37 protein-coding genes are annotated in these 42363 nt (G+C 57.4%); 24 read left to right on the forward strand and 13 right to left on the reverse strand.

Features of this window, described 5'->3' with window-relative positions; translation table 11 throughout:
• On the reverse strand, window positions 1-2498 hold a 2498-nt coding region (locus DTF_RS22270), incomplete at its 3' end, for a diguanylate cyclase domain-containing protein (RefSeq protein WP_193352688.1).
• Between the two features lie 230 nt (window positions 2499-2728).
• Window positions 2729-4471 (reverse strand): ATP-binding protein, encoded by a 1743-nt coding sequence (locus DTF_RS25285; RefSeq protein ID WP_162148601.1) that lies wholly within the window; start codon window positions 4469-4471, stop codon window positions 2729-2731.
• On the opposite strand from DTF_RS25285, the gene DTF_RS27110 reads away from it, so the two are divergent.
• The gene (locus DTF_RS27110) at window positions 4470-4679 is read left to right on the forward strand and encodes a hypothetical protein (RefSeq protein WP_162148602.1); all 210 of its coding nucleotides are present in this window, start codon (window positions 4470-4472) and stop codon (window positions 4677-4679) included. The two genes, DTF_RS25285 and DTF_RS27110, sit on opposite strands and share 2 nt — an antisense overlap.
• Here DTF_RS27110 and hemG read toward each other — a convergent pair.
• The 6 genes from hemG to DTF_RS0106615 form a co-directional block, all read right to left on the reverse strand.
• The gene (gene hemG / locus DTF_RS0106590) at window positions 4663-6072 is read right to left on the reverse strand and encodes a protoporphyrinogen oxidase (protein WP_027714681.1); all 1410 of its coding nucleotides are present in this window, start codon (window positions 6070-6072) and stop codon (window positions 4663-4665) included. The two genes, DTF_RS27110 and hemG, sit on opposite strands and share 17 nt — an antisense overlap.
• Window positions 6073-6231: 159 nt before the next feature.
• Entirely contained in the window at window positions 6232-6660 is a 429-nt protein-coding gene (locus DTF_RS0106595; RefSeq protein ID WP_027714682.1) for a MarR family winged helix-turn-helix transcriptional regulator, read from the reverse strand.
• A 143-nt stretch (window positions 6661-6803) separates the two neighbouring features.
• The gene (locus DTF_RS22285; RefSeq protein WP_051361029.1) at window positions 6804-7352 is read right to left on the reverse strand and encodes a tetratricopeptide repeat protein; all 549 of its coding nucleotides are present in this window, start codon (window positions 7350-7352) and stop codon (window positions 6804-6806) included.
• Between the two features lie 3 nt (window positions 7353-7355).
• Entirely contained in the window at window positions 7356-7889 is a 534-nt protein-coding gene (locus DTF_RS26010; protein WP_081702833.1) for a cysteine peptidase family C39 domain-containing protein, read from the reverse strand.
• A complete protein-coding gene (locus DTF_RS22295; RefSeq protein ID WP_051361035.1) occupies window positions 7886-8290 on the reverse strand; it encodes a PA2779 family protein in 405 nt (134 codons plus the stop codon). Before DTF_RS22295 ends, DTF_RS26010 begins: the two co-directional genes overlap by 4 nt.
• Window positions 8291-8316: 26 nt before the next feature.
• Window positions 8317-8721: a PA2779 family protein gene (locus tag DTF_RS0106615; protein WP_051361037.1), complete on the reverse strand. Its 405-nt coding sequence runs from the start codon at window positions 8719-8721 to the stop codon at window positions 8317-8319.
• A gap of 176 nt (window positions 8722-8897) precedes the next feature.
• On the opposite strand from DTF_RS0106615, the gene DTF_RS0106620 reads away from it, so the two are divergent.
• On the forward strand, window positions 8898-9794 hold the full coding sequence (locus DTF_RS0106620) for a DnaJ C-terminal domain-containing protein (protein WP_027714684.1): 897 nt from the start codon (window positions 8898-8900) through the stop codon (window positions 9792-9794).
• Window positions 9795-9981: 187 nt separating this feature from the next.
• Complete coding sequence (locus tag DTF_RS25295; RefSeq protein WP_155890735.1) at window positions 9982-12804, forward strand: diguanylate cyclase domain-containing protein; 2823 nt, start codon at window positions 9982-9984, stop codon at window positions 12802-12804.
• Here DTF_RS25295 and DTF_RS0106630 read toward each other — a convergent pair.
• From DTF_RS0106630 to DTF_RS0106645, 4 genes are all read right to left on the reverse strand, one after another.
• On the reverse strand, window positions 12795-12980 hold the full coding sequence (locus tag DTF_RS0106630; protein WP_027714686.1) for a hypothetical protein: 186 nt from the start codon (window positions 12978-12980) through the stop codon (window positions 12795-12797). The two genes, DTF_RS25295 and DTF_RS0106630, sit on opposite strands and share 10 nt — an antisense overlap.
• A 24-nt stretch (window positions 12981-13004) precedes the next feature.
• Window positions 13005-13982, reverse strand: coding sequence for a ferrochelatase (gene hemH, locus DTF_RS0106635; RefSeq protein ID WP_027714687.1), 978 nt, complete (start codon window positions 13980-13982; stop codon window positions 13005-13007).
• An 89-nt stretch (window positions 13983-14071) separates the two neighbouring features.
• Window positions 14072-15100, reverse strand: a complete 1029-nt coding sequence (gene hemE, locus DTF_RS0106640) for a uroporphyrinogen decarboxylase (protein ID WP_027714688.1) — start codon at window positions 15098-15100, stop codon at window positions 14072-14074.
• Between the two features lie 92 nt (window positions 15101-15192).
• Complete coding sequence (locus DTF_RS0106645; RefSeq protein WP_027714689.1) at window positions 15193-16302, reverse strand: radical SAM protein; 1110 nt, start codon at window positions 16300-16302, stop codon at window positions 15193-15195.
• A gap of 201 nt (window positions 16303-16503) precedes the next feature.
• On the opposite strand from DTF_RS0106645, the gene DTF_RS0106650 reads away from it, so the two are divergent.
• Complete coding sequence (locus tag DTF_RS0106650) at window positions 16504-17859, forward strand: DUF2254 domain-containing protein (protein WP_027714690.1); 1356 nt, start codon at window positions 16504-16506, stop codon at window positions 17857-17859.
• A gap of 95 nt (window positions 17860-17954) precedes the next feature.
• Here DTF_RS0106650 and DTF_RS0106655 read toward each other — a convergent pair whose 3' ends face one another.
• Window positions 17955-19052 carry a nitronate monooxygenase family protein gene (locus DTF_RS0106655; protein WP_155890736.1) on the reverse strand — a complete coding sequence of 366 codons (1098 nt, stop codon included), beginning with the start codon at window positions 19050-19052 and terminating at the stop codon, window positions 17955-17957.
• 135 nt (window positions 19053-19187) lie between these two features.
• Between DTF_RS0106655 and DTF_RS0106660 the strand changes: the two genes are divergently transcribed.
• The 20 genes from DTF_RS0106660 to DTF_RS0106755 all read left to right on the forward strand — a co-directional run bounded on the left by DTF_RS0106660 (window position 19188) and on the right by DTF_RS0106755 (window position 42341).
• Window positions 19188-20150, forward strand: a complete 963-nt coding sequence (locus DTF_RS0106660) for a sensor histidine kinase KdpD (RefSeq protein WP_051361039.1) — start codon at window positions 19188-19190, stop codon at window positions 20148-20150.
• Window positions 20147-20854, forward strand: a complete 708-nt coding sequence (locus tag DTF_RS0106665) for a response regulator transcription factor (RefSeq protein ID WP_027714693.1) — start codon at window positions 20147-20149, stop codon at window positions 20852-20854. The genes DTF_RS0106660 and DTF_RS0106665 overlap by 4 nt, the downstream gene beginning before the upstream one ends.
• A gap of 187 nt (window positions 20855-21041) precedes the next feature.
• Window positions 21042-22778 carry a bifunctional diguanylate cyclase/phosphodiesterase gene (locus DTF_RS22305; RefSeq protein ID WP_051361041.1) on the forward strand — a complete coding sequence of 579 codons (1737 nt, stop codon included), beginning with the start codon at window positions 21042-21044 and terminating at the stop codon, window positions 22776-22778.
• 113 nt (window positions 22779-22891) lie between these two features.
• Entirely contained in the window at window positions 22892-23359 is a 468-nt protein-coding gene (locus tag DTF_RS0106675) for a hemerythrin domain-containing protein (protein ID WP_027714694.1), read from the forward strand.
• Between the two features lie 297 nt (window positions 23360-23656).
• A complete protein-coding gene (locus tag DTF_RS25300) occupies window positions 23657-25465 on the forward strand; it encodes a diguanylate cyclase (RefSeq protein ID WP_051361042.1) in 1809 nt (602 codons plus the stop codon).
• Window positions 25466-25781: 316 nt separating this feature from the next.
• Window positions 25782-26735, forward strand: a complete 954-nt coding sequence (gene glpX / locus DTF_RS0106685) for a class II fructose-bisphosphatase (RefSeq protein WP_027714695.1) — start codon at window positions 25782-25784, stop codon at window positions 26733-26735.
• A 138-nt stretch (window positions 26736-26873) separates the two neighbouring features.
• Window positions 26874-27701 (forward strand): cytidylate kinase family protein, encoded by an 828-nt coding sequence (locus DTF_RS0106690; RefSeq protein ID WP_027714696.1) that lies wholly within the window; start codon window positions 26874-26876, stop codon window positions 27699-27701.
• A gap of 160 nt (window positions 27702-27861) precedes the next feature.
• The gene (locus DTF_RS0106695) at window positions 27862-28608 is read left to right on the forward strand and encodes a YebC/PmpR family DNA-binding transcriptional regulator (RefSeq protein WP_027714697.1); all 747 of its coding nucleotides are present in this window, start codon (window positions 27862-27864) and stop codon (window positions 28606-28608) included.
• Between the two features lie 93 nt (window positions 28609-28701).
• Window positions 28702-29202 (forward strand): crossover junction endodeoxyribonuclease RuvC, encoded by a 501-nt coding sequence (gene ruvC / locus DTF_RS0106700; RefSeq protein WP_027714698.1) that lies wholly within the window; start codon window positions 28702-28704, stop codon window positions 29200-29202.
• Between the two features lie 44 nt (window positions 29203-29246).
• Window positions 29247-29843 carry a Holliday junction branch migration protein RuvA gene (gene ruvA / locus DTF_RS0106705; protein WP_027714699.1) on the forward strand — a complete coding sequence of 199 codons (597 nt, stop codon included), beginning with the start codon at window positions 29247-29249 and terminating at the stop codon, window positions 29841-29843.
• Window positions 29844-29881: 38 nt separating this feature from the next.
• Window positions 29882-30919 carry a Holliday junction branch migration DNA helicase RuvB gene (gene ruvB / locus DTF_RS0106710; RefSeq protein WP_027714700.1) on the forward strand — a complete coding sequence of 346 codons (1038 nt, stop codon included), beginning with the start codon at window positions 29882-29884 and terminating at the stop codon, window positions 30917-30919.
• A gap of 209 nt (window positions 30920-31128) precedes the next feature.
• Window positions 31129-33474, forward strand: a complete 2346-nt coding sequence (locus DTF_RS0106715; protein WP_027714701.1) for a hypothetical protein — start codon at window positions 31129-31131, stop codon at window positions 33472-33474.
• Between the two features lie 86 nt (window positions 33475-33560).
• A complete protein-coding gene (locus tag DTF_RS0106720) occupies window positions 33561-34100 on the forward strand; it encodes an epoxyqueuosine reductase QueH (RefSeq protein WP_027714702.1) in 540 nt (179 codons plus the stop codon).
• A gap of 6 nt (window positions 34101-34106) precedes the next feature.
• Complete coding sequence (locus DTF_RS0106725) at window positions 34107-34316, forward strand: DUF2905 domain-containing protein (protein WP_027714703.1); 210 nt, start codon at window positions 34107-34109, stop codon at window positions 34314-34316.
• Between the two features lie 33 nt (window positions 34317-34349).
• Window positions 34350-35399: a patatin-like phospholipase family protein gene (locus tag DTF_RS22315; protein ID WP_051361045.1), complete on the forward strand. Its 1050-nt coding sequence runs from the start codon at window positions 34350-34352 to the stop codon at window positions 35397-35399.
• Between the two features lie 35 nt (window positions 35400-35434).
• Window positions 35435-35740 carry a phasin family protein gene (locus tag DTF_RS0106735; protein WP_027714704.1) on the forward strand — a complete coding sequence of 102 codons (306 nt, stop codon included), beginning with the start codon at window positions 35435-35437 and terminating at the stop codon, window positions 35738-35740.
• 21 nt (window positions 35741-35761) lie between these two features.
• Window positions 35762-37453 (forward strand): 2-polyprenylphenol 6-hydroxylase, encoded by a 1692-nt coding sequence (gene ubiB, locus DTF_RS0106740; protein ID WP_027714705.1) that lies wholly within the window; start codon window positions 35762-35764, stop codon window positions 37451-37453.
• Window positions 37454-37636: 183 nt separating this feature from the next.
• Window positions 37637-38566 carry a UDP-3-O-acyl-N-acetylglucosamine deacetylase gene (gene lpxC / locus DTF_RS0106745; RefSeq protein ID WP_027714706.1) on the forward strand — a complete coding sequence of 310 codons (930 nt, stop codon included), beginning with the start codon at window positions 37637-37639 and terminating at the stop codon, window positions 38564-38566.
• Between the two features lie 133 nt (window positions 38567-38699).
• Window positions 38700-40949, forward strand: a complete 2250-nt coding sequence (locus tag DTF_RS0106750; protein WP_027714707.1) for an ATP-binding protein — start codon at window positions 38700-38702, stop codon at window positions 40947-40949.
• Between the two features lie 24 nt (window positions 40950-40973).
• A complete protein-coding gene (locus DTF_RS0106755) occupies window positions 40974-42341 on the forward strand; it encodes a sigma-54 dependent transcriptional regulator (RefSeq protein ID WP_027714708.1) in 1368 nt (455 codons plus the stop codon).
• Window positions 42342-42363 lie beyond the last annotated feature (22 nt).

A 42363-nucleotide genomic window follows, 5' to 3' on the forward strand; every position in this document is an offset into this window, starting at 1 on the left:
TCCGCGGCTCCCGCGGGGTCGTGCATGATCATGCTTTCGGTCAGTTCCAGGATCAGTTTCTGAGGATCCATGCCGGCATCCTCGATGGTTTGCTGAACCTTCTCGACCAGATCGTCCTGCCTGAATTGACGGGCGGAAAGATTCACCGAGATAGTGATCACTGGAACCCCGGCCTTGCGCCACTCACGGAATTGCCGGCACGTCTCCCGCAGCACCCAGTCTCCCAGGGGAACAATCAGCCCCGTTTCCTCAGCCAGTGGGATAAAAGCGCCCGGAGGCACGAGCCCCTTCTCCGGATGGCGCCAGCGGAGCAGGGCTTCACAGCCGCTGATCCGGCCGCTGGCCAGATCGACCATCGGTTGGTAATACAGGAGAAACTCATCCCTCTCCAGGGCTCGGCGCAGATCGGCCTCCATCTCCAGTGTTTCCATCACCCGCAGGTTCATTTCCGGAGCGAAGAAGCGGAACTGGTTTCCTCCTTCCGTCTTTGCCCGGTACATGGCGACATCGGCGTTGCGGATCAGGGTCTCGCCATCCCCGCCATCCCGGGGATAGAAGCTAATGCCGATGCTGGCGGTGACGAAGAGCTCTCGCCCGGAAAGATGAAAGGGGCGGATCAAGGCCTCCTGGATTTTTCTGCCCATCATCCCCACATCATCCACTTCGGCCACCTCGGCCAGGGCGATGACGAATTCGTCGCCGCCCAGGCGTGCCACCGTATCGCCGGGACGCACGCATCCGGTCAGTCGCTTGGCCACAATCCGCAGCAGTTCGTCTCCCTGACCGTGACCCAGACTTTCATTGATCACCTTGAACCGGTCGAGATCGAGAAGCAGAACCGCCAGCAGGCGATGGGAGCGCCTCGCGTAGACGATGCTCTGTTCCAGCCGGTCGATCAGCAGGTTGCGGTTCAACAGGTCGGTCAGAGGATCGTGGCCGGCATGGTGCTCGAGCTGCTCCTCATAGCGCTTGCGTTCGGTGATGTCATTGAAGACGCTCACGTAATGGCTCACACCACCATCCGCATCACGCACCGGGGCCACCGAGAGCTCGTTCCAGAAAAGGGAACCGTCCTTGCGGTAGTTTCGCACTACCGCCTCCGTTTCCACGCCACGATGAATGGACTCACGGATATCGATAACCCCTTTCTGGTCCGTATCCTCGCCGGACAGCAAACGGGGATTGCGGCCGACCACCTCTTCGGCGCCGAAACCGGTGATGCGTTCGAAAGCAGGGTTGACGTACAGAATCGGCATTTCCGGGTCCTTGGCGTCGCAGATCATAATGCCGTTGCTGCTCGCTTCGATGGCCCGGTTGCGCAATTTCAGCGACTCTTCCGCTTCTTTTCGGGCCACGGCGGTGCGCAGGGAAACGATGCCGTAGGCGAGATCCTCCGCCAGCTCGGAGAGGAGCTTCACCTCTTCCTGATCAAAAGCCTCAACATCCGTGCTGTAGAGAGTCAGAGCGCCGACGATTTCCTCTCCGGAGCGCAGCGGCAGGGAAATGGCGGCGGAAATCCCCAAGTCTCCGATCACCGTCCGCATGTGGGAGAAGCGGCGGTCAGTCTGCATGTCCCGGCTCACCACCGTGGTGCCCTCCCGGATCGCCCTGGCTGTGGGCCCCTGCCCCTGATCGTTGTCCTGCCAGCTCAACTTCAGGCTTCGCAAATGCCCGCCGTCTTCTCCGGCGAAGGCGGACATTTCGATCGTTCGGTCTACATCCGGGCCTGGAAAGCCGACCCAGGCGAACAGATACCCGCCCAGGGTAACGAGGTTGTCGCAGACCCCATGCAGAAGCTCCTTTTCTTCCGTGGCCCGCACAAGCGTTTCATTGCACCGGGACAGGACTCGAAGAGTCCGGTTGAGCCGCCGCAGCCCCTCTTCCGCCTTGACTGTTTCCGTCACGTCGTGGGCCAGAACCAGCTTCGCCGGACGCCCTTCGAACTCCAGAACATGCGTGGTGATTTCCACGGAGATCAGGGTGCCGTCCTTCTTCCGATGGCGCCACACCCCCGAGCGGCCCAAGCCATCGGTTGACTCCGTCGTTCTTTTCAGCAATGCCGGGATATCATCGGCGGGACGGATATCCTTGATGGTCAGAGAGAGAAACTCGTCACGGTCATATCCGTAATGCGCCACGGCGGCACCGTTGACCGCCAGTATAGAGAGGGTCTCGAGGTCGTAGATCCACATGGGGTGGGGATTTTTATCGAAGAGATACCGATATCGCTCCGCGCTCTCCAGGGCGTCCTGCTCGAAAATTCGCATCCGGGTCAGGGTGCGGCGGACCAGAAGGTGCAGCAGAGCCGCCGTGAAGAGAACGAAAAGCCATCCCTTGAGGGTCTGAAATCGAGCCAGCTGGGTGGGATCCAGGGAAAGGGCGAGCAGCAGCCGATCGGAAAAAAAGATCCACAATGCCGATATCGACAGATAGATTCCGGCAATCGAGCGGGATGCCCGATCGATCTTGACAGGTTTAACCGGTCGGCTGTTTTTCATCAAAATCCCTCAGCACGCCGCATTCGAGATGCTTTGAACTTTATCATCAACATTGTCAAGCTTAACATTTATTCATTACATCCCAAGAGGATTCGCGGGGCGAAGGATTCAACTCTGCGCTGATCCGGCATTCGGATTCGAGCCGGAGGCCTTTTAGCTTCCAAATCTTAACCGTTATAGTTTTCTTTTACAATGAAGTTGGGGGAATAATACTCTGCGGCAGATATTTTTCAGGGGAGTGAAAAAAAGAAGGTGGTTCCTTTTCCCTTTTCTCCTTTTACCCACAGCGTCCCTCCGTGGCGATGGACGATGCGCTGAACGGTCGCAAGGCCGATCCCCGTGCCTGGAAATTCATTTGAATCATGAAGTCGCTGAAAAGGCTGGAAAAGTCGGTCGGCATCCTTCATGTCGAACCCGACCCCGTTGTCACGGACAAAAATCGCCTTTCTTTCCTGCTGATCAATCATCCCGATTTCGATTTTCGGGTGTTGAACCGGACCGGTGAACTTCCAGGCGTTCTCCAGAAGATTTCTGAGCGCCACTTTCAGAAGGTGACCATCGCCCCTGACCGCAAAACCCGAGGGGATGACCCACTCGACTCTTCGCTCCGGTTGAATCAACTGCACCTCGTCTGCAACTTCGCGGGCCAGAAGACTTATATCCACCTTCTCCCTCTGCATCTCGCTCCTGCCGATGCGCGAGAGCATCAGCAGATCTTCGATCAACTCCTCCATTCCAGCGCTTGCCCTGCAGATTTCCTGTACAAGAAAGTCCCCTGTCGAATCGAGGTTTTCGGAATACCCGTCCTGCAACAGCTGGGCAGCGGTATAAATCCGTGTGAGCGGCCGCCTCAGATCGTGGGAAACAGAGGAACTGAAAGCCTCAAGTTCCCGGTTGGCCGCCGCAAGCTCTTCGGCCCTGAGTTCCAGATTGCCCTTCAATTTCCTGATCTCTTCCTTCATCAGGTTGAAATCAGCGACAAGTTCGCCGATCTCATCACAGGTGTTGCTCTCCAGCGGACAGGAGAGATCCCAGGTTTTGGTTACAGCCTGGATATGGCGTCGCAGTACGTCGAACAGCTTCACGCTTTTTCTGAGCGATAGGTAGAACAGCGCGGAACAGACGAAGAAGATCGCGGAGAAGACCGTAATGCTGGTCATGATCCCTTTCCACATGGCAGAGTAAAGGGGAGTAAGATCCCGCTGTGAAAACAATATCCCGCCCGTCGCGCCGAAGGCGTCCTGGAAGGGTCCCATGCCGACGGCGTATTTTTTCCCGTTCAGTTCGACGATCGATACGGAGAATTTTTCCAGCCCTTCCCTCATGAGTTCGATGGAATTTGCGGCCAACTGCTGGGAAACCTCTCTGTCGGTCGGATAGAGGACGGTAAAACCATCGACCTGTTTTGTCTGAAAATCCATCTGATAGCTTTGGAGAAACGCCTGGGTCAGGAAAAGGCTGACGTCGTTTCCGGTAATCGCCTTCATCCGCTCGAAAACATGGTCGATCTCCTCGGCCACCTCCATGTAGCCGATCAGCTCTCCCTGGTGAAAGAGCGGTTCGACACATCGCAAGGAGAAAAAATTCCGCCCCATTTCCAGTCCGGTGACCGTCTTCCTGCTTTCGGCGGCCTTGAAATAGGTGGCCCTCGTCAGGCTGTCGCCATGCTGCTCCGGGGCGTGGGCCCGGAGAAAAACCGTGCCATCCGGTTCGACGAAGTACATGTGGGTGATGCTGTGGTTTCGTTTAAGTTCTTCGAAAACAGGGTTTGTTGCAGCCAGGAGCCGGGCTCTGTCTTTTCCCGCAAAAGGTATCAACAGAGGCTCAAGGCGCGTCAGACCCGTCTGGGCCCTGGCAAGTCCTTCCGCATCGGCCTCCAGAATCGACTGAAACAGCCGGTACTGATTTTTTGCCAGATCCTTCACGCTTTCTTCAAGCTGATTGACCTGCCGGCTGTAAGAAAAAAAACCCATGAACGTTGTGCTGGCCAGAAAGATCAATAAAATCGTCAGAAACAATCGACTCTTGATGGTCAGGTTTTCGGTCATCTTTGCAGGCTCCGGCAAATATGGCATCTTCGCAGGCGGGAAAAAGCGTAAGCCGTTCGGCAAACCCCGGGAATTTCCTGTGATGACGGGTTGTCGTAAGCATTCACTTCCGGCGATTATTTATTCTCTTTGACGAACGCCACCACTCTCGCGGCGATCTGATTGGAAGAGTTGACACAGTCATTGAGACCGACGCCGGAGAAGGCGTTGCCGGTCAGGAAGAGTCCCGGGGTGCCGCCGAGGCAATCGTCCAGGGCGAGGAGCCTCTTCCCGTGGCCGACCGTGTACTGGGGGATGGCCTGCCGGTGGCGGAAGATGCGGACGAAGTCCGGCTCGACGTCGATTCCCATGATCTCCTCCAGATCGGCCATGACCCGCGCCTTGACTTCTCTTTCGGCCAGATCGATGGCGCCGGGGTTGGTCGCCCCTCCCATCATGGAGCGCAGCAGCACATGGCCTTCGGGAGCGCGGTGGGGGAAGATGGAGGAGTCCCAGAGGGTGCCGAGGATGCTTTTCCTTTCTTTCCTGGGGATGAGATAGCCGAATCCGTCCAGGTCTCGAGCGATCTTCTGCCGCTGGTAACCGAAGCAGACCACGTTCATCGGCGCATAGGGGATCTGGTTCAGAATTTCGGCGAGAGAGGGAAGGGTTTCCGAGGTCATCGCCGCCAGGGCGTGAGCGGGGGCGGCGCTGACCACGATATCGGCGTCGAGCGTTCCGCCGTCCTCCAGATGAAGCTCGAACCCCTCCTTCCTGGGGAGAATCCCCACCACTCCGGCGTCGGTGCGCACCTCGCCGCCGAGAGCGGCGGCCGTGCCGTCGGTCAGTTCCTGGATGCCGCCGCGAAAGGACGTAAGAATGCCGCCGGGACCTGCGGCGCTGGCTACCGCCTTCCCTTCCCTTATTTCTGCTTTCTTCTTTCTGGCCAGTTTGACCATGGCCTTGATCAGCCCCCCGTATTCGCGCTCCAGCTCGTTGATGCGGGGGAAACAGCTTTTGAGGCTCATGGTCTCCGGGTCTCCGGCGAAGATGCCTGCCACCATCGGCGCGATGAGCTTGTCGAGCGCCTCGCTTCCCAGACGGCGGCGGGCGAAATCGGCCAGGCTTTCGTCGCCTTCGCCTCGGCGGGGCGGAACCAGAATCTCGCCTGCCAGGCGCGCCTTGCCGGGCCACGAGATGAGGCTGGACTTGAGGAAGCTGGGACCGTTTTCAGGAAGTCGGTGCAGGACCCCTTCCGAATAAATGAAGCGCTTGCGCGCGTTGTCGCTGGACCGCAACAGGCGATCGCGAATTCCGAGGCGATCGCATAGCTCCAGGGTCATCGGCTTGTTGTCTAGAAAACCGTTGGGCCCCCATTCGCAGAGAAAGCCGTTTTCCTTAAGGCTCCAGATTTTGCCCCCAATGCGGTCTTTCTTTTCCAGAAGCACGATCTCGACCGCAATGCCGGCCGCGGCGGCCTGACGCTGAATGGCATGAGCTGTGGAGAGGCCGGAAATTCCGGCACCGATGATGGCGATTCTAGTCATTCTCGCTCCTTTCTTGACAGACTGATGAAAAACGCCCATCTGTTGCGTTGGCTTCATCCTTCGTCAACGACGTACCGTCCAGGTACCCCTCATTCCTCAGGATTTCAGGCGCCTTGCATCTGGACATTTTTGCTCAGCCTGAAAACCATTGACATCCTGTCAGGTCAGTCTGCCGAGCAGGCGGGCTATGGTTTCAAAGGATCCGACCAACTCCTCCTGCTCCTCATCGGACATCTTCGCCAGGACTCTTCGGTACCCATCGATAATCCCCTGTCGAAGCTTGGCGATCAGATCCTCGCCGTTGTCGGTGAGACGAATGATTACCTGGCGCCGGTTGGCCTCATCCAGATTCCTCTCGACCACCCCCTCGCCGACGAGTCGGTCGACCATCTGGCTGGCGCTGCTCATGGCGACCCCCAGTTCCCGGGCCAGATCCCCCAGCGAACACTCCCTCCGGTCGGCAATGGTCAGCAAAGTCTTGTACTGGTTGTAGGTCAGGTCCATCCCTTCATGGACCAGGCTCCTTAATCGCCCCATCCGCCCCATGAGAAGCGGATAGAGGCTGGCAATCCTTTCAATACGTTCCACTTTTTAAACTCCTAACATTTCGATTGCCGAAATATTAGCCCGCAGAAATTTTCCGGTCAAGGATTATTTCAGGAGTGAGGCGTGAGGAGCGATGAGACGAGAGTGGACGGACCTGTCATCCGTCATCCGGAAATTTCCGACCACTACTCGCCCTTCTCATCGAGAAAGGCCTGCTTCTGCTGGAATTCTTCTCGAAGGTGGGGATCGAGTTCGAGGAGAAGAGCACGGGCAAGGGTCAGTCGGGCGGAGGAATAGTCCTGGCGAGCTATCTGGACCGCAGCCAGGGTGTCGAGAACGGCGCCGTCCCGGGGTGTTTCAACAGCGGCTCTTTCCGCCCATTCGAGCGCTTTTTCCGCCTCTCCGGACTGAAGGAGAACCCAGGCCAGGTTGTTCATGGCCTCAGCATTATCCGCTTCGCGGCGCAGGGCGAGCAGATAGCTCTTCCCGGCCTGCCGCAAGTCGCCGCGGGCCGCCAGAACATTTCCCCGATTGATCAACGGCCGGGCCCATTCGTCTGCCATTTCAGCGGCACGTTCATACTCGCGCAGGGCCAGATCTATTTCGCCCCGCTGCTGGTACGACACTCCCAGGTCGTTATGCTGTCGGGCGTCCAGCGGATCGTTGAGAACGATGATCCGCGGCAGGGAGCAGCCGGCAAGAAGAAAAACGATTAGAAGTATCGGAAAACGCATGGGCTATTCCAGATAGAGGTAAAGATGATTCATCTTCTCCCACCGTGCAAGAAGGTCGTCGGACTTGACGAAGACCCCCTCTTGAATTCCGGCATGGGCCAGAAAACCTTCGGCTCCGTAACCGAAAACGACGAGGTAATGGGGCCGGGTCGCCACCCAGAATCCCGTTTCCACAGGGATCAGCACTGGGCGTCCTGCATCGATCTGCCGCCGAAGCAAGGGCAGGTCGCCGCGTCCGGAGCGGGTGACGAATCCCTGAGCGCGGGCGAAATTCTCCAGATCGGGCAAAAGGGAGCCTTCCAGGGCTGGAGTATAAACGGCCCGGGTCACTTCTGCAACGGAGAGATGTCTGCCTCGGTGTTCCAGCAGGGAGGCGAGGGCCGCCGGGCCGCAATCGTCGCGACTCTCCTGAGCCCGGAAAGGGACCTCTTCAACGAGGTGAAGCCCCGGCTGCCCGGGGCTCCCGGGGTGCGACTGAAAGGGGGAGCAGCCGCACCCGCTCAACAGCATGAAAGCAAAAAGGAACCTTAAAATCACCGGATAACGATTTCCCTGTCCATGAGTTTCATGATCACGACCACCAGAAAGACGATCAGCAGCACGGCAATGACCGCCTCGAGGACGCTGCCGGCCGCCACATCCTTGGACAGGCCGGCCAGCTGATGAAGCTGTTCATCACTCATCGTCGGAAGTTTGGCGGATACCTCCTCCGGAGACAGACCGAAGTCGGACAGTCGCTGGGCCACCACCTGCTGCTCGAGTGCCTGACGAATCATTTCGATCTGCGCCTGTCTTTCGGCGCCGAAGGTACCGTCCGCAAGTCGACTGCCGATCAGAGCCGTATTCCCGTTGGCCGGAACCAGGGAAAGAAAGCTGAAGGCGATCAGAACCATCCAGCAGATGCGAGCATCCAGTATCCATAGGCGCGGCAACGACATATCAGACTCTCCTTTTTTTCCTTCGACTATTTGACGATCACCTGTTTGTCGGTCACCTTGAGGATGACGATCACCAGCAGAACGATGACCAGAATCGCGATCACCGCTCCGAGAATGCCGCCCTCCCCCAGGCTTTCCGAGAGGGAGGCCAGCTGGTGAAGCTGCTCATCGCTCAGGGTCGGAAGCTTGGCGGACACCTCTTCGGGGCTCAAACCGTAATCGGCAAGCCGCTGAACAACCACTTCCCGCTCCAGGGTCTGACGGATCGTTTCGATCTCCGCCTCCCTTTGCATCAGGGACTCCCCGCCGGAGAGGCGACTTTCGATCAGCGATGCGCTGCCGTTCGCCGGGATCAGGGAAAGACAGCAGAACGCGAAGAGCACCATCCAGCATATGCGGATATCAAGAACCCAACGACTTCTGTCGTACATGATCATCCTCCGAATATAGGAATAATGTATAATCGTGTGTTTACATTCTAGCTGAAAAGAAGCTGCCTGCAAGTTCTCCATCGGAGAAGCCTTTTTATCCTCCCACCTTGACGGGTTCTCCCGCGCTAACTATATTGATATCCGAAGATGGATAAATCCGAACTTGAGGAGCATTCATGGCCAAAGATTATTACGCCGTCCTCGGCGTTCCCCGGGACGCCACCGCCGAGGCCATCAAGAAATCCTATCGAAAACTGGCCCTCAAGTATCACCCGGACAAGAACCCCGGCGACAAAAAAGCCGAGGAGAAGTTCAAGGAGATTACCGAGGCCTATGCCGTCCTGTCGGACGCGGAGAAGCGTAAGCAGTACGACCAGTTCGGCGAGACGGGATTTCACCAGAGGTTCTCCCAGGAGGATATTTTCCGCGGCTTCGACGTCGGCGACATCTTTCGAGAATTCGGATTCGGCACCGACGACGTTTTCAGCCATGTCTTCGGCGGCGGTTACGGCAGCCGGACGACCTTCCATGGGGCCGGCCAGCCGCGGACCATCAAGGGACAGGATTTCGTCCTCCGCCTTGCGATCCCCTTTCGCCAGGCGATACTCGGCGGTGAACGGCGCGTCGATTATCGCCGGGACGGACGGGCGGAGCATCTGCAGGTGCGCATCCCGGCAGGGGTGGAGTCCGGCCAGAAGCTGCGCGTGGGCGGTAAAGGAGGGAAAAGTCCCACCGGCGGCCCTCCCGGAGACCTGTTCCTGGAGATCGAGGTGGATGCCGACCCGGTTTTTACCCGCGAGGGGAGTGATCTGCTGGTAAGGGTAAAAGTCCCTTTCAGCGGCGTCTGTCTCGGCACGTCCGTCGAAGTCCCCACTCTGGAGGGCCCCAAAAGGGTCAAGGTCCCCGCCGGAATGGCGGGAGGAGGGAAGATCCGTTTGAAGGGATTCGGGGCTCCTCACCGTAGCAAAGGGGGCAAGGGGGACCTCTTTGCCATCATCGAAGTGGCGGTGCCGACCACGCTGACCCCGGCGCAGAAGGCTCTGGTGGAAAAGCTGAGAGACGAGGGGCTCTAAAAAGAGGCCGACCACGCTTACCCGGCTCAAATTCCTTTTAAAACTTCGGAATTTACGTTATATTGTCGCGTCGACTATAAGTCGCAATTCCCCAGTTAAATCATTTTCGAGTCGGCGATCTTTTCCGGCCCCGGCCGTCCAGGCGCTGTGCACAAGCCCGAAGGACTTACTGCCCGGAGAAATTGGCTTGCCAATACGATACAGCCTTAATGCGAAGATGACCGGAGCCGTCTTCCTGCTGGTGGCGAGCCTTCTTCTGGCCGTCGGTTTCAGTGCTCTCCGGTTTTTCGAATCCAGATTCGTAGAGACCATTTCCAGAAACCAGCTTACCCTGGTGACCAGTGTCGCCGAGCAGATCGACGAACAGATCTCCCTGGCCCAGAACACCATCGTTCGTGCTGCCGCCGCAATCCCTCCGGAAAGCCTCCGCGATTCCGACTTCGCCCAGGAGATACTGGACACCCGGGTGGAGGTGATCCGAACGATATTCGACAACGGAATCTTCCTTTTTTCCGCAGACGGAAGACTGGTGGCGGAAACTCCCTACCTGCCGAACCGGCGCGGAAAGGATTATTCCTTCCGGAATTATTTCCGGGATACCGTCGCCGGCATGGCTCCCATCATCTCCGATCCCTATTTCTCCAGCCAGGCGCACAACCATCCCGCTCTCAACTTCACCGCTCCGATTAAGGATGCCGACGGCCGACTCGTCGGCGTCCTGGCCGGCAGTCTGGACCTGACCCGGGAGAACATTCTGGGACGCCTCCGGGATGTCCGTATCGGGGAGACGGGGTATCTCTACCTCTATAATACCGACCGGATGATGATCATGCACCCGGACCCGTCCCGCATCCTGCGTCAGGACGTCCCGCCCGGTGCAAATGTTCTTTTCGACCACGCCATCGAAGGTTTTGAGGGGAGCGGAGAAACGGTCAACAGCCGGGGCCTTCACTTCCTGGCCACCTTCAAGCATCTCAGAAACGTCAACTGGATTCTCGCCGCCAACTATCCCTGGTCAGAGGCTTTCGCCGCCGTTCAGAGGGCCCGCCTTCTGTTTGCTGCGGGCATGGTACTAGCGCTGGGGTTTTCCACCCTGCTTGTCTGGCTGACAATGCGACGGTTGACCCACCCTCTTCGAGAGTTCATCGGCCATGTCCGCAAAATATCCACCGGCGAGAACACCCGGGAGCCGCTCCGGGTCAGGACCCGGGACGAGATCGCCCTTCTGGCGGAAGCGTTCAATCAGCTGATGGTTGAAACCGATGAGCAAAAGCGGATCGTTCAGAATCAACTGACTTTTCTCCAGAACCTGCTCGACACCATACCCAATCCCGTCTACTACAAGAGTACCGAGGGTGTATACCTTGGATGCAACCGCGCCTTCGAACAGGTTCACGGCCGATCCCGGAATGAGATCGTCGGCCGGACGGTTCACGATGTCGCCGACGCGGCGCAGGCGGCTGCCTACGCGGCCTCCGACCGGGAACTTTTCCACCAGGAGGCGGGGGATTTCCAGATCTTTGAACATACGATGACTTATGCGGACAGCTCACGACGCAATGTTCTTTTTTACAAGGCCGTATTCCATAATGCCTCCGGCGAGCCTGCTGGGATGGTCGGAACTATCCTCGATATCACCCAGCGAAAGGCGATCGAGCTTGCCCTGAACGAGCAGCGGGAATTCACTGAAAATCTGCTGCAGAATTCGGCGGTCCCCTGTTTCGTGCTCGACAGAAACCACACGGTCCTCAACTGGACGCGCGCCTGCGAAGAGCTCACCGGCATTTCCATCACCGAGGTCCTTGGTACCAGTCAGCACTGGAAGGCTTTCTATCCGGTGAAGCGCCCCTGCCTTGCCGACCTGATTCTTGACGACCGCCTTGAGCAGACGCTCGATCTTTACGAAAGCTATGCCAACTCGCCTCTGATACCAGACGGTCTGCAGGCGGAAGGATGGTTCCCGAATATCGGCGGCAAGCGCCGCTACCTTCTCTTCGAGGCGGCGCCGATCCGTAACCAGAAGGGCGAAATCATCGCCGTCATTGAAACCCTGCACGACCTGACCCACGTCAAGCAGGTAGAGGAGGCCCTCCAGGAAAGCGAAGCCAGCTATCGGACCCTTATCGAACGCCTGCCTGATGCCATTCTTGTCCACCGGGGGGGCACAATCGTCTTCGGAAATCACGAGGCGAGCCGGCTTTTCGCATCCTCAACACCGGAAGATCTGGAAGGGGCGGAGATCCAGGACCTCGTTCATCCCGATTTCCGCGAGACCTTTGGGGAAGGCATCACTCTTGTTGAAGATCAGCGGGAAAACAAGGAATACACGGAAGGGAAAATCATGCGCCTGGACGGCACGGCCATCGACATCGAAGCGGCTTCCACACCCGTCTTTTACGAAGGCCGCTGGTCAGTGCAGACTATTCTACGGGACATCACCGAGCGAAAGGAGCTGCAGGAGAAAATCTGGCGCCAGGCCAACTTCGACCCCCTGACGGGGATTCCCAACCGCCTGCTCTTCCAGGACCGCCTGCAGCAGAATCTGGACCGGGCCGAACGGGAAAAGTACCATGTCGCCCTTCTTTTCATCGACCTCGATCATTTCAAGGAAATTAATGACACCCTGGGGCATGATGCGGGGGATGAACTGCTCCGGCAGACGGCTTCAAGGCTCTGCGGTCTGTTGCGCAAAACCGATACGATCGCCCGCATGGGAGGGGATGAATTCACAGTCATCATGCCCCGGGTTGTCGAGCCTCCGCACGTCAGCGCCGTGGCGCAGCGCATCCTGGCCGTGCTGGACGATCCGTTTCAGCTCCCCGGCGGCGAAGGACGTATCTCCGCCTCCATCGGCATTGCTTTTTATCCCGAGGACGGCACCGATACCGCCACCTTGATGAAAAAGGCCGACCTGGCCATGTACCGGGCCAAGGAGAGCGGCCGGAAAGCCTTCAGCTTCTACTCTTCAGAAATAATTATCCAGGATGAGCCGGCCCCTTCCTACCCGTAAAACTCCCGACAGTACATCATCCCCAGAGTTCCCCGGCTTGCCAGACACCGCTGACACAGCTCGCCGGCATCCTCATAAAGTTCCCGGGCCAGAAATGCACCGGCCTCCTGGGCCGGGTCGGCAGCGGCTGCTTCCGGATCAAAGGGCTGAGCGCAGACCTTGCACTCTTTCTTCATTCTGAAAACCTCAATTTTCCGGATTCATTTGTTTCGATCCAGATGGTCGGTCACCAGCGCCGCCATGGCGCCGATGAAATCGGGATGGTCATTGAGAGAGGGCATCCGATGAAAGTGGCGGATTCCCTGTTTGCGTGCATGATCCAGGTATTCGATGTCGATCTCGTGAAGAGTTTCGATGTGATCGGAGACAAAGGAGATGGGAACCATCAGAACCGCTTCGACTCCGTCGGTGGCCAGACGGTCCAGCACCTCGACCGTATCCGGCTCCATCCAGCGAACCGGCCCGCTGCGACTCTGGAATCCGAGGTGCCAGTTTCGCTCCCCGACCCTCTGCATCGTCCCCTTGACCGTGGACAGAACATGTTCCAGATAGGGATCGCCGCGGTCGATGAACTTCTGCGGCAGGGCATGTGCGGAAAAAAGGATCTGCACCCGGTCGTGCATTTCGGCGGGAAATTTCGCCAGACCTTCCCGCACCCGTCTCGCCAGCGCATCGAGATATCCGGGCCAGTCATACCAGTGCTCGATCACCGAGTACTTCAGCGAAGGATGCACCGAGGCGACGGCGCGGCGAAAATCATTGAGGCTGCTCCCTGTCGTGGCGCCGGTAAAATGAGGATACATGGAGAGGACTACGGCCCGTTCCACGCCGTCGGCGGCCATCCGGCGCAGAGTCTCCCGGGCATCGGGATGCCAGTAGCGCATGGCAACATAGGGGCGGAAAGCCGGGCCCATCTCCGTCGCAATCGCCCGGGCCTGCAGATTCGTCCATTTCAGCAGGGGTGAGCTGCCGCCGATGATCCGGTAGTTTTCCCGAACACGCCTGGCTCGAAAATGTGAGATCAGACGGGCAAAGGGACGCTGCAGCATCGCGCCGAGGGGCAGATGGATCAGATCTCGATCCGAGAAAAGATTGTACAGGAAAGGTTCGATGGAATCGAGCGAATCGGGGCCGCCCATATTGAGCAGCACCAGCCCGGTAGAGTTTTCAGGGTCCATAAAATCCGTTAGACGTTAGAAGTGAGAGGTGAGAGGTAAAAACCCGAGAGAGGTCACATCTTGCGTCTTACCTCTCACCTCTCACCTTGTTACTTGCTGCTCAAGCGGTGCACGCACTCGACCATGAACCGGGCGTGCTCGGGATCGACGGTGGGAAGAATGCCGTGGCCGAGATTGAAAATATGCCCCGGGCGGCCGGCGTTCTCGTCGAGAATCCGCTTCACCTCTTTCTCGATGTGCGCCTTGGGAGCATAGAGGACCGTCGGATCGAGGTTCCCCTGGACGGCGATTTCGGCACCGAGAATATCCCGCGCTTTTCCCAGGGAGATGTGCCAGTCGAGTCCAACAACGTCGCTGCCGGCTTTCCTGACCACATCGAGCATGGTGCCGGCCCCTTTGACGAAATGGATGACGGGGATACCGTCGCGGTCAAGGCCGTCGATAAGTTTCCTGGTATAGGGAAGGATGTACCTTTCGTAATCCAAAGGAGAAACGATCCCTCCCCAAGTGTCGAAAATCTGGATTGCCTGGGCGCCCGCCGCGATCTGAGCGTTGAGGTACTGGCGGTCCATTTCGGTGATCTTGTCCATGAGCGCCGCGTAGAGCTCCGGCTCTCCGTACATCATGCGCTTGATCTGGGCGAAGTCCTTGCTCCCCTTCCCTTCGACCATGTAGCAGGCCAGAGTAAAAGGGGCCCCGCCGAAGCCGATCAGCGGAACGCGCCCTTCGAACTCGCGGCGCAGGATCCTGATCGTCTCCAGGACGTAGGGGACGTCCTCCTCCATTACCGGAATGCGCAGCGCATCGATATCGGCTTTGGTGCGCACCGGATTTTCAAAGACCGGCCCGGGAACGAAATCGAGCTTGAGCCCCATCGGCTCCACCGGGGTAAGGATGTCGGAGAAGAGGATGGCGGCATCGGCGCCGAGATAGTCGATCGGCTGGATGGTGACTTCGGCGGCCAGCTCGGGGGTCTTGCACAGCTCGAGAAAGCTGACTTTCCTGCGCACTTCCATGTACTGGGGAAGATAGCGGCCGGCCTGGCGCATCAGCCAGACGGGAGTGCGATCGACGGGCTGGCCCCAACAGGCCTTGATGAAATCGTATTCGGTGGTCATTTAAAAAATCCTCCTGTGGGAATTGATGGCAATAATCTGTAGGGGCAGGGTTCCCCTGCCCTGGGGCGGGGCGACCCCGCCCCTACGTCAAATCATTTCGCCGCGTTTTCCGCCGCTTCCTTCTCCATCCGTTTGCGGGTGCGCTCCGGAATGTAATTGCAGAAAGGCTCCTCGGCCATGTAGTCGCCGTAGACCGCGTCGGCCCGTGCCCGACAGCCGCCGCAGACGTTGACGAATTCGCACTCGCCGCACTTGCCGCTGTACTTCTTGAAGTCACGCAGATCGTTGAAGACCTTGGAGTTGAACCAGAGATCGCGGAAAGGGACCTGCTTAACGTTGCCGACGGAGGAGTGAAAATAGGAACAGGGCTTGAGATTGCCGAAGCAGTCGATAAGACAGATGGTCTGCGCGGCGATGCACCCCTTACCGCCTCCGGTGGAGAAGGTGAGCGAGCGACGCTCGAAGGCGACCCCTTCGGCCTTGGCCATCTGCGGCACGATCCGGTAGTAGTGAGGCGCGCAGGTGGGGCGCATGAGAATCTCGCTCTCCTCCTTCTCCTGCCTGTAGTGCCAGGCCAGGATCTCCTCGTAGTCCTCTTTGGAGATGAGCTCGTTCATGATCTCCTCGCCACGGCCGGTGGGGACGATCATGAACATGTACCAGGCGGTCGCCCCCAGCCCCTTGGCCGTCCGGAAGGTGGCACCGATATCGTGCTGGTTGCGCCTGGTGAAGGAGGAGTTGACGAGGAACTTGATGCCGTTGCGTTTGAGGGTCTCGGCGCCGCGCACCACCCCGTCGAAAGCGCCGGGGCAGCTGCGGAAATCGTCGTGCACGGCGGCGTTTGAGCCATCGAGGGAGAGGGAGACCATCTTGATGTCGGCCTCCTTCATCTGCCGGCATACCTCTTCGGTGATGAGGGTCCCGTTGGTGGCCATGCACATGCGCAGCCCCTTGGAGGTTCCATAGCGGGCGATCTCGAAAATATCCTTGCGCATCAGCGGTTCGCCGCCGGAGAGAACCATGACAGGCTTGGAGATTTCGCAGATGTCGTCGATCAGCTTGAAGGCTTCATCGGTGGTGAAATCCCCTTCCGAGGAATCCAAGTCGGAGGAGCAGCGGCAGTGCACGCAATTGAGATTACAACGCTGGGTGGTTTCCCAGGCAAGCCACTTGGGAATATACTGTTCAGTATTTGCGGACATTTCAACTCCTTGGCGAGGGTTGCGCCGTTTGATGCAAGAAACTTACCGGGGCCACTTTACACCAGAACGAGCCGAAAAGACAAGGATTCACGCCCTCCGCAGCCCCGATTTTCCGGCCATATGGCCGACCCCCTCCCCGTAAGGGCTACATCACGGCCCCCGAACAGGTGCGACATCCCCGTTTGTTGCTATTCTTTCCCCATGAGAACCAAACTTCTCAACTTGTGGGAAAAACTTCGTTCCAGCTACTGGTTCATTCCCAGCCTGATGGCGATCGGAGCGGTGGCCCTCTCTTTCGGCGCACTGACGATGGATCGCCGGCTGGGTGCCAAATTGATTGAAAACCTGCGATGGTTTCCCGCCCAACAGGCCGAAGGCTCCCGCCTCATCCTGTCAACCGTCGCCGGCGCCACGATCACGGTCACCGGCGTCGTCTTCTCGGTGACCATCGTCGCCCTCTCTCTCGCCTCCCAGCAATTCGGGCCGCGGCTGCTCAGCAATTTCATGCGCGACCGCAGCAACCAGTTCGTCTTCGGGACCTTTATTGCGACGTATCTCTATTGCCTGCTGGTGCTGCGCACCATCCACGGCAGCGGGCAGAACCTGTTCATCCCCCAGATCTCCATTCTGATTGCGTTCCTCCTGGCGGTCTTCAGCGTGGGCATCCTCATCTTCTTCATTCATCACGCCGCCGACTCGATTCAGGCCATGACGGTGATCTCCAACGTCAGCGGTTCCCTGCACCACGCCATCGAAAGACAGTTTTCGGATCGGGCCGGTGAACTGGACGAAAGATGGCAGGATGAACTGGCGGGAGCAAAAATCCCCGGGGATTTCGAGGAAGATTCGGTTTCGCTGCGGAGCGACCGGTATGGGTACATCCAGGCGATCGACGAAAAAGGCCTTTTCGAAATGGCGAGGGAGAAAAAAATACTACTTCGCCTCGAATGCCGTCCGGGACATTTCGTCGTCCGGGGAGAAACACTTGCCAAGGCGTGGCCGGCTGAAAAGGGCAACTTGACGGACCTCTCGAAGAGCGTTGGCAAAGCCTTCATCTTCGGCTCCCGGCGAAGCCCGGAACAGGATATCGAGTTCCTGATCAAGGAGCTGGTCGAAGTCGCTGTCCGCGCCCTCTCGCCGGGCATCAATGACCCCTTTACCGCCATCAGCTGCATCGACCATCTCGGTTCGGCACTGCGCGAAATGGTTGAAAGAGTCCCTCTTTCATCCTACCGCTTCGATGGCGAAGACAATCTTCGTCTCATCGCCATGCGTCCCGATATCGCCGGCATCGTGGATGCCGCTTTCGACCAGATACGTCAGCACGGCAGGACCTACGCCTCCGTTGTCATCCGGCTTCTGGAGACGATCGCGGCAATTCTTCCCTACACCCACGGCGAGGAACAGCGCCAGCCGCTCCTGCGCCAGGCGGTGATGATCGAAAGAGGAAGCGAAAGCCTGCCCGAGGCGGAAGACCGCAAGACCGTCCACGCCCGGTTTCTGAGAATTTTTCAGGTGATGGAGGAAAGGTTCGGATTGAGCGGGGAGGCAGGCTGAATGCGCGGCCATCGCGATCGGTCTTCCCCCTTCCCCAAAAGAAAAGGCGGGCATTCAGCTCGCCTTTCTTACACTCAATCAGTTGGATCGGTCGCTCAGGAATTGGCCGTATCTCCCCGGGACCTCCCTTGATCCAGGTCGAAGAGCTCATCGAATATCGCCTGTACCGTGGTGATCCGATCGGCCTTCCAGGCATTGGTGCCGCAGAAAACCAGACCGGTTTCCACATCGCCGCGCTGGGCCCGATCCAGGGCGTGAACGATGCAGAAGCGTTCCTGCCCGGTTTTATAGGTGCATTTCTTGAGACAACCCGAGGGGCAGCGGATTCCGAGATCGACATCGCGCTGACGGACGGCCTCGATGTTCCGGCTGATGGCCCGTCCGGGGAGCCCCGCCGGGCTCATGATCAAGCCGATATCCTCCGGGGTACAGTCGAGATACATCTGTTTGAAGGCGTCGGAGGCATCGCACTCCTCGGTGCAGACGAAACGACTGGCCATCTGGACTCCGTCGGCGCCTTCGTCCAGGGCATGCAGCAGATCGCCGCGGTCCCAGATGCCGCCGGCTGCGATCACCGGAATTTCGATCTGCCAGTTTTCCCGAAAATAGTCCTTTACACCTCGCACCGTGGCGTACTGATCGTACTCTCCCGTGCCTATATTCTCCAGTTTTTCGCCGAGGTGGCCCCCGGCGGTGTCGGGGTCCTCCACCACGACGGCATCCGGAAACCGCCCATAGCCTCTTTGCCATTTGCGGACAATGAGCTCGGCGGCCTTGACGGAGGAAACGATGGGGATGAGGGCCACGTGGGGAAAATCCGCCGTCAGTTCGGGAAGGTTCAGGGGAAGGCCGGCGCCGCTGACGATGACCTTGGCGCCCCCCTCGCAGGAGGCCCGCACCATTTCGTCATAGTTGGTCACCGCCACCATGCAGTTGGTTCCGATGACCCCCTTGGGAGCGATTTTATAGGCTTTGCGAATTTCATCCTTGAGCGCCATCGGATCGGCGGTAAAGAAATTCTTGCCGTCGAAATGAGGGCTGTTGAGACCGATTCCGGCCGTAGCCACCAGGCCGATTCCGCCGCAGCGGGCGACGTGTCCGGCCAGGTTGCCGCCGGAGATGCGCACGCCCATCCCTCCCTGAATCAGGGGGAAAGGAACGGTGTATCGGCCGATCGTCAAGGGTTTCATCATGTTTACTCCTCAGGTACCTGTTAATTAAAAAGGAAATACGGCTGGATTTTACCAGACGGATTTAATCGGGATTGTAATACTTCTGTAAAACCAGAAACCTCTTGTCCCAAGCACCGGCGAATGCTAAAGAGAAGCATGAAATTTTTCCGCCGCATCGTCAATCCTCTCTTCGCCTTTATCGGCATCCAACTGGCCTGGATCCTGGTGGTTATCTTCTGGATCTACTGGTTCATGGGCAAACATCAACAACTGCGCACACTTGCCGAAAAGTACAGTCCCGAACTGCTGCAGGGGGGCATCGACTGGTTCATCCTGGTGGAAGGTCTTCTTCTGCTGGTCGCCATCCTGGCAGGGGTGTACGTCATTTTTCTCTTCTGGCGCCGCCAGGCCGCGCTCTACCGCGCTCAGAGAAATTTCATCGCCCAGGTCAGTCATGAACTCAAATCACCCGTGGCTTCTCTTCAACTTCACCTGGAAACAATTCGCCGCCGCCGACCGTCACCGGCGAAGATGGACACCTTCATCGACACCATGCTGGCCGATACCGACCGGCTCGACACCTTGATCGACAATCTGCTGGCCGCCAGCCGCCTGGAGCAGAAGGGCTTGAAGCTAACCCTTGCCCCCTGCAATCTTTCAGAGCTGGTCTCTAATTATTTCCGCCCGCGCCAGTATGCCCTGCCCAAGGCGGGAAAAATGGAGCTGGACATCGATCCGGACCTTTGCGCCCGGATCGATGCCGAAGCGATCGAAACCGTCCTGCGCAACCTCCTGGAAAATGCCCTCCTTTATTCCTTGGGGCCACCCTCCATCCGCGTCCTTCTGAAGAGAGAGGGGGAGCGCGCGCACCTTATCTTCGCGGACCGGGGGAAGGGAATCGAAAGGAAGGAGCAGAAGAAAGTATTCCAGATGTTTTACCGCGTAAGACACACCGGCGAGACCATCCGCGGTTCGGGTCTGGGGCTGTTCATCGTCCGGGCGGTTGTCCGGCTTCATCGGGGCAAGGTCTGGCTGGAGAGTGAAGGAAGAGACAAAGGGACGACTTTTCACATCCTTCTTCCCCTCTGTCGGAATACGGTTGGAGAGGACGCCTCATGAGAAAGGCCCGCATACTTCTGGTGGAAGACGAACCGAGCATCGCCCGCGGCATCGTGTTCAATCTGCAGGAGGAAGGCTATGACGTGGTCCATGTGGAAACCGGAGAAGCGGCCCTTCAGCAGGCCTGGGAGGAGCCCTTCGCCCTGGTGGTGCTCGATCTCATGCTCCCGGGCATCAATGGGCTGGAAGTCTGCCGTCAGTTGCGGAACCAGGACCCCCGCCTGCCGATTCTGATGCTGACGGCCAAGTCGGAGGAGAAGGACCGGGTGGAAGGGTTGGCCCAGGGGGCCGACGACTACCTGACCAAACCGTTCAGCCTCGATGAGTTTCTGCTGCGGGTAGAGGGGATGCTGCGCCGTTCCAAGTGGTACCGGCCGGCATTCAGCCATGCGGAACGTTATGCCTTCGGAGCCAACGAAGTCAGCCTGAGGGAACAGAAAGCCGATACGCCGCGGGGGAAAATCATGCTTACCGATCTGGAAGTCCGCATGCTGCGCATTTTTTTTCAGAGGGAAGGAGAAGTCCTCTCAAGGGCCGAACTCCTGAAGTCGGTATGGGGAATGTCGCCGGATACCGAAACCCGCACCCTGGACAACTTCATCGTCCGCATGCGAAAATATTTCGAACAGGATCCCGCCCGCCCGGTCCATTTCCTCACCATCCGCGGCCGCGGTTATCAGTTCGTTCGTGAGGGCAAGTCCTGAATCCCGGCCGATTGGCCGCCCTTTCAACCCCTTCGGCGCCTGCCGACCTCCCTTTCGAAATATGCCGCTCCGGGTCTGATAGCATGCAGCGGGCCCATTGACTTTCCCTTCCGGCAAGGTCAAATAGATGTATGCATCTTTGACTTTCCTTGTCGAGTCCTGGTCACCGTCACCCCAAGGGATTCTCATGAAGATTCGCAGCAGAAGGCGCTCCAATCGAGAGAGAATATACCGCGAACTCTTTCGGAAAACCCCGGTCATGATGCATTCCATCGACCGCCAGGGACGCCTTCTGGAGGTCAGCAACCAGTGGCTGAAGACCCTCGGCTATACGCGGCACGAAGTGATCGGCACCCCCCTGGTCCGTTTTTTCAGCCATGATTCCCGGCAGAGGGCGGAGGAATCCGTCCTCCCTCTCTTTTTCCGCCAGGGATACGTCAGAGATGTGCCCTACCAGATGATCACAAAAAGCGGAGAACCGATTGATGTTCTTATCTCCGCCGTCGCCGAGCGCGACCGGCATGGCCGCGTTGCCCGGAGTATGGCCGGTATCGTCGATATCACGGCACACAAGAAAATGGACGAGGAGATCCAGCGGCTCGCCCACTACGACCACCTGACCGGTCAGCCCAACCGGCTGCTCTTCCACGACCGCCTGAAGCAGGCTCTGGCCCAGGCACACCGCGAGCACCGCAAGGTCGGTGTCGTCTTCATCGACCTGGATCGTTTCAAATGGGTCAACGACACCCTTGGCCACGCCATGGGTGACAAGCTGCTGCAGATCGTCGCCCAGCGCCTGACCGAGTGCGTACGCGACTGCGACACCGTCGCCAGGGTCGGCGGAGACGAGTTCGTCATCATTCTCTACGGATTCGATACGGCGAGCGAGCCGACGATTTTCGCCAAAAGGTTTCTGCAGGTCCTCGCGCAGCCCGCCAAGCTTAATGGAAAGGAATTTTACAGCACCGTCAGTATCGGGGTAGCCATTTATCCGCTGGACGGCGAGGACGACGAGACCCTCCTGCGCAATGCCGATATCGCCATGTATGCCGCCAAGGAGATGGGGCGGAACAATTTCCAGTTTTACTCGGCTGAGATGAATATCCAGGCCAAGGAAAAGCTCGATCTGGAAACCCGCCTGCGCCGGGCCATTGAGAACAATGAGCTTTCATTGGCCTATCAGCCCCAGCTCAACCTGACCACCGGGCAGATCGCCGGGGTAGAAGCCCTTCTGCGCTGGCACGATCCCGAGGTGGGGATGATTCCCCCCAGTCAATTCATTCCCGTGGCCGAAGAGACGGGCCTTATCATCCCGTTGGGAGAATGGGTGCTCAAGACCGCCTGCAGCCAGGCAAAGGAGTGGCAAAAGAGGGGATTTTCACCCGCGCGCCTGGCGGTCAACGTCTCGAGTCTTCAGTTCAAACGGATTGATTTCGTCGAGATGGTTGAAGCCGTGTTGAAGGAGACGGGGCTCGATCCCGGTTTTCTCGAGATCGAACTCACCGAAAGCATCATCATGGAAGACGTCAAGGACGCCATCATGACCCTTGCCGACCTCAAAGTCAGGGGCATCCATCTGGCCATCGATGATTTCGGCACCGGCTACTCGTCTCTCATCTACCTGAAGCATTTCCCTTTCGACCGTATCAAGATCGCCCAGGAATTCGTCCAGGCCATCGCCAGGGATCGGGACCAGGAGGCCATCGTCGAAGCCATCATCTTCATGGCCAGCAGTCTTGAGCTGAACGTGATCGCCGAAGGGGTCGAAACCAAGGCTCAACTCGATTTTCTGCGCAAGCGGAAGTGCCAGGACATGCAGGGATTCTACTTCTCTCACCCTATTGAGGCGCTTGCCTGGAACCCGCGCTTCGAAGAATCCCTGGCCCGAAAAGGAAGTTCCCTTATCAGTCGTCATGTGCAATAGAATAATAGATAGATCATCCTCACATCTCCTTCAGGTTGACATGGCAAGGTGATCGGTTAAAGATTTGACCGGAGACAGTGCTTTTTACCAGCCACCTAAGAAGGGAGGCGGACATGAGAAACTCCAACCTGTTTGAAACGCTTCGCCAGGACCACGAAAAAATTGCCGATGTTTTTTCCCGGCTGGCCGGATCCCGAAAGGAAGAAGACCGCCTGCGCCGGGTCTTCGATCTGCAGAATACCCTGACTCCCCACTTGCTGGCCGAGGATCGGGAGGTCCTTTCCCATCTTGAGGACGTCGAAGGAGAAGTTGCCCCCGCGCAGATCCGCCATGAGCATGATGAAATCCGCGGGGAGTTGGAAAAACTCTCCCGGACCCCGGTCAACGAGGAGGTTTTCGGCCGTCAGGTCGATCTCCTGTACGATTTCTGGCAGCGCCATACCGAGGCGGAGGAAAAAACGCTCCGCGCCGCTCTCGACCGAATCACCAGCGCGGAGGCTGCCGGGATTCTCCACGGCTACAAGACGGAGCGCGACCGCCACACCCGATCCGGCCCGGAAGGCGGACGCAACTGGCTATAGCCGACTCGGCATGAACACACTTCGGAACCGGTGGCCATGTCCTGTTGTGGCAGCCGGGACGGAGAAACCTTCTTCATTTATCTCCTTCTTTCAGTTTCGGAAATAGCCGGTTCAGGGATGCCTTCTCCCCGAACCGGCTTTTCTCGTTTCGAACCCCGACATCCTCCGGCCGTTTTTCTTTTTGCAGCCGGGCAAATTTCGCCTATTATAAGGCAATTTTCAGCGGTGTCTGTCCCTGCGTCTGACCGGATAATTCCGAACCATTCCGGTTTTCCTTTGAAGTAAAATGGGTGGATTATGGGTAGCGGCCCTCGAGTTGGAGTCGGTAGAAACAGCCCCCGCAGGTCCTTTGCGGCAGCCTCTTATGTCGCACTGGGCGCGGGGACGGCTCTCTGGCTGGCGCATAAGGGATCCCCCCTCGCCGCCGGCCTGCTGCTCAGTGCGCTGACAGCGGTCGCCGCCTGGGCGGGATTCCACTTTCGGGACTGGCACCGGGAAGAAGACCGCATGGCGGAAGATCTCGGCCTTGCGCCTGCGTCGGCGGCGCGAAAAACAGGCGGTCCCCTTCAGGGCTTCAAGAAACCCGGCGTGCCTGTCCGGCCCACGGCGGCAGCCCTGGGAGACTCCTTCCGTCTTCAGCTGGACCTTTTGCGCACCGCTCTGGGCCTTACCGGAGTGGCCCTGCTCTGGCCCGACTCCTCCGGAGCCGCTCTGCGACTTCGGGGACTGTCCTCAAGTCGCACCGATCTTCGCCCGGGACCCTACCCCGTGGGCTGCGGCATTACCGGCATTCTAGAAAAGGACCGGGACGAGATCGCCATGGCGCCCGTGGGCGCCGCGTTCAGCGGTCTACCCTATTACCGCGGCCGCGGACGCACCGGAGGCGTGTTCGCCATCCGCATTCGCGTGGAAGGTGAAAATCGGGGAGGCATCCTCTGCGTCGACCGGGAGGCGGCCCATCCCTGGAATTCCCTGGAGGTGGAGACCCTGCGCACGGCCGCCCGGCGCCTGGCTTTCGACGTGTCCATGGGGCGCCGCTTTCTGGAGATGCACCGGGAGCGCGGACTTTACCAGCGGGTATCCATCGGCCTGCGTGAACTTACCGAAGGACTGGGGCTGGAATCGACGATCGATGCCGCCCTCAAGGCCGTGCGCACCGTCATCGCTCCCGACTTCTTCGCTCTCACCCTGACCGAAGGGGTTGCCTACCGGGTTCTCCATGCCGAAGGACCGAGGGCGGAAAAACTCCTTTCCAGCACTTTTCCTCTGGATGAAGGTCTGGTCGGACAGTCGCTTCGCTATGACTGCTCCCTTCCGGAAGGCGCTGAATACCTGGGCGCCTCGCCGGTCTTCGGCTCATTGACTCTTCCAGGCGATTTGCGCTCTCTGCTGATTCTCCCTCTACGCAAGGAAAAGAGCGCTCCCCTGGGCACCCTGGTGCTGGCTGCCCGAAAACCCGGCGTTTTCAATCTTCTCCACCGCGAACTCCTGGAACTGATCGCAAAACAGGTGGCGATCAGGATCGACCTGGCTCTCGCCCATGAACAGATCAATCGCCTGGCGACCACGGACGGCCTTACCGGGCTGGCCAACCACCGGGCCTTCCAGCAGGCCTTCAGGACCATGCTCCAGCGCGCCCGCCGCAATTCGACCTCCCTGTGCCTGCTGCTCTGCGACGTCGACCATTTCAAGGGGGTCAACGACACCTTCGGCCACCCCTTCGGGGACACCGTGCTCAAAGCCGTCGCCGGCGCACTGGCTCAAAGCGTGCGGGGGATCGACCTCGCCGCCCGTTACGGAGGCGAGGAATTCACCCTGCTGCTGGAAGACTCGAAAAGGGAGGGCGGCCGGAAAATGGCCGAACGGGCGCGCCGCGCCGTCGAAGCGCTTGAACTCGATCATGAAGGCCAGCAGGTTTCGGTGACCATGTCCATAGGACTGGCCGTCTTCCCCGACGATGGAGACGAAATCCCGATGCTCATACAGCGCGCCGACCAGGCCCTCTACCAGGCCAAGCGCCAGGGGCGCAACCGCACCGTGGCGTGGACGGGGAAGATGGAGGGGGAGGATACTGAGCAGGCGGGTGGAGGGGTAAAACAGGCTTGATGACCGGGACAATGACCGGGTCGGGAAGGGGTCAATTTTCGCCGCGCCTTTCAGGTTTGCCCTTCTCGACCCCTGGCGTCCCCCGCATGGCCTCCTGAGTGCACCACACGACCCCCTGATGCTTTTCGCCCAAAAACCCCTCAGACCATAAATTTAGAACGTTTTCAGGCCAACTGTTCAGGCTCATCTCATGTTAGAAACACGAGGTGCGCTTCAGACTCATTTCATTTTGGAAGAGGCTCGACCTTGTCTTTCCCGAGGAATCATGCCATGATGTCGCGTTGAACCCAACGGCCTTTTCGGGGAGTGTTGCTCTGTGGATCGTAATCTGGCAATGGAACTGGCAAGAGTCACCGAGGCTGCGGCCTTGGCCAGCGGACGCTGGGTCGGCAAGGGCGACAAGATGGCTGCCGACGAGGCCGCCACCAATGCGATGCGCCGGACTCTGGATTCCATGGATATCGATGGCACCGTGGTTATAGGCGAAGGGGAGATGGATGAAGCTCCCATGCTCTATATCGGTGAAAAAGTCGGCACCGGCTCCGCTGCCGAAGTGGATATCGCCGTAGATCCCCTGGAGGGAACGAATATCTGCGCCAAGGGAATGAACGGGAGCATTGCCACGATTGCCATGGCACCCCGCGGCGGATTTCTCCACGCCCCCGACATGTACATGGAAAAGATCGCCGTCGGTCCTTCGGCCCGTGGCGCCATCGACATCAATGCTTCGCCTGCGGAGAATCTCAAGCGGGTTGCCGAGGCCAAGAGATGTTATATCGAGGACCTTACAGTCGTCATCCTCGACCGTCCCCGCCACGACAAGATCGTCCAGGAAATCCGCAAGGCCGGCGCGCGCATCCATCTCATTCCCGACGGGGACGTGGCCCCGGCCATTGCTGCAGCTGTCGAGGGAAGCGGCGTCGACCTGCTCATGGGCATCGGCGGAGCCCCCGAGGGAGTGCTCGCGGCTGCGGCCCTCAAATGCATGGGAGGGGACATGCAGGGGCGTCTGGTCTTCATGACCATGGAGGAGCGCGACCGGGCAAAGGGAATGGGAATTGACGATTTCGAAAAAGTTTACACCACCGAGGAAATGGCCAAGGGGGATGTCTTCTTTGCCGCCACCGGGGTCACCAACGGCGAGCTTCTGCGCGGCGTCCGCTATTTTTCCGGAGGAGCCGAAACCCACTCTATCGTCATGCGTTCGAAGAGCCGGACTGTGCGCTTTATCACGTCTCAGCATTTTTTCGATTACAAGCCGGTCTACTGACCGACCATAGGGCAGCGGCGCCTCCATCCAATCGTGTCGCGGGAGGAGACGATTTATCCCTTGTCAATCCGCTGACGAATTGCTAGAATCCACCCTGTTTTTAACGACATATATCCAATCATCCTATAGGGGAGAGACATGGCGATTATAACCATCTCACGGGAAATGGGCAGCGGGGGCATTCCTATCTCTCACAAGGCGGCTGAAAAACTGGGGTACACCCTGCTGGACGGGGAGACACTCAAAAAAGCCGCTCCGGCATACGGCCTGACTCCCGAAGCCCTTGAGAAGGCTGACGAGAAACCGCCCGCCTTCGTAGAGAGCCTGGATGAACAGATGGAAGTCGATCTTCACCAGATCGAACTGATCGTTCTGGAATACGCCCTCAAGGGCAATGTCATCATCTACGGCCGGGGGGGCCAGGATCTTCTGAAGGACATCGGCAGCGTCTTTCGGGTCCGGATCATAGCGCCTTTTGAAGAGCGGGTGGAACGCTGGGCCGAACGCGAATGGCTCGACCCCGACCTGGCCCGGATACTCGTCCGCAAGAGCGACCAGCAGCGTGCAGGCTTCATCAAGTATTATTTCGACCGCGACTGGGAGGATCCTCTACACTACGATCTCGTCATCAATACATCTCGTCTGTCCGAGGAAATGGCGGTCAGCCTGATCTGCAATGGGGTGCGGGACCAGAATCTCATGGAGCAGAAGGGGACGTCAAAAAAGATCCTTTCAGACCTGATCCTGCGCAAGAAGGCCGAGATTGCGATCTTCTCATCTTCGGCAGTCGAAGGGCACCATCTCAACATAGAGACGAAGAACGGCATCATCACTCTCTCGGGGCATGTCCATGGCGAAGAAGACCGTCGCACTGTGCTTGCTGCGGTCCGCGCCGTTGAAGGCGCACGGGACCTTGTGGATAAGCTCAAAGTGATTGAATACCGCACGTACCCTAAGGAACACTGAGGTTCCCCTCAGCATTGCGTGGGGACGGAAAGCCGGCCGGCAGGTCGGCTTTCTGCGTTTCTGAGGTGAAAAATGCCCCTTGTCCGGGAGAAGCCCTTCATGCTACCATAACTCGCTTTCCGGGCAAGCCGGCAGATCAGACCAAGGAGTAATTCGGAACATGGCTGGACACAGCAAGTGGGCAAACATCAAACATCGCAAAGGCGCCCAGGACGCCAGGCGCGGCAAGATATTCACCAAACTCATCAAGGAAATCACGATTGCGGCCAAGATCGGCGGCGGTGATCCTCTGGCCAATCCCCGGTTGCGACAGGCGATCGATAAAGCCAAGGGTGAGAACATGCCCAAGGACACTATCGAGCGGGCCGTGAAAAAGGGGACCGGGGATCTCGATGGAGTTAATTACGAAGAGGGGATTTTCGAAGGATACGGCCCGGGCGGCGTGGCGGTCATCGTCGAATTCATGACCGACAACCGCACCCGTACCGTCGCCGATGTCCGCCATATCTTCACCAAGCACAACGGCAGCCTCGGGGTAAGCGGCTCCGTCTCCTTCCTTTTCGACCGGAAGGGACTCATCTCCTTCGGGCCAGACCAGGATTTCGACACCATCTTCGAAGCGGCCCTGGAATCAGGAGCGGAAGACGTCAAGGACGAAGGGGATGCCTTCGAGGTGATCACCGATCCTTCTTCATTCATCGAAGTCAGGGATTCTATTGCCGCCAAGGGCCTTCAGTGGGACACGGCCGAAGTCACGATGATCCCCCAGACCATGGTGAACCTGGAGGGAAAACAGGCGGAACAGATGCTTAAGATGATGGACAAACTCGAGGATAACGACGACGTCCAGAACGTCTATGCCAATTTCGACATCTCTGATGAAGAGATAGGCAACATCATGGGTTAAACCCACGTTCGACGTTCAAAGTTCGATGTGCGGTGTTCACGGGTTGAATGCTTTGAACGTTGAACTCGAACACCGAACCTTGAGCCGGCATTTATGAGAATTTTAGGGATCGACCCCGGTAGCCGGATCACGGGCTATGGCATCGTGGAGAAAAAGGGCAACCGGCTGCTGCACATAGACAACGGCGCCATTCACACCCGTTCCGGCGACGCCCTGTCGCTGCGGCTCAAGACCATTCACGACGCCCTTGGCAGGATCATCGCCCAATATTCTCCCGAAGCGGTGGCGGTGGAAGAGATCTTCCTTTCGCGAAACGTTCTTTCGGCCCTCAAACTGGGACACGCCCGTGGAGCTGCACTGCTGGCCGGGGCAAATCACCATCTGCCGGTCTTCGAATATTCGGCCCTGCAGGTGAAAAGCGCCGTGGTCGGTTACGGAAGGGCCGGTAAAGATCAGGTCCAACAGATGGTCAAGTCCCTTCTCGGCCTTCCGGAAATCGCCCAGGAGGATGCCTCAGACGCACTGGCTGTCGCCATCTGCCATGCCCATAGTCACAACCTGAACAGTCGGCTCCAGGCCCTGGCGGCCAAATAGCCGCTGAAAAATCCAGCCGTTCCCCCTTTCCTGCACGGATTGCCATGATCGCTATGCTGACCGGGAAAATCGCGTACAGATCGATTGATCATCTGATCGTCGATGTAGGAGGGGTCGGCTACCGCCTGATGATTCCCCTCTCCACTTTTTACGCCCTGCCGGAAGAAGGCGAAATCCGCCTTCATGTCCATACCCACGTAAAAGAAGACGCGATCCATCTCTACGGTTTCCTGACTCCGCCGGAGAAGGAGATGTTCGCCCTGCTCCTCTCCGTCTCCGGAGTGGGGCCCCGGCTGGCCCTCAATATCCTGTCCAATATCCCTTCGGCCGAACTTAAAGCCGCCCTCTGGGAGGGAAACAGCAAACGGCTCTCAGCCATTCCGGGGATCGGCAAAAAAACCGCCGAACGACTGGTGCTGGAACTCAGGGAAAAGGTTCAGCGGCTCGGTCCTCTCTCTCTTCCCGCCCGGCCGGAAACCGGCCAGCCCCCAGCCAACTCTCTCGACGATACCCTCTCGGCCCTGGTCAACCTCGGATACAAGGAAAGCCTGGCAAAAAAGGTGCTGGAATCGATGGAAATTTCAAAGGAAACGTCCTTGGAGGAGATCCTCAAGGGAGCCCTGAAAGTCCTCGTTCGCTAAATGGTCCTTGAACCTTGAACCCTGGAACTAGTCTTCATATGACTGACCGCATAATAACCGCCGACCAGGTTGACGGCGACGACAATTTTGAAACGAGCCTCAGACCGCGGACCCTCAAGGAATACATCGGCCAGGGCAAAGCCAAGGAGAACCTGCAGATCTTCATCGAGGCCGCCCGGGGCCGTGGGGAGGCTCTGGACCATGTGCTGTTCTACGGCCCTCCGGGACTTGGGAAGACCACCCTTGCCAACATCGTCGCCAATGAGATGGGCGTCAATATCAAGAGCACCTCCGGCCCGGTCATCGAAAAACCCGGCGACCTGGCAGCAATTCTCACCAACCTGGAGGGCGGCGACGTTCTATTTATCGATGAAATCCATCGCCTCTCACCTGTTGTCGAGGAGATCCTCTACCCTGCCATGGAGGATTACCAGCTCGACATCATCATCGGTCAGGGACCCTCGGCGCGCACCATCAAACTCGACCTTCCCCGCTTCACGCTCGTCGGAGCGACCACCCGGGCCGGACTCCTGTCTTCGCCCCTGCGGGATCGTTTCGGTGTGATCTCCCGACTTGAATTCTATACGGCGGAGGAGTTGGCCACCATCGTTGCGCGCAGCGCCGAAATTCTCGATATCCCTTCAGAAGAGGACGGGACCACGGAAATCGCCCGACGCAGCCGCGGCACCCCCCGAATCGCCAACCGCCTGCTGCGCCGGGTAAGAGACTTTGCCCAGGTGAAGGGGGACGGCATCATCACCCGGGAACTTGCCGATCTCGCGCTGGGCAAGCTGGAAGTGGACCGAAGCGGCTTCGACCATATGGACCGCCTGCTCCTGATGACCATAATCGACAAGTTCTCCGGCGGCCCCGTGGGGCTGGAAACTTTAGCCGCGGCCATCGGAGAGGAGAAGGATACGATTGAGGATGTCATCGAGCCCTTCCTCATCCAGCAGGGCTTTCTCAACCGGACGCCGAGGGGGAGGACCGCCACTCCCCTGGCCTATGGGCATTTTCAACGCCGGCCGCCGACAAATGGAGTGATGCCCGACCTTTTTGCGCCGACAGACGGTTAATATTCCTGCGAAGGGCCGCTGCCTACGGATTTTACCGCTTTTCTATCAAAAAAACTTTTGCCCGGGTCTTTATCTGTGTTAACGTTTTGCCCAAGGGGGAAAGGAAGCTCTAGCCCTGCTGAATTCGCCCCCTGGGCCGTCGTGGTGACGGCCCTTTTATCTTGTCGATCTGCGGCGTCTCCGTCAGCGTCTGGCTTTTCTTAATGAGTATGGATCAGCAGACCCTCCAGCTTTTCAGTCGTCAACTTGCCCATTGGGCTGAGAACGCCATCTCTCAGGGACGTTTCCCCTTCCGCAAAGTGGAAACCTTTCCGTCGCTGCTCACGGAAAAGGGCGAAATGCACCCTCCCCTGGTATTCTGGATCAACCGTGCCAGCTGCATGGCCGCCGGAATTCTCATCCTGCCTCCACAGGATGCCGAAGAGGGGGTGGCCATGGGTCGGGAGTGCGCCCGATCTCTCGGACTTCGACATTTCGTAACCTGGGCGCCGCATGAAATCGTCTTCTGGGAAGAGCGCGGAGAGACGCTCGCGCGAAGTAAGACCCTGCCGTTGTCCGGTACCGAAAATGCCGCTGCCGGATTCCGCCGGGCCCTGTTGTCTCTAATGAATGAGTTGAAAGTCCTCTCTGTTCTGGGCGCCGTTCCGCCCGGCCGGCTATCGCCTTATTATCTCGCCAATCTCTGCCGCGGCACGCTGCTATCCGTCCTCCCGGGCCTGGCCGAAGACTGTCGCGCGGCCCGCGGGGAAAACCGTCTTGAGCGGGGGCAGACGCCGGAAATTCTGGCTCTGCAAAAGGGAATGATGACCCTGTTGCGCCTCGTCGGCCTGACAGCCCACGACCTTCTGCTGCCGACCGTTCAGCCTGAAGGGCTTGAACGGGCCATGCGCTTCGCTCTTGACAACCTCCCGCCTGGCCCCCGAAGAGCGCTATTGATGCCGGAGGAAGAGTGGCCACTTCCTGCTGAAGAGGCAGTGGCGTTCCATCATCTCTTCCGGAGGCTAGTTCAGTTGGGGCCTGGGGAGGACCTGACGCGGTATCCCCGTTTTCTCGAAATTTTACTGGACCACGAAACGGAGGCGCTGGGGGGCTTCCCCCTCCCAGTTCATCCCACTTTGGCGGAAGGATCTGCAACCCTGCTCATCAATCCCGACCGTCTCCATCGGGTCGGCGGGGAGGTCCTTGAAACGGCGTCTATTCCCTTGCTGGCCTTTACCTCTCTGCTGAGGGACCTGCACGGTCTGCCCCCGGCAAGGATGCAGTCCGAGAGCGTTCTGACCCTCTCCCCCGAAATCCGGCCCGGGTCTGTCTCAGGGACCCTGAAGGATACCGACGTTCCTCAGGTTCGCGAGCATCAGGCGCTTGCCGCTCAGCTGCGCAGTTCCTGGCCAACTCGGCGATTCCCCCTCCCACCCCGCACCCCCCGATGGACCTGGGAATTTCTCCATCTGCTCGGCTTGGCCGAGGACGGCGCGATCATCGATCTGCACCTTCCGGACGCTTGGCTTACTGCTGATTTCGGCGCTCCGCTGATCGAACTGATCAAGGAACAGTTCACGCTGAACCGGCTGGAGGTGAATGCCGAAGCGCCCTTGAGGATTCGCCTCATCAAGAGCATGGACAAGGAAGCAACAGCGAGGCTGATCGGCCCCCAAGGGTCCAAAGAACTTTCCTGGCAGCGAATCTGTTCAGAACATCGAGCCTTTCTTCCCTTGGGCCTGCATCTTCCCGCCTCGCTTTTCTCCCTGCTGGAAGAGGGGTTTCTGCACCTTCCCTGCGCCTCTTCCTGGCCCGACGGCAACGAAAGAGAGCTGTACCTCTTCAGCCGCTCTCCACTCGGTCGCCTTCTCTGGGAGACGGTCAGCGGCTGTCGTCCACTGCCGCCGCGCGACCAGGTCCGGGAAGAAGCCGTGCTGCGGGGGCTACCGATCCCGACTGGGGAAATCCTGGAGAATCTTCGCCTTCTCCCGGGAACAGACGACACAGGACTTCCCCGACAAACGGATTTCGATAAGGAACTGGCGCTCTGGCTGGAAACGGATTTCAAGAACCCTGAAGCCTCCAGATCGCCAGCACGGCGGCAGCCTTTGCGCCGGGCGCAGAAAATCCCCATCAGCGAAGAGCTGGCCGAAGAGATCGCCAGGAGCGTTTTTGTCGACGGGCTGCCCCGATTTCCGGAGCAGTACATGTACGGATATTACCGTCCGCGGCTCGTAGAATATAGCTTTTCAGGACCGTTGATCGCCGAAGAAGAATTTTTCGACCGTTTCACGCTTCGTGACCGGAAGGGACGCCTTCTGGATGTGGAAGGAACGGAAACGGCGCAGGCACTGCTGCTGGCCTCCTGTGATGGCCGCACTACCGTGGCCTTGCCGGAGGACCGGCACCTTACGGCAACTATCGTCGAGCGGTATCGCAGCGACCTTAAGGCTATGCATCGCAACCTGGTCCAGCAGGCTCATGTCCGCTTGACGGACCCTCAAGCCGCCGATTCCCTGGCATCCATGGTCTGGCGCTCTGCCTTACTGCCCCCCTGGAAGCTGGTGGACATTTAGGGAAAATCCCTTATAGTAGGTAATCTGAATTGAAGGTCCTCACTTTTACCCCTCGTTCAGGAGGGGATTTCCCAGAAGGGATGTCTATGAACGTTCTTCTCCATATCTGTTGCGCCAACTGTGCCATTTATCCGGTAAAAGTTCTTCGCGAGAGAAACTTCGGGGTGACTGGCCTCTTCTATAACCCGAATATTCATCCCTATCAGGAATTTCGTAAACGAATCGAGGCTGTTCGGGAATATGCCTCCCAAGTGGAGTTGGAAATCCTCTTTCGGGAGGAATACCTGATGGAGCAATTTCTCTCCCGGGTCGCTCAGGACTCCCGCAACCGATGCGACTACTGCTACCGGTCCCGTTTGGAAGAAACCGCCAGAACGGCATCGAAAAACGGATTCGAAGCATTTTCCACGACCCTGCTTTATTCCCGCTATCAGCAGCATGAACCGATTCGGGAGTTCGGAGAGGACCTGGCCCGGCAGTACGGAATCACCTTTCTCTATCGGGACTTCCGACAAGGCTGGCGCGAAGGGATCGACACCTCCAAGGCCATGGGACTCTATCGCCAGCAGTACTGCGGATGTATCTACTCGGAAATGGAACGCTATTGTCCCCAGAGCAGAAACTGAAACTCCGTGCATCCGGGCAAGATTCTCATCATCCTCGGTCTGCTGCTGATCATAGCCGGGGTTCTGTTTCTCCACGGCGGTAAGATCCCATTTATCGGCCGTCTGCCCGGCGACATCCGCATCGAGCGGGGAAATTTCACCTTTTTCTTTCCCTTGGGCTCCTGCCTGCTTCTTTCGATTCTGCTCTCTCTTATCCTCTGGCTCTTCCGCCGCTGACCGCGAAAAACTCCTAGATTCTTGCAACCCACAGTGTCATTCTATAATAACGGGATTTTTCATCACAGCTCCAATCTCCTTTCCCCCTGGCCCGAAATGATGACTCCGCACAAAACGAAAAAGATAGGTCTCGCACTGGGCAGCGGCGCCGCCAGAGGTCTGGCTCATATCGGGGTGCTGAAGGTTCTGGAGGAAGAAGAGATCGGGATCGACGTTATCGCGGGGACTTCCATCGGGGCCTTTATCGGCGCGCTTTACGCGGCAGGGGTTTCCGTTGCCCAGATGGAGGAGGTGGCGTTGAATGTCGACTGGCGACGCCTAGCCCGGCTGATTGATCCGACATTTCCCTCTGCCGGACTCATCGACGGCAAGAAGGTTTCCCTTTTCATGTCCGAACTGCTTCCCGTGCGCACATTTGAGGAACTGCAGATCCCTCTGGCGGTGATCGCCACAGACCTCGAAACCGGGGAACCCCTCATTATCAAAAAGGGACAACTGCTGAAGGCATTGCAGGCCGCGGTCGCATTTCCGGGCATTTTCCCTCCCATCCGATTCGGGGACCGTTTTCTCATTGACGGCGGTCTCTGCAATCCCGTCCCGGCAGATGTGGCCCTTGACCTGGGAGCCGAGGTGGTTATCGGAGTCTGCGCCATTCCTGCGATAAGAAAACCTCGAACCGAGGCTTTTCTTCCCGAAAAAAAGAACGAAAGACAGCCTAAAAGACGTTTTCTCGATTTTTTCAATTCACGGAATGTGGAGAACGTTGTAAAGGACCTCTGGCGTCAGAACAACCATGAGGAATCGGAAGTCGCAGCGATGAAGATAAAACTCAAGGCTCCCGGCATTTTCAAAGTCTGCGCCCAGAGCATCGCCATAATGGAAAATGAAATCAATGCCCTGCGACTGGAGCGCAACCATCTTGACATTTTGATCCGGCCCGACTTGAATGATATCACTCTGCTGGAGTTCCATCGTGCCGCCGAAGCCATACAGGCTGGAGAAAATGCAACGCGCCTGGCCATCGACAAGATAAAGGCCCTGGCCCGACCGATTGAAAGCTCTCCCTTTTATGATAATGTTTAAGTATTTAGAATCACACCAAACTTACGGAGGATATCATGCTGGAGATGCTTGAGAAAACCATTCTCGCCGGGATGGGCGCCATTTCCCTCAGCCAGAAGAAAGCCGAAGAATTCATTCAGGAACTCAAACAGCGATTCAATGTCAGCGAGGAAGAGGGTAAGGCGCTGCTCGAAAAACTCCAGGACGCGGCCCGGGAAAATCAAAAAAAATTGGAAGAACTGGCCAGGGAAGAGGTTCGCAAGACCTGTGAACGGATGGGTGTCGTCACCGCCGACGAATTCGAACGGCTGCAGAAAAGGGTGCAAAAGCTGGAAAAGCAGCTCAAGGAGTCGGGGCAATAACATCGCTCCGACCTCCATCTCATGCTGATATTCTCGCGGATCAACCGAAATATCCGTTCCATCCGGCGCTACCGGACCATCCTTGGGATTCTGATCAAATACGGCTTCGGTCATATTGTTGAACAGCTCAATATCAATTACTATCTCGAACTGGGTAGGCGGCTGGTCACCCTGGGTGCAACCCCCAAGGAGATCGAACGCCTGACTCAACCTGAAAGGCTGCGGCTGGCAATGGAGGAGCTCGGCCCGACCTTCATCAAGCTGGGGCAGATTCTTTCCACCCGCCCCGATATCGTCTCCCATGAATACGCCGAGGAATTCAGCAGGCTACAGGACCGGGTCCCTTCGATCCCGCTTGAACAACTGCAGGAACAGATCCAGAAGGATCTCGGCTATCCTCTGACCGAGATGTTCGCCGAATTCTCTCCTATTCCCATTGCCGCCGCTTCCATCGCCCAGGTTCATCGCGGTCTCCTGAAAAGCGGTGAGGAGGTGGTGATCAAGGTCCGCCGTCCCGGGATCAAGGAGGTGGTGGAAACGGATCTGGACATCCTCATGGGCCTGGCTTACCTCATCGAGCGTCATCTTCCCACCGGCGATCTCCTCGATCCGATCAAAATCGTCAAAGAATTTCGCCGAACCATCAGCCGGGAAATGGATTTCGCCCGGGAAGGCTATACCATAGATCGGTTTGCCGCCAACTTCGCCGATGATCCCACCATGCACGTCCCCCATGTCTTCTGGGATTACACGGGCGAATCGGTCCTGACCATGGAATTCATCGACGGGATCAAGGTCTCGGATTCTTTACGGCTGGCCTCCGCCGGCGCCGACCCCAAGATCATCGCTCGCTACGGGGCGGATGCGTTTCTCAAACAGGTGCTGGTCCACGGCTTTTTCCATGGAGACCCGCACCCTGGCAACATTTTCGTCCTGGAGAACAATACTATATGCATGCTCGACTTCGGCATGGTCGGGCGACTTGACGAGACGCTCAAATTTCAGCTCGTCGACTTGCTCATGGCGGTGCTGCACCGGGACGTTGAGCTCATCATCTCCCAACTCCTTTTCTCCGGGGAGCTCTCCGACGAGACAAGAGCCAAGGATCTTCAGCGCGATCTCAGCGAAATGATCGACGACTACTACGACCTCCCTCTGCAGGAAGTCAATGCCGGAAAACTGCTGGCCGATTTTGTCGAAATTCTTGTTGAGTACCGGATCAAATTTCCCGCCGACCTGATGCTCCTGGCCAAGGCCCTGGTCACCATGGAAGGAGTCGGACGCCAGCTTGATCCCGAATTCAACATGATTGTCCACCTCAGACCCTTTATGGAAAAATTGTTCCGCGAGCGGAAAGCGCCCGCCAGTATAACCCGGGAATTCACCCGCACGTTTATCGCATATGGCGCCCTCGCCAGGAGTTTCCCACGGGATTTCAAGGAATTCATAAATCGCATCAATCGCAACAAATTCAAGATCGACCTTGAGCACCGGGGACTTGAGAGGCTGATTTCCGACCTGGACAAATCGAGTAACCGACTCTCCTTCAGCCTGCTCATTGCCGCTCTCATCGTCGGTTCCTCCCTCATCATGCAGACCGAAAAAGGCCCCCTCCTTTTCGGATTCCCCATCCTGGGATTTCTCGGTTATTCCATTGCCGGCTTTCTCGGACTCTGGCTTGCCATCGCCATTCTCCGCTCCGGACGCCTGTAAAGTGTGGTGCCACAAACACACGTTCTTGCATATTTGCAACAAATACCCCTTTCCACTCTCTTCATCGGTAAAGTTTCCTCTGTATTTTCAAAGGATTGAAAATTTCAAACTCAATGGCAGGATCCTTGCAAGCATCCAGCACAGATGCTCTATGTGATTAATTGAAGGAGGATGTACCTTTCTATGATTTACCAATGCACCATAGCACACCCGTTAATGATTTCCGGGATCGGCCTACACTCAGGCCACCGGATCAGCATGACCCTGCGTCCAGCGGAAGCAGGAACCGGCGTTGTTTTCCATCGCACCGAAGGCGAGCGGACCGTCAGCATCGAAGCCGTTTCAGCCAACGTGGTCGATACTCGCCTTGCCACCGTACTCGGCAAGGGAGGATTGAGCGTCTCGACGGTGGAACATCTTCTGGCCGCTCTGTCTGCCTTCGGCATCGATAATCTTCATATCGATATCGACGGTCCCGAAGTACCCGTCATGGACGGCAGCGCCGCTCCTTTCTGCGACCTGCTTCGCAATGCCGGCATTCGAAGCCTTCCCCGCAGCCGTAAGTACCTTGCCATCCGCAAACCGATCACGCTGATCGACGGTGAAAAGCGGGTCACGTTGATTCCTTCACGCTTTTTCCGCATAACTTTTGACATTGCTTTCGACCATCCCTGCATCTCCCTGCAGCAGCGATCCATTAAATTCTCACAGGAACTCTTCTGCCGGGACATCGCTCCGGCCAGAACCTTCGGATTTCTCAAGGAGGTGGAGTACCTGAAGGCTAACGGGCTGGCCCGTGGAGGTTCGCTCGACAATGCCGTTGTCATAGGCGAAGACAGCATTCTCAATCCCGAAGGTCTTCGTTTCCAGGATGAATTCGTCCGCCATAAAATTCTTGATTCAATTGGGGATTTCAGTCTCCTGGGTCATCCCATCCTAGGGCACATCAAGGCTTTCAAGGCCGGCCACGACATCAATCACCAGATGGTGGGGAAAATTCTGGCCTCTCCAGAATGCTGGAAACTCGTCGAGTTTTCCGAGGAGGATCTTCGTTCGGCACTACATACCGGGGCTCCGGTCTTCTCCTCCGAACTGGCTTTCTCCAAAATCTGACCTCCTAATTTTCCCTGATTCCATCGATTTCAAAGGCAGCCTGACGGCTGCCTTTTTGTCTTATTGGGCCTTGCATTTAGGCCTGTTATTGGCCTAAAATTAAACGTTTAGACTTTAGCCTGCGAGGAGCCGCATGAAATTCTTCCCCGCCAGCCGGGATCCTAAAACTGCTGAAAAAAGAAAACGCCGCAGGGAATGGGTTCTGACTCTTCTGATCGTCATACTGGTCATTTTCCTCTCCGGTTTTGAAACCAGGCTGTTCGAGCTCACTTCCAAGATTCCGGTAGCCAACAGCATTCTGGTCCTGGCGCTCATCAATATCAATATTCTGCTCATCATTCTCTTCCTCTTTCTGGTTTTCCGAAATTTCTTCAAACTGATCATCGAGAGGAAACGAAACGTACCAGGTGCCCGCCTGCGCACCAAGCTGGTCGTGGCCTTCGTCGCCCTTTCTCTTGTTCCCACCATGTTGCTCTTCTTCGTCTCCGCCGGTTTTATCACCAACTCGATCGAAAACTGGTTCAATACCCAGATTGAGTCCTCTTTGCAAGAGTCTCTGGAAGTGGCCCAGACATACTACAAGAACTCGGCTGCTAATGCTCTATACTATGCCGAGCAGGTGGCTCGAATTGTCAAAGAAGAGAAGTTGCTCAATCAGGAAAATCTTCCAGCGCTTGCAGAGGTGATTAAACAGAAACAGCAGGAATATAACCTTGGGATAGTTGAAGTTTTTTCCTCCACCTATGAAGAGCTGGTCCGGGCCGCCAATCCCCAGGTCCCGACGGCCGAATTCACCGATCCAGGCTCGGATAACATTCGCGAAGCACTGCAGGGCAACCGGTTCTCCCGAATCACCCCTATCGGCAAGGCCGATCTCATTCGGGGCATCGTTCCAGTCTATTCGAACTGGAACCCGAAGGATGTCGTAGGGGTGGTGGTGGTTAATTATTATGTCCCCTATTCGCTGGTGAACAAGATGAAGGAAATCTCCAGTTCCTTCGAGCAATATAAAAGCACCAAACTGCTTAAAGGCAAAATACAAAAAGGATACGTCATCGTCCTTCTCCTGATCGCCCTGGTTATCATATTTCTGGCGACATGGTTCGGCTTTCATCTCGCCCGGGAGATCACAGTGCCTATTCAGCGGCTGGCTGAAGCCACCAATCAGGTGGCCGGAGGGGATCTGGACGTCCGGATCGACGTCCAAAGCGATGATGAAATAGGCACCTTGGTCTATGCTTTCAACATGATGACCGCCGATCTCCGCCATGGACAGAGGGAGATCAGGGAAGCGAACAATGAGCTAAAAATTTCCAACCTGGAATTGGAACGGCGTCGCCGATATATGGAGATCGTTTTGAAAAACGTTACCGCCGGGGTCATTTCGATGGACAAACAGGGAAACCTGACCACCATCAACAACTCGGCGGAAAAACTCCTCAAGATCAAAACGGGGAACGTCCTGGGAAAAAATTTCAGAGAAGTCGTCGGCACCGAACACCTACCGCTGATCAAGGATTTCCTCAGAGAATTGCTCAACTCAGGGAAAAACTCCATTCGCAAACAGATCACCCTTCCTGTTCAGGACAGTAAGGTCACCCTTTTGGTCAACGTCACCACCTTACGCGATGAAAATGGTGAATTCATGGGCACCGTGGTGGTATTCGATGATCTCAGCCATTTGATAAAGGCCCAACGCATGGCGGCCTGGCGCGAAGTGGCGCGCCGCATCGCCCACGAGATCAAGAACCCTCTGACTCCCATCCAGCTTTCGGCTCAACGCCTTCGTCGCCGCTATCTGGAGCGTTTCGCCGAAGATGATACCGTCTTTGACGAATGCACCATGATGATCATCAAACAGGTGGATGAACTTAAAAACCTGGTCAACGAGTTTTCGAGCTTCGCCCGGATGCCTGCCGGCCATCCATCGCCCAACGACCTGAATGCCATTCTTGCCGAAGCGCTGGTACTGTTTCAGGAGGGACACAAGGAAATCGAGTTTTCCTTTCACCCCGATCGCCGAATTCCCATCTTCAGTCTTGACCGGGAGCAGATCAAGCGTGTGCTCATCAATCTTCTGGACAACGCGGTCAGCGCCAATGAGGGGCAAGGCTCCATTGTAGTTGCATCCAGTTTCAATCCGGCTCTACAAATGGTAACCTTCACCGTAGCCGATACCGGGTGCGGTATCCCGCCGGAAGATAAGCCACGACTTTTCGAACCATATTTTTCCACCAAAAAGTCAGGGACCGGACTCGGTTTGGCCATTGTTTCCACCATCATCTCCGACCATAACGGCTACATACGGGTCAAGGACAATACCCCCCGAGGCACTCGGTTCATCGTTGAATTTCCGCTCAACGGCAACAATCTGCCAGCCTGAGATACTCTAGGAGTCGTTTGCGACATGAAAACCATACTCATTGTTGATGACGAACAAAGCATTCGCGAGAGCCTGAAGGGGATCCTTCAGGATGAGGGATTCCGGACCCTTTTCGCCCCGAACGGGGAAGAGGGTCTGAATCTGGTCAAGGAGGACAATCCCGATCTCGTTCTCCTCGACATATGGATGCCTGGAATGGACGGTCTGGAAACCCTTCAACGCATCCGGGAGGGACATCCCGAGCAATTGGTGATCATGATGAGCGGGCATGGCACCATAGAGACGGCGGTCAAGGCAACCAAACTGGGCGCCTACGATTTCATTGAGAAACCTCTTTCCCTTGAAAAGGTTCTTCTCGGCGTGCAGAACGCCATGAAGATCGGTCAGTTGGTGGAGGAAAACCGCTCTCTGAGAGCCAGACTCGCCAAAGATTATGAGATGATAGGCGACAGTCCGGCCATTAGGCACTTGAAGGAACAAATTTCCATCGCCGCCCCGACATCGGGATGGGTCCTGATCACAGGAGAGAACGGAACCGGCAAGGAGTTGGTGGCCAGGGCCATCCATCACCAGTCCCACCGCCGGGAGAAACCATTCATCGAAGTGAACTGTGCCGCAATTCCCGAGGAGTTGATAGAATCAGAGCTCTTCGGACATGAGAAGGGAGCCTTCACCGGAGCTACGGCCCAGCGCAAGGGGAAGTTCGATCAGGCACACGAAGGAACTCTGTTTTTGGATGAGATTGGAGACATGAGTCTCAAAACCCAGGCCAAGGTGCTGCGGATCCTCCAGGAGCGCAAATTCGAAAGGGTCGGAGGACATCGGACCATCGAGGTGGATGTCCGGGTGATCGCCGCAACCAACAAAGATCTGGACGAGGAAATCCGAACCGGGAATTTCCGAGAAGACCTCTATTATCGCCTCAATGTTCTGCCATTCCACGTTCCTCCCCTGCGTCACCGGATAGAGGACATCCCTAAACTGACCCACCATTTTCTCGAATTTTTTTGCAGCAAGGAGAGTCGGGAGACAAAATCCCTGACTGCCGAAGCACTGGATGCCATGGTCAGTTACTCCTGGCCGGGAAATGTGCGTGAGCTAAAAAACATTATCGAACGCCTGGCTATCATGACCCCCGAAACGATCATATCAGAGAGAAATCTGCCGGTAGCCATTACCGGCAGACGCCAAGGGGCTAAAGGGCAAGGCACTCCATCGGCGGGCCAGACCTTTACCTTCCGGGAAGCACGGGAAGAGTTCGAAAAGGATTTCCTCATTCAGAAACTGGAAGAAAACGACTGGAACGTTTCCCGCACCGCCGAAGCCATTGAAATCGAGCGATCCAACCTGCACCGCAAAATCAAGTCATTCGGGATTGAACTGAAGAAATAGTTTAGGAGTCGGGAGTCGGGAG

It is taken from the genome of Desulfuromonas sp. TF (assembly GCF_000472285.1).
Classification (GTDB): Bacteria; Desulfobacterota; Desulfuromonadia; order Desulfuromonadales; family ATBO01; genus ATBO01.

Excerpts from the sequence above, each read along its gene's own strand:
- DTF_RS27110 (WP_162148602.1), top strand. The coding sequence starts at position 4,470 with ATGAACGTTGTGCTGGCCAGAAAGATCAATAAAATCGTCAGAAACAAT.
- DTF_RS25285 (WP_162148601.1), bottom strand. The coding sequence starts at position 4,471 with ATGGGTTTTTTTTCTTACAGCCGGCAGGTCAATCAGCTTGAAGAAAGC.
- hemG (WP_027714681.1), bottom strand. The coding sequence starts at position 6,072 with ATGACTAGAATCGCCATCATCGGTGCCGGAATTTCCGGCCTCTCCACA.
- DTF_RS22285 (WP_051361029.1), bottom strand. The coding sequence starts at position 7,352 with ATGCGTTTTCCGATACTTCTAATCGTTTTTCTTCTTGCCGGCTGCTCC.
- DTF_RS22295 (WP_051361035.1), bottom strand. The coding sequence starts at position 8,290 with ATGTCGTTGCCGCGCCTATGGATACTGGATGCTCGCATCTGCTGGATG.
- DTF_RS0106615 (WP_051361037.1), bottom strand. The coding sequence starts at position 8,721 with ATGTACGACAGAAGTCGTTGGGTTCTTGATATCCGCATATGCTGGATG.
- DTF_RS0106620 (WP_027714684.1), top strand. The coding sequence starts at position 8,898 with ATGGCCAAAGATTATTACGCCGTCCTCGGCGTTCCCCGGGACGCCACC.
- DTF_RS0106630 (WP_027714686.1), bottom strand. The coding sequence starts at position 12,980 with ATGAAGAAAGAGTGCAAGGTCTGCGCTCAGCCCTTTGATCCGGAAGCA.
- hemH (WP_027714687.1), bottom strand. The coding sequence starts at position 13,982 with ATGGACCCTGAAAACTCTACCGGGCTGGTGCTGCTCAATATGGGCGGC.
- hemE (WP_027714688.1), bottom strand. The coding sequence starts at position 15,100 with ATGACCACCGAATACGATTTCATCAAGGCCTGTTGGGGCCAGCCCGTC.
- DTF_RS0106645 (WP_027714689.1), bottom strand. The coding sequence starts at position 16,302 with ATGTCCGCAAATACTGAACAGTATATTCCCAAGTGGCTTGCCTGGGAA.
- DTF_RS0106650 (WP_027714690.1), top strand. The coding sequence starts at position 16,504 with ATGAGAACCAAACTTCTCAACTTGTGGGAAAAACTTCGTTCCAGCTAC.
- DTF_RS0106655 (WP_155890736.1), bottom strand. The coding sequence starts at position 19,052 with ATGATGAAACCCTTGACGATCGGCCGATACACCGTTCCTTTCCCCCTG.
- DTF_RS0106660 (WP_051361039.1), top strand. The coding sequence starts at position 19,188 with ATGAAATTTTTCCGCCGCATCGTCAATCCTCTCTTCGCCTTTATCGGC.
- DTF_RS0106665 (WP_027714693.1), top strand. The coding sequence starts at position 20,147 with ATGAGAAAGGCCCGCATACTTCTGGTGGAAGACGAACCGAGCATCGCC.
- DTF_RS22305 (WP_051361041.1), top strand. The coding sequence starts at position 21,042 with ATGAAGATTCGCAGCAGAAGGCGCTCCAATCGAGAGAGAATATACCGC.
- DTF_RS0106675 (WP_027714694.1), top strand. The coding sequence starts at position 22,892 with ATGAGAAACTCCAACCTGTTTGAAACGCTTCGCCAGGACCACGAAAAA.
- DTF_RS25300 (WP_051361042.1), top strand. The coding sequence starts at position 23,657 with ATGGGTAGCGGCCCTCGAGTTGGAGTCGGTAGAAACAGCCCCCGCAGG.
- DTF_RS0106690 (WP_027714696.1), top strand. The coding sequence starts at position 26,874 with ATGGCGATTATAACCATCTCACGGGAAATGGGCAGCGGGGGCATTCCT.
- DTF_RS0106695 (WP_027714697.1), top strand. The coding sequence starts at position 27,862 with ATGGCTGGACACAGCAAGTGGGCAAACATCAAACATCGCAAAGGCGCC.
- ruvC (WP_027714698.1), top strand. The coding sequence starts at position 28,702 with ATGAGAATTTTAGGGATCGACCCCGGTAGCCGGATCACGGGCTATGGC.
- ruvA (WP_027714699.1), top strand. The coding sequence starts at position 29,247 with ATGATCGCTATGCTGACCGGGAAAATCGCGTACAGATCGATTGATCAT.
- ruvB (WP_027714700.1), top strand. The coding sequence starts at position 29,882 with ATGACTGACCGCATAATAACCGCCGACCAGGTTGACGGCGACGACAAT.
- DTF_RS0106715 (WP_027714701.1), top strand. The coding sequence starts at position 31,129 with ATGGATCAGCAGACCCTCCAGCTTTTCAGTCGTCAACTTGCCCATTGG.
- DTF_RS0106720 (WP_027714702.1), top strand. The coding sequence starts at position 33,561 with ATGAACGTTCTTCTCCATATCTGTTGCGCCAACTGTGCCATTTATCCG.
- DTF_RS0106735 (WP_027714704.1), top strand. The coding sequence starts at position 35,435 with ATGCTGGAGATGCTTGAGAAAACCATTCTCGCCGGGATGGGCGCCATT.
- ubiB (WP_027714705.1), top strand. The coding sequence starts at position 35,762 with ATGCTGATATTCTCGCGGATCAACCGAAATATCCGTTCCATCCGGCGC.
- lpxC (WP_027714706.1), top strand. The coding sequence starts at position 37,637 with ATGATTTACCAATGCACCATAGCACACCCGTTAATGATTTCCGGGATC.
- DTF_RS0106750 (WP_027714707.1), top strand. The coding sequence starts at position 38,700 with ATGAAATTCTTCCCCGCCAGCCGGGATCCTAAAACTGCTGAAAAAAGA.
- DTF_RS0106755 (WP_027714708.1), top strand. The coding sequence starts at position 40,974 with ATGAAAACCATACTCATTGTTGATGACGAACAAAGCATTCGCGAGAGC.